This is a genomic window from Bacillota bacterium (genome assembly GCA_040754315.1).
GTDB lineage: Bacteria > Bacillota > Sulfobacillia > DUSP01 > JBFMCS01 > JBFMCS01.
On record JBFMCS010000023.1, the window covers coordinates 1 to 57,111 of the forward strand.

Annotated in this window: 59 protein-coding genes, 1 pseudogene and 1 riboswitch (1 of these 61 only partly in view); of the genes and pseudogenes, 37 read left to right on the forward strand and 23 right to left on the reverse strand. The window is 59.8% G+C overall.

Annotation, left to right across the window (positions count from 1 at the left end; translation table 11 throughout):
- The first annotated feature begins 171 nt into the window (after nt 1-171).
- Nucleotides 172-310, forward strand: a riboswitch (FMN riboswitch).
- 84 nt (nt 311-394) lie between these two features.
- The 9 genes from ribE to AB1576_04540 all read left to right on the forward strand — a co-directional run bounded on the left by ribE (nt 395) and on the right by AB1576_04540 (nt 8,503).
- On the forward strand, nt 395-877 hold the full coding sequence (ribE, locus tag AB1576_04500; protein ID MEW6081031.1) for a 6,7-dimethyl-8-ribityllumazine synthase: 483 nt from the start codon (nt 395-397) through the stop codon (nt 875-877).
- Nucleotides 874-2,028, forward strand: coding sequence for a bifunctional diaminohydroxyphosphoribosylaminopyrimidine deaminase/5-amino-6-(5-phosphoribosylamino)uracil reductase RibD (gene ribD, locus AB1576_04505; GenBank protein MEW6081032.1), 1,155 nt, complete (start codon nt 874-876; stop codon nt 2,026-2,028). The genes ribE and ribD overlap by 4 nt, the downstream gene beginning before the upstream one ends.
- Nucleotides 1,988-2,629 carry a riboflavin synthase gene (locus tag AB1576_04510; GenBank protein ID MEW6081033.1) on the forward strand — a complete coding sequence of 214 codons (642 nt, stop codon included), beginning with the start codon at nt 1,988-1,990 and terminating at the stop codon, nt 2,627-2,629. Before ribD ends, AB1576_04510 begins: the two co-directional genes overlap by 41 nt.
- Nucleotides 2,630-2,647: 18 nt before the next feature.
- Nucleotides 2,648-3,895 carry a bifunctional 3,4-dihydroxy-2-butanone-4-phosphate synthase/GTP cyclohydrolase II gene (locus AB1576_04515; protein MEW6081034.1) on the forward strand — a complete coding sequence of 416 codons (1,248 nt, stop codon included), beginning with the start codon at nt 2,648-2,650 and terminating at the stop codon, nt 3,893-3,895.
- Between the two features lie 114 nt (nt 3,896-4,009).
- Nucleotides 4,010-5,119, forward strand: a complete 1,110-nt coding sequence (locus tag AB1576_04520) for a 2-oxoacid:acceptor oxidoreductase subunit alpha (GenBank protein MEW6081035.1) — start codon at nt 4,010-4,012, stop codon at nt 5,117-5,119.
- Entirely contained in the window at nt 5,119-5,928 is an 810-nt protein-coding gene (locus AB1576_04525) for a thiamine pyrophosphate-dependent enzyme (protein MEW6081036.1), read from the forward strand. Before AB1576_04520 ends, AB1576_04525 begins: the two co-directional genes overlap by 1 nt.
- 5 nt (nt 5,929-5,933) lie before the next feature.
- A complete protein-coding gene (locus AB1576_04530; protein ID MEW6081037.1) occupies nt 5,934-6,473 on the forward strand; it encodes a 2-oxoacid:acceptor oxidoreductase family protein in 540 nt (179 codons plus the stop codon).
- Nucleotides 6,470-7,459, forward strand: a complete 990-nt coding sequence (locus tag AB1576_04535; GenBank protein ID MEW6081038.1) for an ornithine cyclodeaminase family protein — start codon at nt 6,470-6,472, stop codon at nt 7,457-7,459. The genes AB1576_04530 and AB1576_04535 overlap by 4 nt, the downstream gene beginning before the upstream one ends.
- Before the next feature lie 270 nt (nt 7,460-7,729).
- Entirely contained in the window at nt 7,730-8,503 is a 774-nt protein-coding gene (locus AB1576_04540) for a Uma2 family endonuclease (GenBank protein MEW6081039.1), read from the forward strand.
- A gap of 343 nt (nt 8,504-8,846) precedes the next feature.
- On the opposite strand, the gene AB1576_04545 is transcribed toward AB1576_04540, so the two are convergent.
- The 15 genes from AB1576_04545 to AB1576_04615 all read right to left on the reverse strand — a co-directional run bounded on the left by AB1576_04545 (nt 8,847) and on the right by AB1576_04615 (nt 23,238).
- Entirely contained in the window at nt 8,847-9,665 is an 819-nt protein-coding gene (locus tag AB1576_04545) for a carbon-nitrogen hydrolase family protein (GenBank protein ID MEW6081040.1), read from the reverse strand.
- A 45-nt stretch (nt 9,666-9,710) separates the two neighbouring features.
- Nucleotides 9,711-10,670 (reverse strand): branched-chain amino acid ABC transporter permease, encoded by a 960-nt coding sequence (locus tag AB1576_04550; protein MEW6081041.1) that lies wholly within the window; start codon nt 10,668-10,670, stop codon nt 9,711-9,713.
- Nucleotides 10,667-11,545, reverse strand: a complete 879-nt coding sequence (locus AB1576_04555) for a branched-chain amino acid ABC transporter permease (GenBank protein ID MEW6081042.1) — start codon at nt 11,543-11,545, stop codon at nt 10,667-10,669. The genes AB1576_04550 and AB1576_04555 overlap by 4 nt, the downstream gene beginning before the upstream one ends.
- Before the next feature lie 63 nt (nt 11,546-11,608).
- Complete coding sequence (locus AB1576_04560) at nt 11,609-12,931, reverse strand: ABC transporter substrate-binding protein (protein MEW6081043.1); 1,323 nt, start codon at nt 12,929-12,931, stop codon at nt 11,609-11,611.
- Nucleotides 12,924-13,634 carry an ABC transporter ATP-binding protein gene (locus AB1576_04565; GenBank protein ID MEW6081044.1) on the reverse strand — a complete coding sequence of 237 codons (711 nt, stop codon included), beginning with the start codon at nt 13,632-13,634 and terminating at the stop codon, nt 12,924-12,926. The genes AB1576_04560 and AB1576_04565 overlap by 8 nt, the downstream gene beginning before the upstream one ends.
- Nucleotides 13,628-14,338, reverse strand: a complete 711-nt coding sequence (locus AB1576_04570) for an ABC transporter ATP-binding protein (protein MEW6081045.1) — start codon at nt 14,336-14,338, stop codon at nt 13,628-13,630. Before AB1576_04570 ends, AB1576_04565 begins: the two co-directional genes overlap by 7 nt.
- 135 nt (nt 14,339-14,473) lie before the next feature.
- A complete protein-coding gene (locus AB1576_04575) occupies nt 14,474-15,694 on the reverse strand; it encodes a CoA transferase (protein MEW6081046.1) in 1,221 nt (406 codons plus the stop codon).
- A gap of 14 nt (nt 15,695-15,708) precedes the next feature.
- On the reverse strand, nt 15,709-17,052 hold the full coding sequence (locus tag AB1576_04580; GenBank protein MEW6081047.1) for an aspartate aminotransferase family protein: 1,344 nt from the start codon (nt 17,050-17,052) through the stop codon (nt 15,709-15,711).
- Between the two features lie 12 nt (nt 17,053-17,064).
- Nucleotides 17,065-17,940 (reverse strand): MurR/RpiR family transcriptional regulator, encoded by an 876-nt coding sequence (locus tag AB1576_04585; GenBank protein MEW6081048.1) that lies wholly within the window; start codon nt 17,938-17,940, stop codon nt 17,065-17,067.
- A 218-nt stretch (nt 17,941-18,158) separates the two neighbouring features.
- A complete protein-coding gene (locus AB1576_04590; GenBank protein ID MEW6081049.1) occupies nt 18,159-18,863 on the reverse strand; it encodes an ABC transporter ATP-binding protein in 705 nt (234 codons plus the stop codon).
- Nucleotides 18,863-19,642 carry an ABC transporter ATP-binding protein gene (locus tag AB1576_04595; protein ID MEW6081050.1) on the reverse strand — a complete coding sequence of 260 codons (780 nt, stop codon included), beginning with the start codon at nt 19,640-19,642 and terminating at the stop codon, nt 18,863-18,865. Before AB1576_04595 ends, AB1576_04590 begins: the two co-directional genes overlap by 1 nt.
- A gap of 1 nt (nt 19,643) precedes the next feature.
- Entirely contained in the window at nt 19,644-20,648 is a 1,005-nt protein-coding gene (locus AB1576_04600) for a branched-chain amino acid ABC transporter permease (GenBank protein ID MEW6081051.1), read from the reverse strand.
- 12 nt (nt 20,649-20,660) lie between these two features.
- The gene (locus AB1576_04605) at nt 20,661-21,518 is read right to left on the reverse strand and encodes a branched-chain amino acid ABC transporter permease (GenBank protein ID MEW6081052.1); all 858 of its coding nucleotides are present in this window, start codon (nt 21,516-21,518) and stop codon (nt 20,661-20,663) included.
- Between the two features lie 121 nt (nt 21,519-21,639).
- The gene (locus AB1576_04610; GenBank protein MEW6081053.1) at nt 21,640-22,794 is read right to left on the reverse strand and encodes an ABC transporter substrate-binding protein; all 1,155 of its coding nucleotides are present in this window, start codon (nt 22,792-22,794) and stop codon (nt 21,640-21,642) included.
- A gap of 255 nt (nt 22,795-23,049) precedes the next feature.
- Nucleotides 23,050-23,238 (reverse strand): CooT family nickel-binding protein, encoded by a 189-nt coding sequence (locus AB1576_04615; GenBank protein MEW6081054.1) that lies wholly within the window; start codon nt 23,236-23,238, stop codon nt 23,050-23,052.
- A 230-nt stretch (nt 23,239-23,468) separates the two neighbouring features.
- Here AB1576_04615 and AB1576_04620 point away from each other — a divergent pair, with 230 nt between their 5' ends.
- Nucleotides 23,469-23,858 (forward strand): SH3 domain-containing protein, encoded by a 390-nt coding sequence (locus tag AB1576_04620; protein ID MEW6081055.1) that lies wholly within the window; start codon nt 23,469-23,471, stop codon nt 23,856-23,858.
- A gap of 68 nt (nt 23,859-23,926) precedes the next feature.
- On the forward strand, nt 23,927-24,346 hold the full coding sequence (locus AB1576_04625; GenBank protein ID MEW6081056.1) for an EamA family transporter: 420 nt from the start codon (nt 23,927-23,929) through the stop codon (nt 24,344-24,346).
- On the opposite strand, the gene AB1576_04630 is transcribed toward AB1576_04625, so the two are convergent.
- Complete coding sequence (locus AB1576_04630; protein MEW6081057.1) at nt 24,343-25,170, reverse strand: hypothetical protein; 828 nt, start codon at nt 25,168-25,170, stop codon at nt 24,343-24,345. The genes AB1576_04625 and AB1576_04630 overlap by 4 nt on opposite strands.
- A 90-nt stretch (nt 25,171-25,260) precedes the next feature.
- Between AB1576_04630 and AB1576_04635 the strand changes: the two genes are divergently transcribed.
- From AB1576_04635 to nadE, 3 genes are read left to right on the forward strand one after another with little or no spacing between them, the layout of a single operon-like run.
- Nucleotides 25,261-25,806: a MerR family transcriptional regulator gene (locus AB1576_04635; GenBank protein MEW6081058.1), complete on the forward strand. Its 546-nt coding sequence runs from the start codon at nt 25,261-25,263 to the stop codon at nt 25,804-25,806.
- Complete coding sequence (glnA, locus tag AB1576_04640; protein MEW6081059.1) at nt 25,751-27,088, forward strand: type I glutamate--ammonia ligase; 1,338 nt, start codon at nt 25,751-25,753, stop codon at nt 27,086-27,088. Before AB1576_04635 ends, glnA begins: the two co-directional genes overlap by 56 nt.
- Nucleotides 27,089-27,090: 2 nt before the next feature.
- On the forward strand, nt 27,091-27,828 hold the full coding sequence (nadE, locus tag AB1576_04645) for an NAD(+) synthase (GenBank protein ID MEW6081060.1): 738 nt from the start codon (nt 27,091-27,093) through the stop codon (nt 27,826-27,828).
- Here nadE and AB1576_04650 read toward each other — a convergent pair.
- Nucleotides 27,794-29,134: a radical SAM protein gene (locus AB1576_04650; protein MEW6081061.1), complete on the reverse strand. Its 1,341-nt coding sequence runs from the start codon at nt 29,132-29,134 to the stop codon at nt 27,794-27,796. The genes nadE and AB1576_04650 overlap by 35 nt on opposite strands.
- Nucleotides 29,135-29,145: 11 nt before the next feature.
- On the reverse strand, nt 29,146-30,531 hold the full coding sequence (locus tag AB1576_04655; GenBank protein MEW6081062.1) for a CCA tRNA nucleotidyltransferase: 1,386 nt from the start codon (nt 30,529-30,531) through the stop codon (nt 29,146-29,148).
- Nucleotides 30,532-30,994: 463 nt separating this feature from the next.
- On the opposite strand from AB1576_04655, the gene AB1576_04660 reads away from it, so the two are divergent.
- The 11 genes and pseudogenes from AB1576_04660 (at nt 30,995) to AB1576_04710 (ending at nt 42,571) form a co-directional block, all read left to right on the forward strand.
- On the forward strand, nt 30,995-31,564 hold the full coding sequence (locus AB1576_04660) for a hypothetical protein (protein ID MEW6081063.1): 570 nt from the start codon (nt 30,995-30,997) through the stop codon (nt 31,562-31,564).
- Nucleotides 31,565-32,049: 485 nt separating this feature from the next.
- Nucleotides 32,050-32,967, forward strand: a complete 918-nt coding sequence (locus AB1576_04665) for a DMT family transporter (protein ID MEW6081064.1) — start codon at nt 32,050-32,052, stop codon at nt 32,965-32,967.
- Between the two features lie 145 nt (nt 32,968-33,112).
- The gene (locus AB1576_04670) at nt 33,113-33,799 is read left to right on the forward strand and encodes a TetR/AcrR family transcriptional regulator (protein MEW6081065.1); all 687 of its coding nucleotides are present in this window, start codon (nt 33,113-33,115) and stop codon (nt 33,797-33,799) included.
- A complete protein-coding gene (locus AB1576_04675) occupies nt 33,796-34,650 on the forward strand; it encodes an ABC transporter ATP-binding protein (protein ID MEW6081066.1) in 855 nt (284 codons plus the stop codon). Before AB1576_04670 ends, AB1576_04675 begins: the two co-directional genes overlap by 4 nt.
- A complete protein-coding gene (locus AB1576_04680) occupies nt 34,650-35,699 on the forward strand; it encodes a hypothetical protein (GenBank protein MEW6081067.1) in 1,050 nt (349 codons plus the stop codon). Before AB1576_04675 ends, AB1576_04680 begins: the two co-directional genes overlap by 1 nt.
- Complete coding sequence (locus AB1576_04685; protein MEW6081068.1) at nt 35,699-36,691, forward strand: ABC transporter permease; 993 nt, start codon at nt 35,699-35,701, stop codon at nt 36,689-36,691. Before AB1576_04680 ends, AB1576_04685 begins: the two co-directional genes overlap by 1 nt.
- 533 nt (nt 36,692-37,224) lie before the next feature.
- Nucleotides 37,225-38,196, forward strand: a complete 972-nt coding sequence (gene speB / locus AB1576_04690; GenBank protein MEW6081069.1) for an agmatinase — start codon at nt 37,225-37,227, stop codon at nt 38,194-38,196.
- 300 nt (nt 38,197-38,496) lie between these two features.
- Nucleotides 38,497-39,768, forward strand: a complete 1,272-nt coding sequence (locus AB1576_04695) for a threonine synthase (GenBank protein ID MEW6081070.1) — start codon at nt 38,497-38,499, stop codon at nt 39,766-39,768.
- Nucleotides 39,755-41,116, forward strand: coding sequence for a pyridoxal-phosphate dependent enzyme (locus AB1576_04700; protein MEW6081071.1), 1,362 nt, complete (start codon nt 39,755-39,757; stop codon nt 41,114-41,116). Before AB1576_04695 ends, AB1576_04700 begins: the two co-directional genes overlap by 14 nt.
- Before the next feature lie 808 nt (nt 41,117-41,924).
- Nucleotides 41,925-42,115 (forward strand): annotated as a pseudogene (locus AB1576_04705) (type II toxin-antitoxin system HicA family toxin).
- 30 nt (nt 42,116-42,145) lie between these two features.
- Nucleotides 42,146-42,571 carry a type II toxin-antitoxin system HicB family antitoxin gene (locus AB1576_04710; GenBank protein MEW6081072.1) on the forward strand — a complete coding sequence of 142 codons (426 nt, stop codon included), beginning with the start codon at nt 42,146-42,148 and terminating at the stop codon, nt 42,569-42,571.
- A gap of 132 nt (nt 42,572-42,703) precedes the next feature.
- Here AB1576_04710 and AB1576_04715 read toward each other — a convergent pair whose 3' ends face one another.
- The gene (locus AB1576_04715) at nt 42,704-43,822 is read right to left on the reverse strand and encodes a PRK06851 family protein (protein ID MEW6081073.1); all 1,119 of its coding nucleotides are present in this window, start codon (nt 43,820-43,822) and stop codon (nt 42,704-42,706) included.
- Nucleotides 43,823-44,028: 206 nt separating this feature from the next.
- Between AB1576_04715 and AB1576_04720 the strand changes: the two genes are divergently transcribed.
- The 6 genes from AB1576_04720 (at nt 44,029) to AB1576_04745 (ending at nt 49,115) form a co-directional block, all read left to right on the forward strand.
- On the forward strand, nt 44,029-44,667 hold the full coding sequence (locus tag AB1576_04720) for a hypothetical protein (protein MEW6081074.1): 639 nt from the start codon (nt 44,029-44,031) through the stop codon (nt 44,665-44,667).
- A 47-nt stretch (nt 44,668-44,714) separates the two neighbouring features.
- The gene (locus AB1576_04725; protein ID MEW6081075.1) at nt 44,715-45,164 is read left to right on the forward strand and encodes a transcriptional repressor; all 450 of its coding nucleotides are present in this window, start codon (nt 44,715-44,717) and stop codon (nt 45,162-45,164) included.
- A 214-nt stretch (nt 45,165-45,378) separates the two neighbouring features.
- Nucleotides 45,379-45,924 (forward strand): FeoB small GTPase domain-containing protein, encoded by a 546-nt coding sequence (locus AB1576_04730; GenBank protein ID MEW6081076.1) that lies wholly within the window; start codon nt 45,379-45,381, stop codon nt 45,922-45,924.
- Nucleotides 45,885-47,312, forward strand: coding sequence for a ferrous iron transporter B (locus tag AB1576_04735; GenBank protein MEW6081077.1), 1,428 nt, complete (start codon nt 45,885-45,887; stop codon nt 47,310-47,312). Before AB1576_04730 ends, AB1576_04735 begins: the two co-directional genes overlap by 40 nt.
- Nucleotides 47,312-47,716, forward strand: a complete 405-nt coding sequence (locus tag AB1576_04740; protein MEW6081078.1) for a FeoA family protein — start codon at nt 47,312-47,314, stop codon at nt 47,714-47,716. Before AB1576_04735 ends, AB1576_04740 begins: the two co-directional genes overlap by 1 nt.
- A 61-nt stretch (nt 47,717-47,777) precedes the next feature.
- Complete coding sequence (locus AB1576_04745) at nt 47,778-49,115, forward strand: DNA methyltransferase (protein MEW6081079.1); 1,338 nt, start codon at nt 47,778-47,780, stop codon at nt 49,113-49,115.
- Nucleotides 49,116-49,142: 27 nt separating this feature from the next.
- Here the strand turns inward: AB1576_04745 and AB1576_04750 are convergent, their stop codons facing one another.
- Nucleotides 49,143-49,352 (reverse strand): DUF1657 domain-containing protein, encoded by a 210-nt coding sequence (locus tag AB1576_04750; protein MEW6081080.1) that lies wholly within the window; start codon nt 49,350-49,352, stop codon nt 49,143-49,145.
- Between the two features lie 51 nt (nt 49,353-49,403).
- On the opposite strand from AB1576_04750, the gene AB1576_04755 reads away from it, so the two are divergent.
- The gene (locus tag AB1576_04755) at nt 49,404-51,635 is read left to right on the forward strand and encodes an ATP-dependent RecD-like DNA helicase (GenBank protein MEW6081081.1); all 2,232 of its coding nucleotides are present in this window, start codon (nt 49,404-49,406) and stop codon (nt 51,633-51,635) included.
- Between the two features lie 88 nt (nt 51,636-51,723).
- Complete coding sequence (locus AB1576_04760; GenBank protein MEW6081082.1) at nt 51,724-52,758, forward strand: S-layer homology domain-containing protein; 1,035 nt, start codon at nt 51,724-51,726, stop codon at nt 52,756-52,758.
- A 1-nt stretch (nt 52,759) separates the two neighbouring features.
- Here the strand turns inward: AB1576_04760 and ade are convergent, their stop codons facing one another.
- Both ade and AB1576_04770 read right to left on the reverse strand, forming a co-directional pair.
- The gene (gene ade / locus AB1576_04765; protein ID MEW6081083.1) at nt 52,760-54,505 is read right to left on the reverse strand and encodes an adenine deaminase; all 1,746 of its coding nucleotides are present in this window, start codon (nt 54,503-54,505) and stop codon (nt 52,760-52,762) included.
- A 14-nt stretch (nt 54,506-54,519) separates the two neighbouring features.
- Nucleotides 54,520-55,035 (reverse strand): nitroreductase family protein, encoded by a 516-nt coding sequence (locus AB1576_04770; GenBank protein MEW6081084.1) that lies wholly within the window; start codon nt 55,033-55,035, stop codon nt 54,520-54,522.
- 585 nt (nt 55,036-55,620) lie between these two features.
- On the opposite strand from AB1576_04770, the gene AB1576_04775 reads away from it, so the two are divergent.
- The 4 genes from AB1576_04775 to AB1576_04790 all read left to right on the forward strand — a co-directional run bounded on the left by AB1576_04775 (nt 55,621) and on the right by AB1576_04790 (nt 56,577).
- Nucleotides 55,621-55,851, forward strand: a complete 231-nt coding sequence (locus AB1576_04775; GenBank protein MEW6081085.1) for an FAD-dependent oxidoreductase — start codon at nt 55,621-55,623, stop codon at nt 55,849-55,851.
- A gap of 9 nt (nt 55,852-55,860) precedes the next feature.
- The gene (locus AB1576_04780; GenBank protein MEW6081086.1) at nt 55,861-56,073 is read left to right on the forward strand and encodes a hypothetical protein; all 213 of its coding nucleotides are present in this window, start codon (nt 55,861-55,863) and stop codon (nt 56,071-56,073) included.
- 64 nt (nt 56,074-56,137) lie between these two features.
- Nucleotides 56,138-56,383 (forward strand): FAD-dependent oxidoreductase, encoded by a 246-nt coding sequence (locus tag AB1576_04785; protein MEW6081087.1) that lies wholly within the window; start codon nt 56,138-56,140, stop codon nt 56,381-56,383.
- Nucleotides 56,384-56,442: 59 nt separating this feature from the next.
- Nucleotides 56,443-56,577, forward strand: coding sequence for a hypothetical protein (locus tag AB1576_04790; GenBank protein MEW6081088.1), 135 nt, complete (start codon nt 56,443-56,445; stop codon nt 56,575-56,577).
- Between the two features lie 378 nt (nt 56,578-56,955).
- On the opposite strand, the gene AB1576_04795 is transcribed toward AB1576_04790, so the two are convergent.
- On the reverse strand, nt 56,956-57,111 hold the 3' portion of the coding sequence (locus AB1576_04795; GenBank protein ID MEW6081089.1) for a hypothetical protein. The gene runs 135 nt beyond the window's last position; the window shows 156 of its 291 coding nt (coding positions 136-291); the start codon falls outside the window, past its right edge; its stop codon occupies nt 56,956-56,958.

The window sequence follows — 57,111 nt, forward strand, 5'->3', positions numbered from 1 at the left end:
TGCGTCTTATCAGTCTGTCTAATTATACCATCAAAGCAAGCGTAGCGCAAGCAAAAAACCGCGATTTAACGCGGCTTTTCAAAGAGTTTCTTCGCAAAATCAAACTACTGTTCTGTTAAACTCGGGGACTTGATCCTTCATCTTACGTTCAATCCATGCTATAATACAGGTGACTTCCTTCGGGGCAAGGTGAGAAGGCACAAGAAGCGGCCTTCAACTCCTTACCGGCGGTCACAGCCCGCGAGCCCTACGGGGCAGATCCGGTGGAAACCCGGAGCCGACAGTAAAGTCTGGATGGGAGAAGGAGGGTCTGGCCAGGATATCTTGGTCAGGGTTGCCCCGGGGTGTCCCGGGGTTTTTTGATTACCCAGAGGAGAATGAGGGAGGAGATGTGATGTCCCGGAGTTTCGAGGGCCAGCTGGTGGGAACGGGCCTAAAGTTCGGCCTGGTAGTGGCGAGGTTTAACGAATTCATAACCACCCGTCTTCTGGACGGGGCAATGGATGCTCTGGTAAGGCATTCAGTAGATGCCAGCGATGTGGAAGTGGCCTGGGTTCCGGGGGCCCTGGAATTGCCCCTGGTGGCGCAGAAAATGGCCCTGAGCGGCCGGTATGATGCGGTAGTGTGTCTTGGCGCCGTCATCCGGGGGGCCACCCCACACTTCGACTACGTGGCTGCGGAGACTACCAAAGGCATTGCCCAGGTATCCTTGTCCACGGGGGTGCCCGTCATAATGGGTGTCATAACCGCCGACACGCTGGAGCAGGCTGTGGAACGAGCTGGCAGCAAGGCGGGGAACAAGGGATGGCAGGCGGCGATGTCGGCAATAGAGATGGCCAACCTGACTAGGGCGCTCTCGGAGGGACGGAAGGGTTGAGACCTGACGCTTTCTTCATGGACATGGCTTTGGACCTTGCCCAGATGGGAGTGGGATATACCAGCCCTAACCCAGTGGTAGGTGCGGTGGTGGTGAATGACGGCGAGGTCGTGGGCCGCGGCTTCCACAGGAGGGCCGGGGAACCCCACGCCGAGGTCATCGCCCTGGAGGAGGCAGGGGAGAGGGCGAAGGGGGCCACTCTTTATGTAACCCTGGAGCCCTGCTGTCACTGGGGCCGCACGGGGCCCTGCGCTGAACGGGTAGTATCCTCGGGGATCTCCCGGGTGGTGGTGGCCATGGTCGACCCCAACCCCAGGGTTGCAGGGGGGGGCATTGCCCTTCTCAGGCAAAGCGGTGTGGAGGTCTCGGTAGGCCTGGGAAAGGAAAGGGCGGCCTGGTTGAATGAGCCCTTCATCAAGTTCATACTCACTGGCCGCCCCCTGGTGGTCCTCAAGTGGGCCATGACACTGGACGGGCGGATAGCCTCGCGCCTGGGGGCATCGAAGTGGATTACCTCCATGCCTGCCCGGGAGGAAGTGCACCGGATGAGGACGCGTTACGATGCGGTTCTGGTTGGGCGGACCACCGTGGAGAGGGATGATCCGGAACTCACCGTCAGGCACTGTGAGGGACGCGACCCGCTCAGGGTCATCCTGGATAGTCACGGCAGGGTGCCCCCTGGGGCCCGGTGCCTGCCCGGCGCGGTGGTGGCTACTGCAGGAGCCCCGCCTGAGCGCGCCAGGGAACTGGAGCGCCGGGGGGCTGAGGTCCTGCGCCTCCCGCCGGAGGATGGGAGGGTGGCCTGGAACCCGCTCCTGGAGATCCTGGCTGGAAGGGGCATCACCAGTGTCCTGGTGGAGGGCGGTTCAGAGGTGGCAGCCTCAGCCCTGAAAGCCCAAGTAGTGGACAAGGTTGCGGCGTTCGTAGCCCCGAGGATCCTGGGAGGGGCGTCGGCCCTGGGCCCCGTGGGCGGGGAGGGTGCGACAGACCCCGGTGAGGCGACTCAGCTGGTTATAGCGGGGGTGGACGCCCTGGGGGGAGACCTGCTAATAGAGGCTTACGTGAAGAACTCTACGATCTATGGTTTCTACGAGGGAGAGGGGATCTCCGTTGTTCACAGGCATTGTGGAAGAGACGGGAAGGGTATCTGAGGCCCGGCAGTCACCGGGTGGCCGCCGGCTCTCCATCGAGTGCCGGAGGGTGCTCGAGGGAACTAAGGTTGGTGACAGCATCGCAGTGGACGGGACCTGCCTCACCGTGGTGTCCCTTTCTCCGGGCGCCTTCAGCGCGGACGTGATGCCGGAGACCCTGGGCAAGACCACCCTCAAGGTACTACGGCCAGGGGCCCTGGTGAACCTGGAGAGAGCGGTGGTGGTGGGAGGGAGACTGGGAGGCCACATGGTGACCGGGCACGTTGACGAGGCTGGGCACATCATGGAAAAGCGCCCTTCGGGGAACGCGGTGCTAGTGAGGGTAGGGATATCCCCTTCTGCCCTGCGTTACATCGTGCCTAGGGGTTCCGTTGCGGTTGACGGTATCAGCCTCACCGTTGTCGAGAGGCTGGACTCGGGTTTCACCGTCTCCATCATCCCTCACACGGCCGCCGGGACCACCCTGGGTTCCAAGAGGTCTGGGGATCCGGTGAACGTAGAGACTGACATCATCGGCAGGTACGTGGAATCCCTCATGGACAGGGGAGAAGGAAAGGGGCTTAGCCGGGAACTCCTGGCGAAGGCCGGTTTTCTCACATAGAGGATGGAGGTTGGGGTCATGGACTTCTGCAGCATAGAGGCGGCGCTGGAAGAGATCCGGCTTGGCAGGATGCTGGTGGTGGTGGATGACGAGGAAAGGGAGAACGAGGGCGACCTGGTCATGGCCGCGGAGAAGGTGACACCGGAGGCGGTGAACTTCATGGTGCGCTATGGCAGGGGCCTCGTGTGTGTACCCATGAAGGGGGAACGGCTTGACCAGCTGGGCCTTCCCCCCATGGTGGCCAACCCCGAGGATCCCATGCACACGGCGTTCACGGTGAGCGTGGATGCGGCCAGCGGCACCACCACAGGCATATCCGCTCATGACAGGGCCCGGACCATACAGGCGCTCATTGACGCGTCTGCCGGTCCCAGGGACTTCGTGAAGCCTGGCCACATATTCCCTCTCAGGGCCAAGGAAGGCGGGGTGCTCAGGCGCCCAGGCCACACCGAAGCCGCGGTGGACCTGTCCAGGATGGCAGGCCTCTACCCGGCTGGCGTCATCTGCGAGATCATGAATGAGGACGGCAGCATGGCAAGGCTGCCGGCGCTCCAGTCCTTCGCCCGGGACCACGGGCTCAAGATGATCACCATCGCTGAGCTCATACACTACCGCCGGCAGCGGGAGAAACTGGTGGAGCGAGTCGCCGAGACCTCCCTCACCACGGAGCACGGCGTGTTCACGGCAGCGGGCTACCGTGACCTCATAACCGGGGAGTGCCACCTGGCACTGGTGAGCGGGGAGATAAACGCCAAGGACCCGGTCCTGGTGAGGGTTCACTCAGAGTGCCTGACCGGGGACGTCTTCGGCTCCTGCCGATGCGACTGCGGTTCCCAGCTGAAGGCCGCCATGGAGATGATAGGGCGCGAGGGCGGGGTGATCCTCTACATGCGCCAGGAGGGACGGGGCATCGGGCTTGAGAACAAGCTCAAGGCCTACGCCCTGCAAGACGGCGGGAAGGACACTGTCGAGGCCAATGAGGCCCTAGGGTTCCCTGCTGACCTGAGGGACTATGGCACTGGGGCTCAGATCCTGGCGGACCTGGGAGTGCGGCGGTTGAGGCTCATCACCAACAACCCCAGGAAGTTCCAGGGCTTGGGAGGCTACGGCCTGGAGATCGTGGAGAGGGTTCCCATCGTAGTGCAGCCCAACGGTGTGAATGACCGGTACCTCAGGACGAAGCAAGAGAAGATGGGTCACCTGCTGGGCCTACAGGTGGGATGCGCAACGAGGCCCGATCCGGAGGGCACAGGGGATGCGCACTAGGGGGTATCCCCCGAAGGTGCAGGAATCCGGCCTGTTACCGTAGAAACCTAGTGCGGCTGAGGTATTCTCTCAAGAAGGGGGGGATGCCCGGCTGGGGAGGCCGGGCACCTGGGATTGGGGAAAATACGATTCATTCAGGGCAATGAAGCCATAGCGGAAGGGGCCCTGGCGGCTGGGGCCCGATTCTATGCGGGTTATCCCATAACACCTTCCTCTGAAATCGCCGAGATAGCCGCCCGGCGCATGCTGGAGGTAGGGGGGATCTACCTGCAGATGGAAGACGAGATCGCGAGCATGGCGGCGATTATCGGCGCTTCCTGCGCCGGCTCCAAGTCTTTCACGGCCACCAGTGGTCCGGGTTTCTCGCTCATGCAGGAGAACCTGGGGCTGGCAGTGATGGCAGAGGTGCCGTGTGTCGTGGTGGACGTGCAGCGTTCTGGGCCTAGCACTGGGCTGGCCACGAAGCCGGCTCAAGCCGACGTCATGCAGGCCAAGTGGGGAAGGCACGGTGACCAGGAGATTATAGCGCTGTCGCCCACTTCAGTACAGGAGTGTTTCGACCTTACGGTCAAGGCTTTCAACCTTTCTGAGCGCTTTCGAGTCCCTGTGATACTCCTGGCCGACGAGATCGTTGGCCACATGAGAGAGAATGTGGAAATCCCGGACGAAGTCGAGGTCTGGCCCAGGCGGCTCCCCACGGTGCCCCCTGAGGAGTACAGGCCCTTTAGGCCCGACGCAGATGGTGTGCCCCCGCTAGCCTTCTACGGAAGCGAGTATGTTTTCCACATCACCGGTTCCATGCATGATGAGACGGGCTACGCCAGCAATGACCCGAAGAACGCCCAGAGGAAGGTCCAGCGCCTGCATGACAAGATCCACAAGAACAGGGCCCATCTCACCTTCGTGCGGACCCGCATACCCCCAGAGGCCAAGGTTGTGCTGGTAGCCTATGGGGTTACCGCCAGGTCTGCCCGCGCCGCCATGGAAATGGCCGGGCCCGGAGTGGGCCTCCTGGAGCTGGTGACGCTGTGGCCCTTCCCGGACGAAGAGGTGCGGGAGGCCCTTGCCGGCGGCAAGGTGGCGGTTGTGCCGGAGATGAACCTGGGGCAGGTTGGAAGGGAGGTCTCCCGTGCCACCTCGGCCGAGGTGGTAGGGGTCAACAAGGCCAACGGTGAACCCATAACCCCGTACGAGATCCTGGACACGCTCAAGGGGGTGATGTGATGGCCACGGCGAGAGAGTACCTGGCAGACTGGATGATGCCCCACATGTGGTGTTCCGGGTGTGGCAACGGTATTGTCCTCGGAGCCTTATGCCGGGTCCTGGCGGAGCTCGGGCTTGGGCGAAACGAGGTTGTCATCACCACTGGCATAGGCTGCTGGGGGAAGGCGGACGACTACATGTCCACCAGTGCCTTCCACGGTACCCACGGCAGGGCGCTGCCTGCGGCCACTGGCATCAAGTGTGGGAACCCCAATCTCACGGTACTTGCCCTCATGGGTGACGGGGACGGGGCCACAATAGGTGGAAACCACCTGATCCACTCTGCCCGGAGGAACATAGACCTCACGGCAATTGTGGTGAACAACTACAACTATGGGATGACTGGCGGGCAGTACTCGGGGACAACGCCTGCGGGGAAGAGGACAACCACATCACCGGCGGGGAACCCTGAGAGGGAGTTCGACCTGTGCAGGGTGGTGGCTGCCGCTGGCGCTCCCTACGTAGCCAGGGCCACAGTCTACCACGTGACACTCATGGAGAGGCTCATCAAAGAAGCCATACAGAAGAAGGGTTTTGCCTTCGTTGAGGTTGCAAGTGGCTGCCCCACCCACTACGGCCGGCTCAACAAGATAGTGGGCCCGGTGAAGATGATGGAGTGGTTCAGGGATAGCGCGGTCAGGCTGGGCCAGGGGGAAGGCCCGCTCGTGATAGGCAAGTTAGTGGACGAGGACGTTCCCGATTTCCTAGAGAGATACGAGGCGCTGCGCGCCAACACTGCGGTCGATACCGAGCGGGATACGGGGAGGTGAGACCTGTGGGCAAGGCTTGGCAGGTTGTTCTGGCTGGGGCTGGCGGCCAGGGACTGGTGCTCGGTGGGGTACTCCTGGGGGAGGCGGCTTCGCTCCACGCTGGGAAGAACGCACTGCAGACCCAGTCTTACGGCATAGCCTCCAGGGGTGGTTTTTCCTGCTCGGAGGTGGTCATATCTGACCAGGAGATAGTGTACCCGGGGGTGCTGGAACCAGATGTGGCCCTGGTGTTGACCGGGGAGGCGCTGGAGATGTACAAGGACGCTGGAGGAGAGGACACTATCCTCATAGTGGACGAAGCTGTGGAGAATCCCGGTCTTGTGGGGATGAGGTTCCCCCTGGAGAAGACGGCGAGGCAACTGGGCAGCCAGGCGGTTCAGAACCTGGTGGGGCTGGGGGTAATCCTGGGCCTGACTGGGATGATCCCGCCTGAGGCCATGTCCGGCGCCATCAAGGAACGGTTCCAGGGAAGGCCAGGCCTGGAGCTCAACATTAAGGCCTTTGAGACCGGACTTGCACTGGCAAGGGAGGGGAAGAAGTCTTGACAGAGTTGCTTTTTCTCTCTCGCGGCGAGGTTATGGAGAGTGTGACCATGGCGGAGGCCGTGGATTCCTGCGAGGAGGCCTACAAGGCCCTGAGCGCGGGTAGGGCCGTAGCCCCGGTGCGGGTCCCCGTAGAGGTGAAGAAGCATAACGGGGTTACCCTGTTCATGCCCTGTCACCTGCCGGGTGTTGATTCCACAGGGGTAAAGGTTGTCTCCGTGTATCCTGGCAATGTAAAGAGGGGATTGCCTACCATAGCAGGCCTAATGGTGATGGTGGATGCGACTACGGGGACCCCTGTCGCGGTCATGGAGGCGGGATACCTCACGGCATTGAGGACCGGGGCTGCCTCTGGGGCTGCCAGCAGGCAGCTGTCAAGACCCGATGCCCGGGTGGCAGCTATTCTGGGAGCGGGTGCGCAGGGCAGGACCCAGCTGGAGGCTACGGCCGCTGTGAGGCCCATAGAAGAGGCGAGGATCTACGATGTTTTCGAGGAGAGCGCCAGGGCCTTTGCTGCGGAAATGGCTCCCAGGCTCGGTATCGATATTAGTGTGACCCAGGACCCGGGGGAGTGCGTCGACGGGGCTGACATCGTGTGTTGTGCCACCACCTCCTGGACTCCGGTCTTCCCTGGGGATCGCCTGAAGCCTGGGGCCCACGTGAACGGGATTGGCTCCTTCACCCCCCAGATGCAAGAGGTGGGTGAGGATACCCTCTTAAGGTGCAGCCTCGTTGTGGTGGATTCCATGGAGGCCGCAATGGAAGAGGCGGGGGACCTCCTCATACCCATAGGCAGGGGGAGCTTCCGCAAGGAAGACATCCACGGTGAGATAGGCCAGATCATGCTGGGCAAGAAGCATGGGCGGCAGGACCCGGAAGAGATCACCTTCTTCAAGGCTGTGGGCGTATCAGTCCTGGATGTGGCGGTGGGACATCTCATCTACGAGAAGGCTATTGACAGGGGACTGGGTACGCGGGTCCGCCTGTAGTGACTCAGGGGACAACGAAGGCCCGCCGGTGCGGTTGCTGGCGGGCCGCTGGATTCCACGGGCTACCTGCAGTCTACTCTTTTCGTCCCACATGGGTGTCCCCTTAAACCAGGAGCGGGACGGCATCTACGAGATCCCCAGGCGAAGGCCCAGGCTCAACTCCACCAGGCAACCTAGACATGGGCAATCCCACCCGTTGCCCCTTCTCTGACTTGCGAATACTTGACACTACCTGCGTTGAGCTGTACAGTGTGAGTCAGGGGTGGTTCCATGGAGAGGTTACTTACAGCTCAGGAGTTGGCCAAGATGCTGAGCCTGTCGGTGGATACTATCTGGAGGTATACGAGGCAAAGGAAGATACCCGCTGTGGAACTAGGGGAGAGACAGTACCGGTACAAGAAGGATGCAGTGCTGGCCGCCCTGGCGGCGCGTGGCCTGACTGCCAGGGAAGGGCGCCCTCAATACTCCGGGGAGGGCTGTTTAACCTACGAGGACTACTTGCAGATCCCGGAGGAACCCGGCTACCGGTTTGAGGTTCTGGAGGGGTTTCTGGTCAAAGAGCCTTCTCCTTCGGTGCATCACCAGCGGGTATTGCGCGAGCTGGGATACCAGCTGAGGGACTTCTTCCGGGGTCATGATCCCGAGGGTGAGGTCTTTTTGGCCCCTCTGGATAACACCCTGACGTCCAGCAATGTACTCCAACCGGACATCCTGTATGTGTCTGGCCCAAGGAGGGGAATTCTCCGTGAGGAACGGATTGACGGTCCCTGTGACCTGGTGGTAGAGATCATGTCGCCCTCCAATCGAAGGAAGGATCGGGTGCTAAAGATGGAAATCTACCGGAAGGCGGGGGTTCCTCACTACTGGCTGGTCGACCCTGAAGATGATACGCTGGAGGCCTTTGAGTTAAGAGATGGGTGCTACGCGCGGTTGTTTGCAGGTGGCCCGGGTGATAGGTTTGCTCACCCAGGTTTTCCAGGGCTGGATCTGGACCTGGATAGGGTGTTTCACCGGCCCGAACTTGCTTTACCGGAAGATGAATAGAGTCGGGCCTAGTTTGGCTTTTGGGCTCGGCCAGGCCCCAATACCATCCAAGTTGATTGTCCTGTTAGCCGCCTTGATGTTACTGGACAGTAGGCTCAGCGACGAGGTTGCCTTGAGCGAAAACCTCGTAGACCTACCAATGCCTCAGATATGCCTGCGCGGGGCAGTTGATTTATCCCGAGCCTTTGAAGACTCTATGAACCTAATTCTCCAGGCACGCGAATTCCGAGAACCCACGTTAGCGTGCGAATGCGCACTTGATGCCGCCGTCACCTGAACGCCTGATGCGGGGCTCCGGGTCGGGTTCCCCAGCGCATACTAGCCCCTTGCACTGGCGCCTTGGCTAACTTTGGTCCATTACCAGGGCCTCATACAGTTCCGGTCTTCTGTCCCTGAAGAGGTAGAGTTCGTACTCTCCTGGGCGGTTAATGAGGTTCTTCTGTCTTGCTTTGCTGGGGTCGATCTCCACCATGAGGACTTCGGGGTCCGTTCCGGCCTTTGCCAGTACTTCACCAGTTGGGGATATCATCTGGCTGAGTCCGAGAAACCTGACTCCCTTTTCCTCACCCGCCCTATCGCTGGAAGCCACGTATACCCTGCTCTCCAGAGCCCGGGTTCTCCCTATGAAGTCTGCGTTTGCGTCTGCTCCTTGCGGCCAGTTGGTTATGTTGCAGACCAAGTCTGCACCCCTTAAAGCCAGTGACCTGGATACTTCTGGAAATCTCAGCTCGTAACAGATGAGGACTCCAAACCTGCCCACCCCTATGTCAACAACGGGTCCCGGGGCATTCCCCTTGGCGCAGAACCGATCCACGCCAAGAACCGGAAGGTGAGCCTTATGGTACTTCGTCAGATATCCGGTTGGGCCCAGTACTACAGCGGTGTTCAGGAGGGTTTGGTTGTGCCTTTCCAAGATACCTACTACGACATGAGCCTCCCCACATGCCCTGCACATTTCGTCTGTGGCGGGGCCCGGGACCTCTACGGCGATTTCCATGGCTTCTGCACGGCTATCAAAGCAGTATCCTTGGAGGGCACACTCAGGGAACACGATGAGGTCAGCTCCCTCACCTGATGCCTGGCTAATGATCTCAAGGATCTCGGCAAGGTTCTGTTCTGTTCGACCTATCTTGGGATCTGTCTGGGCAAGAGCTACCAGCATGTGAATCCCTCCATCATATATGGGCGTATGCGTCCGGCATTCTAATCAGCTGACCCTGGAGCCGGTGGCTCGCAGCTTCACAAAGACACCCAAGTCTCTTGCTTTACGGCTGAGCATGGGGGCAATTCCCTCTGGCACGAACCGGACCACGAGAAGCATTATGAGCCCCAGAAGAACCAAGTGCATTTGCCCAAACTCCCTTAGGTACTCGGCGAGGAACTGAAGCCCCACCGCACCGGCTACTGGTCCGAAAAAGGTTCCCATTCCTCCGCTGACCGCCATGGCAATTATCAGCGCCATCTGGGCTATTGTAGCGGATTCTGGACTCACTATCATTGTATAGTGGGCGAGAAAGGCTCCGGCTACACCTGCGAAGAGACTGGTTATTACAAACGCTACCTGCCTGTATTTGACCACGTTGATACCTATCGAAGTGGATGCCACCTGGTCGTCTTTGATGGCCCGGAAGACTAGCCCAATCGGGGATGCCAGGACCCTGTCAAGCACAAGTAGCGTGAGTAAGGCCAAGGCCAGTGCTGCATAGAAGTAAGGCACCTTGGAAAGGGTGCTACCAAAGAGGGGGATACTGCTTAGGCCCAAGGAACCGCGAGTTATTTTATATTCTATGTTGATGGTGATTCTGAAGATCTGTGCGAATGCTATTGTCGTTAGTGCATGGTAGATACCTTTCGTCTTAATGCAGACAATGCCGAGTAAGAACCCCAGTGCACATGTGGCTACTGCCGCAATGCTAATGCCCAGGGCTGGGGGCACAGCCATCTTCAAGGCCAGCAAGGTTGACACATACCCGGCGAAAGTGCTGAATGCGGCCTGTGCGAAGGACATCTGACCCGCATACCCAGTGAGTACATTCCAGCTGCTAGCCATGATAACGTAGTAGAAGGCCATGATGGCCACATGCAGGGTGTACTCCCTCGCCACCAGAGGGAGCAATGAGACGATGGCCACTGTAGGGATTAGATACTTCCAGTGAAGGTGCCTCATAGGGTCTCGCCCCCAAACAGCCCGGTGGGTTTCACAAGGAGCACTAGCACGAGAACTAGGAACCCATATGCGTCACGATAGCTGGGAGACAACAACAGTACGCCCAAGTTCTCAAATACTCCCAGCATCAGAGCACCAAGCAGAGCTCCTTTGATGGACCCCATACCCCCGAGGACCAGGATGACGAAGGACTTGCCGGAGGGCAGTTCTCCCATCATTGGGGCCACAACGAAGATGGGGCCGAGCAAGGCGCCCGAGGCGCCAGCCAGGAGCCCCCCAATTCCAAACCCCAGGGTGCTTATGCGGGAAACGTTGACTCCCATGGCGGCGGCCACCTCCCGATCCTGAGATGTGGCCCTGAGGGTGATTCCTACCACAGTACGCCTGATTACTTGCAGGAGCGCTATCAGCATGGTGAGGGCCAGGACAGCGGCCAGCAGGCGGCCAGCGCTGACGCTTAAGGGACCGATCTTGACGAAGCCTTGCGCCAAGGCAGGCGCGGCCACCTGGTAAGGACCGAACACCCTAACCGCCAGGTTAATTAGGAAAAAGGACAATGCGAAAGTAATCAGCAGGTCGTAGTCTCCCACGGCCTTTCCAGAATAGAAGGGGGTGATGAGGAGTCTCTCAGTCGCCACTCCCAGGATGAAGGCGAAGGTCATGGCGAAGACCGCCGACAGGTAAGGGCTTAGTCCTAGCACGGTGCCGCAGAAATAGGAAATGTAGGCTGCCCACATGTAGAACTCACCGTGAGCGAAGTTAACAATCCTGAGCACCCCCAGGATGAGTGCGAGCCCTATGGCCATCAAGGCATAGATGCTGCCCATCATTAGGCCGTTTACCAGGTAGGAGAGTACCATTTGCGATTGGCCCATTTCACGTCCTCCTCCTGCTTGTGCCGACGGGGGGATGTAGCAACATCCCCCCTCAAACACATCCTACTCGGGCGACTGCATATTCGCAGTGGCTACATCAGCAGGGTAGACAATTACGGCATCTTCTACTGCCTGATTGACCTCTGTGTACTGCAGGAAGAGCATAGGAGAGTCCGCATTATGGTACCACACACCCAATCCCTTATCGGTGGGAAACTCCATGATGCCTCGCACGCCGGTTACAGATATGACTTCCAGAGCTTCGATGATCTTCTGGGGATCAGTGCTCTCAGCAGCCTTGATAGCTTCGGCTATTACCAGGATGGAATCATAACCTGCTAGTGCCACATATGTGGGAGTTCGGTTGAACCTCGCTTCGTACTTTCTCACGAAAGGTTCAGTGAGATCTGTGAACTTGGCCTTAGCATGGTAGGGTGACTGGAATACCACATACCTCCCGGCCTCTCCTACGTTTGGCCAGAATTCCGGGAATGTCGCGTCCATCCCAGCCATGAACATGGCGGTTTTGCTTGTAGGCGACAGACCAATTTCGTAGGCTTGTTTTACAAGGAGGAAAGAGCCAGCCCCTGTTACGAAATGAACAAATAGGTCCGGGCCGAATTCCTGCAACTGTATCAGTTGGGGCACGAAGTCAAGACTAGTCCTATCCACGATCATCACCTTGTGCTCTAAGCCAAGGGCCCTCAGTTCGCTTTCTATCAGATCCATGCTGCCGATGCCGAAGTCCGTGTCTTCTACAATAGCGGCAACCCGCTGGAACCCATTTGCCTCCACGAACTCGCGAACCTTCTCGCTAAATGCTTTGTTGTTTGGCGCTATCCTAAACACCTCACGGTAGCCCCTGAGGGTCAGCTCATCGGACCACGCCTCGGATATCACAAAAGGTATACCATATCTATGGGCGACCTCCATCTCTGCCTTTGCCGCAGAACTGTGGGCCTCACCGGTCACGATGATTACCTGGTCTTTCGTAATTAGTTTCTCCATGACGGACACGCCCTTCTCGGGTGTGCCCTGTGAGTCCTCGAACACCAGCTGCAGCTTCTTGCCCAGGATTCCACCCTGTTCATTAATCTCGTCAATGGCGATTTCCATGGCATTTTTTAGTTCTGCACCTGCAGCTACGCTGCCGGGGGGAGAAAGGGGACCTACTGCCCCAATCTTGATGACCTCATCCTGAGAGGGTGGGGGGGTGGCGGACCCGGAGCCACAACCGCTGATGGCCAACACCAGTGATACTACCGCTAACAGGGCCAGCGTTCTCCTACCTTTCATGAACTTAACCTCCCTCTCGTTGTTCAGTGTTCTAACACCCGTGTTCTGACATCTTCCATTACCAGGGACGTGTGTGTTGAGTTCAGACACCCCCTCCAAGGTAAGCCATCTCTATCTCCCCATGTCCAATCAGTTGGGAGGCAGTATCCGACAGTACCACTTCTCCGGACTCCAAAACGTACGCTCTACTTGCGATTTCCAATGCTCGGTTGGCATTCTGCTCAACAAGAAGAATGGTGGTCCCGCGGGCGTTAATCTCGGATATGATTGAAAACACTTCGTCGACGATGGAGGGCGCCAATCCCATTGATGGTTCGTCCATTATTAGCAGGGTTGGATCAGACATGAGAGCACGGCCGATAGCGAGCATTTGTTGCTCACCACCTGAAAGAGACCCGGCCATCTGGTTATGCCTCTGTGCTATTCGAGGAAACCGCAGGAATACTGACTCCATCTTCCGCTTTCGCTCCATGGATCTCCCAAGGGTGTACCCTCCCATGATCAGGTTCTCCGTGACGCTGAGTTCGGGGAACACACGCCGCCCCTCGAACACCATGGATATGCCACTCCGAACGATTTCCGCCGTGGGTCTGTTGTCAATACGCCTACCCATAAATTCGATAGCCCCGGAACGGATGCATACGAGACCTAGTATTGTCTTTAGTGTGGTAGACTTGCCAGCCCCATTAGGCCCCAGTAGGGCTACTATCTCACCCTCCTTAACTTCCAGCGTGATGCCCTTTAGCACTAAAGACTCATCGTAACCCGCGACAACTTCTTTCAGCGCTAGCATTTGCGGCCCCCCAGGTAAGCTTGAATTACGGTCTCGGAGTTCTTGACTTCCTCCGGTGTACCCTCAGCAATTACGGCCCCAAAATCCACCACGGTTATATGCTGGGAGACACTCATGACAACCCTCATATTATGCTCCACCAGTACTATGGTGGAGCCCCTGGCACGGATCCTGTCGATGGTAGCAATCATGTCCTTGGCCTCCTGCGGGTTCATACCGCAGGTGGGTTCATCCAGGAGTAGCACAGAAGGTTTGACGGCTAGGGCGCGAGCGATCTCTAGCCTTCTCTGGTCACCATAGGAAAGGTTCTTGGCCATAATTCTCCGCCTATCGTTCAACTGCAGGAGTCCGAGTATATCCGAAATGGTAGCATCTGCTTCCGTGTCCCGCCCGTCGTCGCGACCGCTCGCAAGAGCCATTCGCCACAGGGAGAGACCTTGCTTGGTCTTGTACGCGACAAACACGTTTTCCCAGACTGTTAGGTTCTTGAAGAGTCTCAATGTCTGGAACGTTCTCCCTATTCCACTAGAAGCAATGACGTTGGGTGGCTTACCCACAAGTTCTTGACCTCTCAACCGGATAGAGCCGCTATGGGGCCGCAATTGGCCAGAGATAAGGTTGAATATGGTGGTCTTCCCAGCGCCGTTAGGGCCAATTATCGAATGAATAATTCCCTCTCTAATTTGACAACTAAAGGATTTCACGGCATGAACCCCGCCAAAGCTCTTGCTAAGGTTTGTGACCTCAAGAATTGTGTCCAAGACTCCTCACCTCCGGCACAGAGCTGGCTAATCCCAACTGACGGTATGCACAAGGTCTTAAGTCGCCTTGAAGACGGGCTACCCGATAATCCCATCCTGCCTCAAGTGATCTAGCCGGGTACCCTGGTATCCCAGGATTTGGGTTAGGACTTCATCTGTATGCTCTCCCAGCGCAGGGATACCTTTTGCGGCAATTTCTGTGCTATCGGACAACCTGATGGGGGTTCGTACTAGCTTCTTGCCAGCCAGGGGGCCTGAGTGAATCGGACTAAGCATGTTTCTGGCAGCAACCTGTGGGCACTTGAATACCTCTTCGGCCGTGTGGACGGGTCCGCCTGGAACTCCGGCACTGTTAAGGATGTTTGCTGCTTCAAGAGAATCTTTGTCCTCGAGCCAATTCTCGATGGCGGGGCGTATGAGGTCTTCCGAGTGAGCAGCCCTGGAGCGGCCATCAGCGCACCTAGGGTCCCCTATAAGATCTTCTCTACCCATGCATGCGGCGAGTCTCTCCCACATGTAGTCTGAGGGAATGTTGATGGCTACATAGCCATCCCGGCTACGATATGCCCCTCTGGGCCCAAACAGCCTTTCATTTCCCCTGATTGGGACCTGCCCGGTGAAGGAGTAGATGGTCATTACTCGCTCGTTCAGGGCCACCATGGCGTCGAGCATGGAGATGTCTACCATCTGACCCTCACCGGTCCTGTCCCTGTCCAGCAGTGCTATGAGGATCCCCTGGACCGCCGCCTGGCCTGCTATTAGGTCTGCCAGGCCGTAGAGGGCGGAGACGGGCGGGCGGTCCTCGAACCCGATCATGTGCATGACACCGCTCATGGCCTCGGACACGATGTCGAAGGCGGGCCAGTCCGAGTAGGGGCCTCGATACCCGTCCAACTGGCCGAACCCACTAATAGCGCAGAACACCAGCCGGGGATTCTCCATCTTGAGGGGGCTGTAGCCAAGGCCCAGTTTGTCCATGACACCGGGACGGAAGTTCTCCACCACCACATCGCTGGCCCGTGCCAGGGCCTTGAAGATGTCCTTACCCTCTTCCTTGCTGAGGTCCAGGGCAACGCTCTTCTTGTTGCGGTTGTACTCGGCGAACCCCCAGGAGTGCTTCTCCCCATCCACCTCGAGAAAGGGTCCCATGGTACGCCGGGGGTCACCGCTGCCCGGCCTCTCCACTTTGATAACCCGTGCGCCAGCATCCGCCAGGAGCATGGTGCAGTAGGGCCCAGCGATGTACTGCTCGTTTGCCAGCACTGTGATATGCTCCAGGGGCCCTCTCAAACCACTCACCAAGTCTCACCCTCTCAGAAGGACTTCAAGTGGACGCTCTCCTTGAGGGTTTCCTCCAGGATCCCCACCATGATGTCCATTTCGCCCTTCTCGATGACCAGTGGCGGGCCTATGAGGAAGTGATCCCCATCGCAGCCGTTGGCGGTCCCCCCTCCGGGGTAGATCACCAGGCCCTTGGACAGCGCCAGCCGGGTAATCCTCTCGGCCACACCCAGGCGGGCCTCAAAGGGTTCCTTCGTGGCCCTGTCCTTAACTAGCTCAATGCCCATCAGAAGCCCTTTGCCCCGAATGTCACCCACTATGGGTATGTCCCTAAGAGGCTCTATGGCCTGCCACAGGTAGTCCCCGGCCTCCCGGGCACGCTCTACAATGTTCCTCTCTTCCATGTAGCGAAGTATCCGGTCACCTACGGCACAGCTCAGCGGGTTACCCCCGTAGGTGTAACCGTGGGCGAATTTGCCGGTTCCCTCCTCAAAGGCTTGGTAGAGACGGCTCGAGGCGATGACGGCACCCAGAGGTGCGTACCCTGCGCTGATCCCTTTTGCAGTTACGATGATGTCGGGGAGTGCCTGCCAGTGCTCGATAGCGAAGTTGGTCCCGGTACGGCCCATGCCGCACATGACCTCATCGGCGATGAACACTACATCATAACGCCTGCATGTCTCCTGGATTATCTCGTAGTACCCCGGGGGAGGCGTGATGCCGCCTCCAGCGGCCCCGCCCACGGGCTCCGCGATGAAGGCAGCCACGTTGTCAGGGCCCTCCGCCCTGATGGCATCCCCCAGCTCGTGGGCACAACGCAGGGAGCACTCAGAATACTCATCCCCATAGGGGCACCGGTAGCAGTAGGGGGCTGATATGTGGGTTGCCGCAGGGCTAAGCAGCGGGGTGAACTTGGATTTCCTGCCAGGGTGGCCGGTCATGGAGAGGGCGCCTATGGTAGATCCGTGGTAGCTGAGTCTCCTGGAGATCACCTTGTACTTACAGGTATGCCCGTCCCTCTCGAGAAAGTACTGCCTAGCCATCTTCAGCGCTGACTCAGTGGCTTCCGAACCTCCTGAGACGATCCAAACCTTGTCCAGATCCCCCGGCGCCATGCTGGCAAGGCGCCTGGAGAGGTCGATAGCAGGGCGTGTGGTGAACCTGGACTGATGGGCGAAGCACACCCTCTCGCATTGCTCGTGGATGGCTTCGATAATCTCCCGCACGCCGTGTCCAAGGTTCGTCACCAGCGCGCCTGAGCACCCGTCGAGGTAACGATGGCCGTCCTCATCGTACAAGTAGACGCCCTCCGCTCTGGCGATTACGGGGTACGGTCTCTTCAGGTCCCTCTGGAACACATGGGCCTTTGACTCCACCGTGGTCACCTCCTATATATCGCGCTGGGCAGGTCGCTCGTAGATCCCATGTTCCTCCCACACCCGTTCAAGGTCGCGAAGGGCCTTGGTGACTTCGTCCCTCTTTCGCACCCCTACAGATGCCACCAGTGCGTTTATTAGGCTCAGCGGGGCAACGAAGGAATCAACAAAGGAAGCCATACTTGTCTTGGCCGTGAGCAGGATGTCGGCCTTCGTGGCCAAGGGGGAGAGCACGCCATCGGTTATGGCTATGATCTTAGACCCGTTCTTGCGCGCAAGGTCCACGAAACTCACGGTTTGCCGGGTGTACCTGGGGAAGCTGATCCCGATGACAACATCCTCGGGCCCCGAATCCGCTATGGGCTCCAGCGATGAGAAGCCGCAGTTCCCCATTATGGTCACGTTCTTTAACACCCAGCTCAGGCAGAAGCCCAGGAAGTAGGCGAGGGAGGAGGCACTCCGGAAACCCACAACATATATACGCCGGGCTGAACATAGGGCAGCCACGGCATCATCGAAGGTATCTGCGGAGATGTTCTTGATGGTGAGGGCGATGTTCTCCATGTCCGTATGCATCACCCTCTGGAAGAGAGGGCCTTCCTGGGGGGATGAGTTGGCGTCATCAACGGAGCCTGCCAGGCGTTGGACTGTGCTAATCTTGTTCACCAGCATTTCCTGGAGGTTCCGTTGGAGTTCGGGGTAGCCCGAGTAGCCAAGAGCTGTGGCAAACCGGACCACCGTGGACTCGGATACGCCCACCTTTCGCCCTAGAGCAGCGGCGGTGAGAAAGGCAGCTGTTTCCCTGTCCTGGAGGATCCAGGAGGCGATGAGTTTCTGGCCGTCGCTGAGTTCCGGCATCTGCCTGATAATCCTATCCTCAAGCTCCATCTAGATGCCCCCTTGATGCAAGAGTTCCGGCATATAGTGCAGTCTTATGCAAGAATTGCTTTAGCATTCTACATTCTAATTCAGAATCCTCTTTCCAATTAGGATTCTGCTCCCTGTTGAAGGCAGGGGAAAAGACTGGGTACGGGAGGTGGCAGGACTTCGGGGAAGATAGAAAAGGCAGCGGACCATTGCCCGCTGCCTCTGCGCCGGGGGAGGTACTACGCCCCGAGATAAGCCTTCTTCACCAGTTCGTTCCTAGCCAGGGATTGGGCCTCTCCCTCCAGGACAAGCCTCCCTGTCTCCAGGACGTATGCCCTGTTGGCTACTCCCAGGGCCATGTGGGCGTTCTGCTCCACGAGGAGAATGGTCACGCCCTCCCTGTTGATGCTCTCGATGATGGAGAATATCTCCCTTACCAGAAGGGGTGCCAGTCCCATGGAGGGCTCATCCATCACCAGGAGCCTGGGTTTGGCCATGAGGCCCCTGGCGATGGCCAGCATCTGCTGCTCACCGCCAGAGAGGGTTCCCCCGATCTGGCCCAACCGCTCCTTCAGGCGGGGGAAGTGGTGGAACACCACTTCCAGGTCTTGCTGGATGCCGCCCTTGTCCTTTCGGGCATAGGCGCCCATCTCCAGGTTCTCCATGACCGTGAGGTTCGCGAAGATCCTGCGTCCCTCGGGTACATGGGACAGCCCGCGTTCCACGATCTTGTGGGCGGGCACAGGCAGCAGTGACTCCCCCCGGAATCGCACATCCCCCGAGGCTGGGCGCAGGATGCCTGATACCGCCCTTAGGGTGGTGCTCTTGCCAGCCCCGTTCGCACCGATGATGGCTACCACCTCGCCCTGCTCTACCTTGATCGAAATACCGTCGAGGGCGTGGATGCCGCCGTAATAGACGTGCAGATCCTTGATCTCCAGCATCAGTGCGCCTCCTCTCCGAGGTAGGCCTCGATAACCTTGGGGTTGCTCTTGATCTCGTCAGGTGACCCCTCGGCGATGGTGACCCCGTAGTCCAGGACAAGGATACGTTTGCACACTCCCATGATGACTTCCATGTGGTGCTCAATGAGGATGATGGTTAGATCGAACCTCTCCTTGAGCCACACGATGAGCTTCATCAGGTCCTTGATCTCCTGGGGGTTCATGCCAGCCGCCGGCTCATCCAGGAGAAGCACCTTGGGCTGGGTTGCCAGGGCCCTGGCGATTTCCAGGCGCCGCTGCTCTCCATAGGGCAGGTTCTTGGAGATACTGGCCTGCCTGCCTTTCAGGTCGAAGATCTCCAGGAAGTCCAGGGACTTCTGGTGGATCTCCTCTTCCTCCCTGTGGTACGCGGGGAGTCTCATGATGGCGTGGGCTACACTGTACTTGACATTGAAGTGATAGGCGATCTTGACGTTCTCCACCACGCTGAGTTCCTTGAAGAGCCTGATGTTCTGGAACGTCCTGGCGATGCCCATCTGCGTTATCTCGTCAGGTCGCCTGCCCACCAGGGAGAGTGCCCGGCCGTCCGGCCTGAACTCCATGGAGCCCTCGGTAGGCCTGTACTCGCCGGTGATCATGTTGAACACCGTAGTCTTGCCGGCGCCGTTGGGGCCGATGATCCCCACCAGCTCGCCACGCTCCAGCTGGAGGTTGAAGTCGGACACGGCCCTGAGTCCTCCGAAGTTGATGGAAAGTCCCTGTATGTCCAGAAGAGCCATGCTACTTCACCCCCTCCTGTTTCCCGGCATCGGCGGAGGGCTTCCCCAAGAGCCCAGCCAGGCGGTCGAAGCTGACCTCGAAGCCGCCCATAAGGCCCTGAGGCCTCGTCAGCATCACGACGATCAGGAGGAGACCGTACACCAGCATCCTCCACTCCTGGATGAACCGGAGCGCTTCCGTGAGCCCCGTGATCAGGGTTGCGGCCACTATGGCCCCGGTTATGCTCCCATAGCCGCCCACCACGATCATGATAAGGTAGTCCACGGACTTCATGATGCCGAACATCTTCGGGTGAGCCAGCTGGAGGGTGTGTACTAGGAGACCGCCGGCGACCCCGGCGAAGAAGGAGCCTATCACGAACACGGTCACCTTGTAGCGAGTTACGTTTATACCCATGGCCCGGGCGGCGATTTCATCCTCCCTTATGGACTTGCAGGCCCGGCCGTGGCTGGATGTGACGAAGTTGATGATGATGAGCACGGTGGCCACGGCAAAGAGGTAGGTCCAGAAGAAGCTGGAGTAGGGGGGAATGCCCGTGAAGCCGCGGGGCCCGCCCACCTTGTCGATGTTGTTCATTACAACCCGGATTATCTCCCCAAATCCCAGGGTCGCAATGGCGAGGTAGTCACCGCCAAGGCGAAGGGTAGGCGTTCCGACCACGAAGCCCATCGCCATGGCGCAGATCCCGCCCATGATGATCGAGGGGATGAAGGGGAAGCCCAGGAACACCGTGAGGGAGCCCGAGGTGTAGGCGCCTATTGCCAGGAAGCCTGCGTGCCCGATGGAAAACAGGCCGGTAAACCCATTTATAAGGTTCAGGCTCACGGCGCCGATGACGTTGATGGCTGCTATGGATAGGATCTGCATGTAGTAGGGGTTGTGTCCCGCCACAGCAATTACCAGGAAGTAGAGGGCTGAAAGGGCAGCCGCAGTACCTATGACACGAACGGGGCCGGGGATGACATGGGGGCGGGTTGCCGTTTCCGTCTTGACTGATCTGGCCATTTCTCTCCCCCCCTACACCTTCTCGCTGAGCTGGCGTCCCAGGAGGCCTTGAGGCCTCAGGAGCAGCACAACGATGAGTATGGCGAAGGCTACCGCATCCCTCCACTTGGAGCTGTAGAGGTAGACAACCATGATCTCCGCCATTCCCATGACAAGCCCACCCAGCATTGCGCCGGGGATGTTGCCTATGCCTCCGAGCACAGCTGCAATGAACGCCTTCATACCTGGCAGGAGTCCCATGACCGGATCGATGCGGGGGTAAGCTATTCCCACCAGCACACCCGCGGCTGCCGCCAGGGTGGAGCCCAGCACGAAGGTGACGGATATCACGTAGTCCAAGTCTATCCCCATGAGCCTCGCGGCGTCCTTGTCATAAGACACCGCCCTCATGGCCTTGCCTACCTTGGTCCGCCTCACGATGAACTGGAGCACCATCATGAGGGTGAACGCCACGCCAACCACCAGGATGGTTATGTTGTTAATGATGACGCCGCCGACATTGTAGGTATGAGGGGTCATGATCTGGGGAAAGGGTCGGTAGTCGGCTCCGATGAACTGCCTTACGAAGTTCTGCAGAAAAATCGAAACCCCCAGGGCTGTGCTGAGGGCTGCTAGCCGGGGAGCGAAACGTAGGGGCCGGTAGGCAAATCGCTCGATTATGAGGGCAAGGACCGGGGTGAGCAGCATAGGTATCACCAGTGTGGGTAAGAAGAAGGGGCCCAGGTAGCCCGCGACAAAATACCCGATATACGCGCCTGCCATGTAGATCTCGCCGTGAGCGAAATTGATCAGACGGACGATGCCGTACACCATGGTATACCCGAGGGCGATAAGGGCGTATATTGATCCCAGCTGAATGCCGTTCACCATCTGCTGGAAGAACAAGTTGTCATCCTCCCTTACCAGGCGGGGACATGGACAGCGGGGGGAAGAGCCCCCCACTGTCCACGCTTGTCAGCCAAGGATGCCCGCCATGTCTTGGCCTTCCCCCTTAGGGGTTAACCACGGTGTAGAACTTGAACTTGCCGTTCTCGATCTTGTTGACAACGGCAGCCTTGATGGGGTTGCGGTTGGCGTCATACGTAGTCTTGCCGGACACCACCTCAAGATCGGTGGCGGCCATGGCGTCGCGAATGGCGGAGCCCTCAGTGGAACCGGCCTTCTCGATGGCCTCAAAGAGGATCAGCGCTGCATCGTAGGCCAGGGCGGCCAGGGCGTCCGGGGTCTTGCCGTACTTGTCATTGTAGGCCTTCAAGAATGCCTGGGCGACGGGGGTGTCGGAGTCCGGCGAATAGTGGTTGGCGTGGTAGCCGCCCTCGATGGCATCCCCGGCGATGGAGATGAGGTCCGGGGAGTCCCAGCCGTCAGCACCTAACATCTGGACGTCCCAGCCCATCTCCCTCACCTGCTTGGCTTGGAGAGCGGCGGTCTGGTAGTACTGGGGCAGGAACAGCACCTCGGGCTCAGCGGCCTTGATCTTGGTCAGCTGTGCCCTGAAGTCCTGGTCGCCGCTGGCGTGGGTCTCAAAGGCCACCACGGTGCCGCCCATGTTCTCAAGGTGCTTCTTGAACTCCTCAGCCAGTCCCTTGGTGTAGTCGTTCTCTATGTCATACAACACGGCCGCGGTCTTGGCCTGCAGGTTTTCGGTGCTGAACTTGGCCATGACGAAGCCCTGGAACGGGTCGATGAAGCAAGCCCGGAAGATGTAGTCGCCGGTCAGCGTCACCCGCTCGTTGGTGGAGGTCGGGCTGATCATGGGGATCTTGGCCTCCTGGGCTATGGGGGCGATGGCCAGGCTGCACACGGAGTACACGGAGCCAATAATCGCCACTACCTTATCCTGGTTTACCAGCTTCCGCCCGGCGTTGGCCGCCTCGACAGCGTCACCCTTGTCGTCCTCCAGGACCCATTCTATCTGCCTGCCCAGGACGCCGCCCTTGGCGTTGTACTCCTCAACGGCTAGGAGCACACCGTCCCTGGTGGATGCGCCGAAGGTGGGCGTCTCTCCGGTCATCGGGGCGATGATACCGATCTTGATGCTCTCGGTGGCAACCGGTTCTTCCTCGCCTTCCTCCTCCTCAGGGGCAGGCTGCGGCTGGCCGCATCCTGCCAAGCTGGCTAGGAGCGTAACGACCAGAACGGCCACAATGCCCCATCTGACAAAACCTTTTGCGAACATCTTTTTGTCTCTTCCCCCTTCAGGTTTGTTTCCAGACCATGCTGGCCCGTGAAACGGGCCTCTCGGGAACTCAACCCTCCAATGCCCGGGCATCCCTCCCCTCAAGATTGGAGGTTCCTGAGAAAAGATAACCTGCTCGGACCATCGCTCACAATTATAGGTTAGTCCTAGCGGGCTTGTCAATATCTGGGGGGTTGTCCATGACCCTTTCTGGACAGGGGCTTACTGGGGTTCCACGATTATCTTGTGCTCCATCAGGCGAAGCTCCTTAATGCGTCCCTTGACCCTTATGGTGTCGCCAAGAACGCCCTGGAGAAAAAGCTCAGCGCCTTCTGTCTTGATGATGTCCACGGCCTCCATGATGAGGTCTTCCCGGCCGTCACTTGCCATGAATACATTCGATTCACACATAGATTTTCCTCCTTCTTACAAGCCATCCTCGCGGCATTCGTTGTTGCCTCTAACATATCCCATGTAACAGAAAGGGTCAAGAAATCGCCATAGCCTGTTCTGGCAGGGATTTTCAGTGGGTAGCCCGCCGCTTTGCAAGTTGGGACACAACCGTGAATAGGCTTAAACGGCAGGGATTACCTGCGGCATGGTGCTTTGTGCCTGAGAAGTAGTTGGGAGGGGGTGTATGGATGGGCCGCCTGCGGGAACTGGTCAATCAGATTCAGGAAAAAGAGGAGCCCCTCCTGGAACTCTATGAGAGGGTCCAGGAAGCTGCGTCCAAGGTGACCGAGAGGAACCTGGCTTCGCAGATGTACCGGTACCAGAAGTTCCAGGTAGCAAGCCTGGGTCTCCTGAAGGGAGAGGCGCCCGAGAAGTTTGAGGCCTTCGGCCAAGTGTCCGATGATGACGTCAACCTCAGGACGGGACCAGGGCCCCGTTACGAGCTGGTGCGCACTGTTCAGAAGGGGACTCCCGCCATCATCATGGAGTCCGAGGGAAACTGGGTGAACCTGCGGCTTCCCGATGGTGCCGAGGGCTGGGTGTTCAAGGCCTACGTGAAGAAGGAAGACAACACTTAAGGCAGGTATGGGCCCTTTCCAAGGCGAAAGAGGGGGGCAATTCACCTGAAACGAAGGCGGTGGTGGCAATGGCCTTCTTCTTCGCCCTGGCTACCATGTTCCTGTGGGGCACCTCCCCTCTCCTGGGGAAGATAGCCCTGGCACGGCTGGATCCTGTTGTCGCCCTGACACTCAGGAGCGGCGTGATAACCCTTTGTCTCCTTGCCTTGTCTCTCTTTTCGGGGAAGCTCGGGGCCCTGGGCCAGGTTGATGCCAGGTCTGCCCTGTGGATTACGATGGAGGGCATCTCAGGGTCTTTGCTGGGGCACCTGGCCTACTTCTATGCGCTGAAGATGGGGAACCTGGCCCAGGTCATCCCGGTTACAGCGGCCTATCCCCTGGTGGCGGCCTTGTGGGGCGTGGTGCTCCTGGGTGACCGCCTCACTGTAGGCCGCGGGCTGGGGGCACTCCTTGTGGTGATAGGAGTATGGCTGGTGAGCCGCAGCTAGTTCCAGCGAAGCCTGTCATCGTCACGGTAGGGCACGGGGGCGTAGAGCACGGAGGGTTTTCCCCTCCTGGGTTGAGGGTATAGTTCCATCAGCAGGTACACCTCCCGGGGGAGTCCTGCCTCAACCGGGAGGCCAAGGCCCCTTAGCTGCCGGAGGGTCAAGGGGTAGTCGTGGGTCCAGTTGCCTTCTGTGAGGCCCCGGGCGACCTGGGCGGCATCGCCCGGGTCCATCTTCTTCGAGAGGATGGTGGTTACCGTATCCCGGACCTGGTTCACCGCCTTCTCCGCTATGTCAGCCAGGATCAGGGTCCGGTCCTCGACGTGGTCCAACCCCTTTTCCCTAAGCACCCTCAGCACTGATGTGGCAGGATACTGGCCTACCTGCGGGTCAACCGGCCCTAGTACCGCGTTCTCGTCCATCAGCACCCTGTCTGCGGCCAGGGCCAGCAGGGTTCCTCCGGACATGGCGTAGTGGGGCACCAGCACTGTGACCTCCCCGGGATGCCGCTGGAGCGCCAGGGCAATCTGCTCGGTGGCCAGGACAAGCCCCCCGGGGGTATGGAGGATCAGGTCTATGGGGGTGCCAGGGGGGGTCAGCCGGATGACCCTGAGGATCTGCTCGGAGTCCTCGATGTCTATGAACCTGGCAATGGGTATCCCCAGGATGTTCACGGCCTCCTGGCGGTGGATGAGCGTGATCACCCGGGACTTCCGCGCCCTCTCCATCTGCCTCAGCAAGTCTATCCTGGCCATGTGCAAGCGCCTTTGCTGGAACACAGGCCAGGCGAAGGAGGCAACGAGGAGGAGTATCCACAGAAGGCTCAAGACCGAAGACAAACCTCACACCCCCGCCTATTCAGCCTTCCCGATTCAGCGGACAGTATCCCTTGACGTTTTCCATGGGAGGAGAGTATTATGGGTGTGAGTAAAGGCCATGTCAGAAAATCTCACATGAAGGGGGTGGGCAGGGTGCAGAGACGGGAGCCCGGCTACGCCATGGCCGTTGTCAAGGGGATGACAGGCCTCAGCGAGCGGCAAATTCGCTACTACGATGCCATGGGGCTGGTATCCCCTATGAGGACTCCCGGTGGCCACCGCCTGTACTCTCAAAGGGACGTTGAGAGGCTTCTGGAGATAAAGTCCCTAATAGCCAGGGGCCTCAAGGTGTCGGAGGTACGGGAACGCCTCAGGGAAAGGGAGGAGCCCCCCACGGAACTGGTGAGTGACCGGGAGTCCTTCTTCCTCCGGAAGATACGGGGGCCCGCCTTCCAGGGTGGGGTAGGGATCCGGGAACGAGATCCCCTGGGAACCACGTCCGTGAAGTCCCTTTACCCCATGGAAAAAAGACCAGAGATCATGAAGAGTGTAGACGGCCTGAGGGCCAGAAAAGGGGAGGAGAAGACCAGTGCCAGGAACCGAGACAGGCAGGGAGGAAGTCCTAAAGAAACTGGCCGATCTTAAGGTGCAATTCATCCGCCTCCAGTTCACCGATATCCTGGGCATCATCAAGAACGTGGCCATCCCTGTGGAGCAGGCGGAGAAGGCGCTCACCGGAGGCATAGCCTTCGATGGTTCCTCCGTGGAGGGATTTGTCCGCATAGAGGAGTCCGACATGAGGCTCATGCCGGATCCTGATACCCTGGCGGTGTTCCCATGGACCGTAAGCAGCACGCCTACGGCACGGCTGATCTGCGATGTCATCACGTCCAAGGGCGAACCCTTCGAGGGATGTCCCAGGCGCATACTGAAGAGGGCCATTGCGAGGGCGGAAGCCATGGGGTACCAGATGATGGCTGGGCCAGAACCCGAGTTCTTCCTGTTCCTCAGGGATTCCGGGGGCATGCCCACGGTCCATACCCAGGATCAAGCAGGGTACTTCGACCTGTGTCCCATTGACTACGGGGAGGAGGCCCGCAGGGACATGGTGGTGGCCCTGCAGAAGATGGGGTTCGAGATAGAGGCATCCCACCATGAGGTGGCCCCTGGCCAGCACGAAATCGACTTCAAGTACGCCGATGCCCTGAAGACGGCGGACAGCATCTCTACCTTCCGGCTGGTCGTGCGGATCGTCGCCCAGCAGCATAACTTCCATGCCACCTTTATGCCCAAGCCTATCTTCGGCATCAACGGCTCCGGCATGCATACACACATGTCTCTCATGGTGGACGGGAAGAATGCCTTTGACAAGCCGGGGAACCCCTACGGTCTTAGCGACGAGTGCATCTACTACATAGGGGGGCTCCTGAGGCACGCCCCCGGGTTCACCGCCATTTGCAACCCCCTGGTGAATTCCTACAAGCGGCTGGTGCCCGGGTACGAAGCCCCTGTTTACATAGCGTGGTCGGAACGCAACAGGAGCCCCTTGGTGCGGGTGCCCGAGGGCCGTGGCATGTCCGCCCGGGTGGAGCTGAGGAGCCCGGATCCATCGTGCAACCCCTACCTGGCGCTGGCAGTCATGCTCACGGCCGGACTCGACGGGATCGAGAACAGGATCTCGCCCCCGGAACCGGTGAACCGGAACATCTACACCCTCACGGCCTCCGAGAGGGAGGACATGGGCATCCCGAGCCTTCCTGGGAACCTCTACGCGGCCATTGAGGAACTAAAGAAGGATGTGTTGATCCGGGAGGCCCTGGGAGAGCACATCTTCCATCGCTTCATCGAGGCCAAGATCATAGAGTGGGACACGTACAGGACACAGGTCCATGACTGGGAGATAAACCAGTACCTGGGGGTGTTCTAGAGTTGACGGTTCCAGGCATGGCCGAGTACGTCGACAGGCTGGTACACTGGCTCAAGGCCCAGGGTGCCGGGGCCGGTGCTGCCGGGGCGGTGGTAGGGATCAGCGGTGGTGTGGATTCCGCTGTGGTTGCGGCCCTTCTGAAGCGGGCGTTCCCCGCCACTACCCTAGGGATCATCATGCCCTGTGACAGCCTGCCCCGGGATATCGAGGACGCCCGCCTGGTGGCCCAGGCACTGGAGGTGCCCTTCAAGGAAGTCGGCCTTGGCCACGCCTTCAGGGCAGTCCTGGGGGCCATGGGGAAGGAGGAGGGCCCGGGCCGTAGACTGGCTGAGGCCAACCTGAAGCCTCGCCTTCGCATGCTGGTCCTCTACTATCACGCGAACCTCCGCAACTACCTGGTGGCAGGCACCGGCAACCGCAGCGAGCTGAAGGTGGGCTACTTCACCAAGCACGGTGATGGCGGCGTTGACCTGTTGCCCCTGGCCCGCATGGTGAAGTCCCAGGTGAAAGAGGCCGCCCGTTTGCTGGGCGTTCCATGCAAGGTCATTGAGAAGCCACCCACGGCGGGGCTATGGCCCGGCCAGACCGACGAAGCCGAGATGGGAGTAACCTACGAGGTGCTGGACAACTACATCCTGGCGGGTGAGGCTCCGGAGGATGCCCGGGGGATCATCGAGTCGATGGCTAGGAGGAGCGCCCACAAGCTCAGCCCTCCAGTGATGCCGGACTTCGAGCCTTGAGGAGCCTCCTGGCCCTGTTCAAGGAACGGCGGACCGGGATCAGGAGTCTCTGGGCCAGCCGGAGAGCGGAGTAGATCAAGGCGACCCCCCTGTCCTTGAAGGGGTAGCGGTAGTCAAGGTAGTTGCCCGTGAGCCTGCCCTGGGACCGGAGGAGTCCTGACACGGGTGTGCCCTCATACACCTCAAGGCGGTTCAGGAGGTCGAGCCTGGAGTTGACTATGCCGTCCTTGCCCCGGATCTCCTGGAGAAAGGCAAGGTTCTGGACGAGTTCGTTGAGGGTTGTGTCAGGGTCAAAGAGTATGAAACCTATGTAGGGTTCAAGGCCAAGTCTCCGGAGGGTGAAAACCGCCCTCCGGTTCTCCTCTACCGTGAGGTTCTTGCCCAGGCGTTCAAGGCATGCGTCCACTCCGGCCTCAACCCCCAGGAACACCCTGTAGAGCCCGGCCTCTTTCAGCTGCCGGAAGAGGTCCTCCTCCACATCATTGGCCCTGACGGAGACCTCGAAGCGCACCGGGAGCCTTCTCTTCAGGAACTCACCTGCGATGGCCTCGGCCCGCTGCCGGCCCTTCTCGCCGGGTCCCATGAAGTTGTCGTCGGCGAAACGGAACTGTCTCACACTGTGGTCTTTCACAAGGCGCTCCACCTCGTCCGCGATATTGCCAGGACTCCTTGCCCTCCACTTGGGTCCCGGTGACAGGCCATAGAAAGCGCCGACGCTGCAGAAGACGCAGTTGTTGTAGCACCCCCGGGAGGAGGCCACCATTGCGTCCTGGCCCCTGGCCAGTGCCGGGCGAAGGTACCTGCGGTCGGGGAAGGGCAGGGCATCGAGGTCTTGGATAAGGGGCCGGGGCTCGCTTCTGTTAGGCCCGCTCCTGGCGATGCCCGGGATGCCATCCAGGGAGGCGCCTGAGAGGTATGCCCGGACCAGCTCCACGGAGGTGACCTCTCCTTCACCCACCACAACTACCAGGTCATCCCTGGGGGAGCCTGCCAGGAGGCGTTCGGCCGCCAGGGAGGGGGTATGGCCGCCCATCATAACCAGGCCAGGGCTGCCCAGGTTCTCCAGTATGGAGAGGGCAGGGGGGACCATGGTCGGCAGGACTACTGAAAGCCCCAGGACCTTCCAGGTACGGCCACGGATCTCCCGGACGGACCGGGCCGTGTTCCATCCCTCCAGGCCGGCATCCAGGAGTTCAACATCGATGCCAGCCTGGGCCAGGGCTGCCCCGACATAGCCCATGCCCAGGTTCTCCCCAGCCTCCTCGTCCACGTGGCGCAGGCGGCGGGGTGGAGTGAACAGCAGCACATCCGGCAAGGTCAGGTCTCCTTTCTGCGGGCCATCTCTCCCAGGAGTCCCAGGAGGTACTCGCGCTCGTTGGCGGAAGGGTCCTCCAGGACAGTTTCGAGGAGGACCCTGAGAACCCTGCCGACCCTGGGCCCCTCCGGGATCCCCAGTACCTCCATGACATCATGGCCGTCCACGGCAAGGTCCCGGGTATCCACCGCGTGGTGCCCTTGGAGGATGGCCTTCACCTGGGCAAGACTCCCCCGGAAGGCAGGGCCGGGGATGCCGCCTGAGGCCAGTATGTCAGCCTGCCTGAGTTCAAACAGGTCCAGCACGTTGTCCCGGCCTACCCGGCCCACCAGGCGCCTGAGGCCGGCGTCACTGATGGAGGGTCCCACCTGGAACATGTGTTCACGCACTAGAAGCACCACCCGTTCCTGGGTGGCGTTATCGAACCTGAGGCGCCTGAGGATCTCCCGGGCCATGGAGGCCCCCTCGCTGTCATGCCCGTGGAAGTGGCTCGTGCCGTCCTCCCGCCTCCAGGTGCGGGGCTTGGCTACGTCGTGGAGGAGGCCGGCCAACCTGAGGCCGAGGTCCGGCCGCAGGTAGTGGAGGATGGCGATGGAGTGCTCCGTTACATTATCAAAGGGGCCGCGGATACCCCTCACTGACCTCCCCTCCAGGAGTTCCGGGATGACGTGGGCCATCAGCCCCAGGTCGCACATCAGCCAGGCAGCCCGGGCTACATGGCTGCCCAGGAGGATGTGGGAGAACTCGTCCCTCACCCGTTCCCTGGAGACCTTGGAAAGGAGGCCGGAATGACACTGCATGGCCTTCTGGGTGGCCCGCTCCAGCCTCCAGCCCCGGGCGATAAACCTTAGGGCGCGGAGCATTCGCAAGGGGTCCTCGGCGATGCGCTCCTGGGGGTCCCCCACGGCCCTGACCGCCTGGCGGCTCAGGTCTCTCTTTCCACGGAAGGGATCCAGCATGGGCCCGCCGGGCCAGCGCCAGGCCATGGCGTTTACGGTGAAGTCCCGGCGCGCCAAGTCCATGTGGATGTCCCCGTGGAAACTGACACTGTCAGGGTGCCGGGAATCGGTGTATGAGGCCTCACTGCGGAAGGTAGTCACCTCCACCGGTCCCCCCTGAGTCATTAGAACGATGGTGCCGAAGAGCGCCCCCACCTCCAGGGTGGGGTGGTGGGGAAAGGCCTTTAGGATATCCACGGGGCTTGCCGATGTGGCCACGTCCCAATCCTTGGGTTCGGTGCCCATGAGCAGGTCACGGCAGGCCCCTCCCACCAGGTAAGCCTGGTGGCCGTGAAGGACCAGGGTATCCAGGACACCGGCAACGTGGCCGGGTACAGCCTCCCGGGTAAGCACGCTCATCACCGCCAGGGGAAAGATGTTCGTCCACAATGGATTCTACCACAAGATGCCTGGAGGCACAGGCCGGGCAGGCACAGTGGTGGTACCAGTCATGCTCCTCATGGCGGCGCTTCCCGCCGGGCCGAGGCCGGAACCTTTCCAGATGACCCACGCCAGAATCAGTACGCATCCGGTCTTAAAGAAACGGAGGGAATCCCTGTCACACTTCAAACTCGGGCTCCTAGGCCCGGGGATAGCAGCGGTTCTCCTGGCGGTGGCAGTGTTCTCCGGGACGGGATGCCAGCACGCTGCGCCCCAGGAGCCAGGACAAGAGCCCCAAGAGGCGGTAATTCCCGGAGAATCCCTGCCCTTTCCTGGTGATGAGATAGCGGCCACGTGGGAAGTGGATGGCAACCGTATCCTCTCCGCTTATTTGCACGAACGACAGCAGGGTGGGCGGTGCGCATGTAGAAACCAAGCCACGCCTTTCATTGCAGGCTCTGGAGGTGCACTCATGAGTAAGAGACTTAGGGTATGTCCCCAGTGCGGTGAGGCCGCAGTGAAACCAATCATCTATGGGTTGCCTGGCCCCGATCTAATCGAGGCCGAGAATGCCGGGAAGGTGCGGCTGGGGGGATGCTTGGACTGTTCAGATCTCCCGGATTATGTCTGCGACCATTGTGGGCTTAAGTGGAAAGGCAAAGTTAGCACCAAGGATTACCATGACATTGAACAGTTGCGGGCCAGTACGACCATTTGGCCGGGGCCCAGGTATTGCGTGGAAGTGGACTTCGTCCATGCCAGGGTCTCGTGGAACAAGTCTAACATGTACTTCTTGGAGGACGAAAAAGAAAAAAACCTTAATAAGGAGGAAATGAACGCATTTCTTGATGGGCTCCGGAGGTGTGATCTATTGGATTGGAGAGGGCACTACTACTGGCCAGCCCTTGACGGGGTTGGGTGGGAAGTGGAAATCAGGTTTGCGGATGCGGTGATGACAAAGACGGGAAGCAATGACTATCCAGCGGAATGGGAAGGATTTTGCTGCCTTGTTCGTGGCCTCGCAGGCGGTACATTTCAATAAGCCGTGAGGCGAAGCATTTTGAGAAGCAGGCGACAAGTTGACGATTATTAGAGATACGGGTTTGGCAAAGCGTCTAGGTGTGGTGCATTTGGGGCCCAAGGGCAACCCGCTACTGATGGTTCAAGGCCAAGTCCTATCTGGATTCACCTGGTGTAAGTTATGCCCAGGTTTACAGGTCACTTGACAACTTAGCTGGAAGGTACAATCTGTTTAACCCATGGACCCTACCGGGAATCATGCGCGCCTTGATTCAGGTAGGCAGCGTGGCGCCCACAGGTGACCAGGTAGCGCATAAGTGGTGAAGTCTCCCTTTGCCACAGCCCTGACCTGCCGGTTCGAGGTTAGTGACAGTCCCAGGCTAGTGATCTTCATGCTGAAGAACAGCCTGGCACCCTGAGGTCACATTCCCCAGGATCTCCTTAGTGGGCAATCAAGGGCTTGAAGCTGGCGGGCGCCGGGTGTACTGTGGTCTGGGGAGTGAGGGAATGAGCAGGATAAACCTGGGACTGAAGCTTTCCCTTCATGACGTGCTTCTTATCTTCGTGGTTACCATATGGGGAGCCAACTTCGGGTTTGTGAAGACCGCGCTGAACGAGGTTCAGCCGCTGGCCTTCAACGTATTGAGGCTTCTCATCGGTGTCCCTGCCATGCTCATCACCCTCTTTGTCTTCGAAAAGCGCCTCTGGCTACCAGGGCGGAGGGTCTTCCTGCAGCGGGGGGACATACTGCCCTTCGCTGCGCTCTCCATCTTCCTCATGGGCGACTTCACTCTCTACGTCAAGGGTCTTGCTCTAACCAGTTCAGCCAACGCCTCCATTCTCTACTCCATGGCTCCGGTGACCGTAGCGATCCTCTCTATGTTCCGGGGCGCCAGGTTTAGCCGCGGCTGCGTGCTGGGCCTGGGTTTGGCTCTCGGGGGCGTGCTCCTGGTCATCACTGGGCAAGACGCACCCCTTACCGCCCTGGCAGGGCAACAGACAAGGCTGGGAGACTTGATTGTGCTGGGGGCCGTCCTCTCCTGGGCCTTCTTCAGTCACTTCAGCGTGCACGTGCTGGACCGCTACAGCGCGGTGAGAGTCACCACCTATGCCATGATGGGTGCAGCGGTCACATCTATCGCCTTCTTCCTCCCATCCTTCCTGGGCCAGTCATGGGCGGGTTTGTCCCCCATGGGCTGGGCAGGTGTGTTCTACTCATCCCTGCTCTCCAACACCATGTGCCTGGCCATATGGTACTACGCAATATCCAAGCTGGGGCCAGTCAAGGTGATGACCTTCGAGTACCTGGTGCCGGTAATCGCCCTATTCCTCGCGAGCCTCCTGTGGAAGGAGGCGGTTCTTCCCGCCCAGGTGCTGGGGGCTTCCCTGGTGCTCCTGGGGGTTCGCCTGGTACACAGTTCTTAAGGCCGTACCTGCCGGCAACACTTGCATGGTCCCTCTCTTGACCGTCCTCACAAAGGCCCCCTTGATCTCAAGTCCCTCTTACGCTATGATGTGAGTGACCGGGTAGTCATATGACCGCCAAGTCATAACGTTGGGAGGATCTCCCGTGCCGGCGCAGACCTTCTTCAATCTCCCAGAGAAGAAGAGGAAGAGGATCGAGGACATAGCCCTGAGGGAATTTGCCCATCACCCCTACAGCAGGGCGTCTGTCTCCAGGGTGGCGAGGGAGGCCAGGATAGCAAAGGGCAGCATCTACCAGTACTTCGCCGACAAGAAGGACCTCTACTTCTACCTGGCCAAGCAGGCAGCCCAGGCGAAGATGGATTTCCTGGCTAGCAGGGCCAACCTGGACTGGTCCGACTTCTACGGGAGCTACGCCCGGATGATGCTGGCCGGTGTGGAGTTCCAGATAGCCTGCCCCCTCCAGGTGAGACTGCTGACCCAGACGTTGAGCGGCCCGTTCAGGGACGAGCTCTATGGTGATCTCAGGAATATGGCCGGAGACTACACAGGCCAGCTCATCCAGGAGGCTCAGAAGGCTGGCCAAGTAAGAACCGACTTGCCGGTGGACATGATCGCATTCTTCTTCCACGTCCTCACAATGGAGTTCGGGAACTTCCTGCTGAAGAAGGCCGGGCTCGAGCTGGAGGACCTTCGTCTCAAAAGGAACAGGGATAGGATAATGAAGATGAACCTGCCGCAGATGGTGGAGGGCTTCATGAGTCTTCTGAAGGAGGGCCTGTTACCGCCGGGCAGGCAGTATCCCGGCACCCGGAGGGAGGGTTTGAAGTGATAAGGGTCCAGAGGCTGACCTTTACCTATCCTGGCTCCAAGGTCCCGGCGGTGGATTCCGTGGATTTCGAGATAGAAAGGGGACGGATCTTCGGCTTTCTGGGGCCAAACGGGGCAGGGAAGAGTACCGTGCAGAATATAATGACGAGACTCCTGCCGGTTCAGGGGGGTGCGGTTCTTTACGAGGGCAAGCGGGTGGAGGACCTGGGCAAGGCCTTCTTCAATAGGGTGGGGGTCTCCTTCGAGCACCCCAATCTCTACGAGAGGCTCACAGGCCTGGAGAACCTCCGGTACTACCGGGGCCTGTTCTCCGGCCCCTCCCTGGAGCCGGAACGAGCCCTGGAGATGGTGGGCCTGGAGGGCGCCGGTAACAAGCGGGCCGGGCAGTACTCCAAGGGGATGAAGCAGCGCCTTGTGTTCGCCAGGGCCATCATGAACCGGCCTGACTTCCTCTTCCTTGACGAGCCCACCAGTGGGATGGACCCGGGCACCGCCAGGAACATCAAGGAGATAATCATGGGTCAGAAGGACAGGGGGGCCACGGTGTTCCTCACCACCCACAACATGTTCGTGGCAGAGGAGCTGGCGGACACCGTTGCCTTCTTGAACGAGGGGAGGATCGTTGCCCAGGACTCCCCAAGGAACCTGAAACTGGCCCACGGCCAGAAGGCTGTCAAGGTGGAGTACCAGGTGGATGACAAGGTCAAGGCCGAGACCCTCTTCCTGGACAAGGACGAAGACAGGGCCAGGTTGGGAAAACTGGTTGACTCCGGGGGCGTTGAGACCATGCACTCCCAGGAGGCTAGCCTGGAGCAGATCTTCATCCGCCTCACCGGAAGGGGGCTCTCCTGATGGGGGGCTTCAAGGGGCTGGGTTCCCTTATCCGCCAGGATATGTCGGTGGCGTACCGCAACGGCTTCCTGTGGGTGGCGGTGGGAATGGCCGCCATCTTCATCGCCATCGTGAACTGGGTGATTCCTGAGAAGGTCCAGACCACCGCCGGGGAATACGTGGTGGACAAGACGGAGGGCCGGGTAATAGCGGCATACCTTGAGGGGTTGGGAAGGGGGGACGCGATCCTTCCCTCAGAAGAGCGACTCCTGGAGGTTCTCGAGGGGGACAGCAGGGCACTGGGCCTGGTGTTCACCGGGACCCGGGATGCCCCTGGGGCTGTGGTGTACCTGCAGGGCTACGAGCCTGAGAAGTCAGTGAGGGCGCTGGATGCCGCCGTGGAGAGCCTGTGGAACGAGGCGGCCGGCCTGGGCCGCCCCAGCGTCCACCAGGCGGTCCTCCTAAGGGCGGAGGTTTTAAAGCCCCCCTTCAACAAGAGCCTTGTCCCGGTGCTTCTCGTGACTGAGGTGGTATTCCTGGGCTTCATATTCGCCTCAGTCATGGTGCTCCAGGAGAAGGCCGAGGGCAGCGTCAAGGCCTACCGGGTCAGTCCCTCGGGCACTTGGGCCTACATCCTCTCGAAGACCATAGTCAACGTGGCCCTGTCCAGCTTCTACGGTTTGCTGATCTACTCAGGCACTCTGGGCATTGGCTTAGCCATCATCCCTGTGCTTGCCCTGGTTGTCCTGACCAGCGCCCTGGTGACCATGGCAGGACTGGCCACAAGCGTCTTCTTCAACAGCATCTCCGACTTCATCTACCCGCTGGTGGTCAGCAGCCTGGTCCTGGCGCTCCCGGTGGGGGCCTACCTGTTCCCCTCCTTCAGGCTGCCGGGTTTTGAGGTGATCCCCTCGTACCCGCTTATGTTTGGGATCAGGGAGATCGCCTTCCCCACGGCCAAGAGCGGGTTCTACCTGTCCCTGGTGGCCACCCTGCTCCTGGAGGTCCTGGTGGTCCTGCTCCTGTGCGGCTGGGCCGTGGAGAAAAGGCTCATGAAGGAGGGTCACTGATGCTAAGGAGGATACTCTACCTGCTTAGGAAAGACCTGGCCTACACCAGGGCGGAGAACATTATAATCTATGCTGTCATAGCCCCGATCCTCCTGGCCGCGGCCTTCCGGATCCTCCTTCCCTCCTTCGAGGAAATGGAGGTGACCTTCGCCGTTGACGCATCGGTGCCTGCTGGGGTTGTAGAGGGGTTGGAGGAGTACGGGAGGGTCCAGCGGTATCCCGGCCTGGACCGCCTGAGGCAGCGGGTACTGGAATTCGATGATGTGGCAGGGATACACTACGACGGGGAGGGCTACCGGGTCCTCCTGGAGGGCAATGAGGTATCCTACGTGAAGGGACTGCCCGGGATCATCCTGGACCGCCTCGCCCAGGGCCAACCCCTGGTGAGCGTGGAAAGGGTCAACCTCAACACTGCGACGTCACTCCTCAGGGAGTACGGGACAGCCGGGTTCATCTTCTTCGCCATCGTGGTGGGGGGAATGGCCACCGGCCTGAGCGTGGTGGATGACCGGGAGGCCCGGACCATGCGGGCGCTGGCGGTGAGTCCCCTGGCCACCTGGGAATACCTCATAGCCAAGGCGCTCCTGGGAGGGCTCTTGGCCTTGGTGCTCTCGCTAGTCACAGCGGCCATAATCGCTGGGCCTGGGGTTCTCACCCCTTCTCTCCTGGGTGCGGTCCTTTCCTCGCTGGGGCTTGCGCTCCTCTTCGGCATGGTGATCGGCCTTATCAGCTCTAACCAGCTTACGGCCGTTGCCACCCTTAAGGTGCTGGGCTTCGTGGCTTCCCTAGGGCCGGCGGGGGCCATATTCCTTCCCGCAAGGCTCCAGTGGCTGATGTTCCCGTTTCCCAGCTACTGGTGCTTCGTTTCCTTCCAGAGACTCCTGGTTCACCAGCAGTCTGCTGTCGTATCCAATCTCCTCACCATCCTGGGGAGCTTGGTGCTCCTGGGTCTCCTGGTGCCTGGAATGCGCCGGGTCTTCCGGCTGGGATAGGGGGTGAGCGACGTGCCCTGGTGGGGATGGGTCCTCATCGTAGTGCTGGCCATCATTGTTGCGCCCATCAAGATCCGGATCCTCAAGAAGATGTTTGGCAAGAAAGAACGGGAAGAAGAGTAGTGGTGGGTGGAGGGGTGAGGGAAGCGGCGCACCCTGCGAGACGCACGCCTCCCCATTCGCTTTGCTCCGTCACCCGGTGCCCTCGGGCCCGTGAAGCAGCCAGGCTTAGAAGATTCAAATGGGGGAGACGGTAACAGTGTGCTGGTGGCGAGGCAATACGGATGTTTGCCCTGGCAGGTCGCGAGACGCTTAGAGGAACGCTGTGCCGTGCATCCAGCCTGGTGTTCATGTCGCGTTCCACGGCTCACCCTGGGTTTCCTCGGTTTCCGGGAATTTACGCTGGTAGCGTTCCCGACGCCTTCGCGCGTGGCCTCGACCCGCCACCACGCGAGTGTTCCTGAAGTGTGCAGGGGATTACGGACGTAGTCATAGAAAAAGAGGGTTAACAATAGGAGGGAGGGTGTTTGGCAATGACTGATTATAAGAAACATCATCCCATTGATTCTTCTGTTGTTTCTCGATTTTGCGGTGTACGGTCATTCATGCGTCTTCCCCAGCTTCAGACCACTGAAGATGCAGACTTTGCGATTATTGGCGCACCTGCGGACACCGGTTCTACCTTCCGCACAGGCTCACGATTTGCGCCTGCAGCAATTCGTGAAATGTCAATGATGCTTCGAGCTGCCAGCGTTAACCTGGATATTAATATTTTCCAGTACGTATCTGGCGTGGATTTCGGAGACATCAATGTCAGCCCCTGTAACCTGGCAAGAGCCCATGAGGCTATTGAAGAAGGAATTAAACCTATCTTAGACGGTGGCGCCATTTCCATCTGCCTGGGCGGCGATCATTCCATCACGTTACCGGAGTTACGGGCTGTTGCAAAGGAACATGGCCCAGTTGCGCTGGTTCAGTTTGATGCCCATCTTGATACATACGATATTGAAAACGGTGATACCCTTACTCACGGCACACCATTCAAAATCGCAGTTGACGAAGGATTGATCGACACTACTCACTCTATCCAGATCGGAACCCGCGGGTTATTCGACATGTCTGCAATCAAGACTTCTGAGGACCTAGGATTTCAAGTTATCACAGCGGAACAGGTTCATAAGCTTGGTCTGGATAGGGTGGGTCAGATTATTAATGGGCGTGTTGGCAACAAGAAGGCGTTTTTGACCTTTGACATTGACTTTGTGGATCCTGCCTATGCCCCCGGCACTGGTACCATTGAAGTTGGTGGTTTCACTAGCTATGAATCTCTGTATCTCCTGCGCCAGACCAAAGGCATCAATTATGTGGCGTGCGATGTAGTGGAAGTTATCCCAGCGTTTGACCCCACACAGATTACTGCATATATGGCTGGATGCGTTGTCCATGAGTTTATTGCAATGCTAGCGTGCAGAAAGAAGCGGGAGTTTGAAGCACAGAATTCTTAACACACGATAGTCGAGCAACGGTAAAATAAAGTTGTGTGCTAGCGTGATTGAGTCTATCGCTGTCCAGCCGGCTTACAAGACAGCATAACCGCCGTTGGGCTGAAGAGATGGTACTTGAAGCAGCCCCAGGTAAACCACAGGATCGTATCCTTGACTCAAGACCCAATCCGCATGGGTCCTGATGTCTGCGGTCTTGCCCGCAATGGCAGGTTATGCTCTTGGGCCCGTTGGCAATCGTGGTGATAGTGGCTCTTCAAGGGAGTAGTAGACCCGACCCTGCGCAACGAGGAGATGCATCCATTGAAACACGTCAAACACCTAGAGTGTACGCTATGCGGAAGCACTTGCGAGCCTGTGAGTGGAGGTATCACTTGTCCCCAGTGCGGGGAAAGGGGCATCCTGGAGGTTGTCTACGACTACGACCTCCTGGTCAGGACGGTAAGCAAGGGAGATTTCGCCTCCAAAAGGGACTTCAGCATGTGGAGGTACTCGGCGTTTCTGCCTGTTGAGGAGAAGGAGAAACCGGAAACCCTGGCAGTTGGCTGGACGCCGCTATACCGCTCAGAGGCCCTCGAGGCAAAGACCGGGGTGGGCCGGTTATTCGTCAAGGATGACGGGCAAAACCCGACAGGTTCCTTGAAGGACCGCGCCTCCGCTCTGGCTGTGGTGATGGCAAGTCAATCGGGCGCACAAACCGTTGCCTGCGCTTCAACGGGGAACGCCGCGTCTTCACTGGCAGGCAATGCTGCCCGCGGAGGGATGCGAAGCGTGATCTTCGTGCCTGAACGGACCCCCCGGGGCAAGCTCGCACAGATGCTGATGTACGGCGCCACGGTGGTCAAGGTCAAGGGGTCCTATGAAGAAACATACAGGCTCTCGGCCCAGGCCCTGTCCAGATGGGGATGGTACAACAGGAATGCGGCCGTCAATCCCTACCTGGTGGAAGGTAAGAAGACAGTCAGCATGGAGTGCTGTGAACAGATGGATTGGGAGGTTCCGGATTGGGTGGCTGTCTCTGTTGGTGACGGCTGCACCGTGTACGGGGTATACAAGGGCTTCTTCGACTTGTATAGGGTGGGCCTCATCAACAGGGTTCCTCGAATTCTGGGTATCCAGGCAGAGGGTTGCTGTCCCATCACGAAGGCCTTTGAGAAGGGACTGGAGGTATCTCCCGAGGAGGAGAATACCATGGCAGACAGCATTGCAGTAGGGGTCCCCAGAAACCCCGTCAAGGCCTTGAGGGCCGTAAGGGGTTCAGGTGGAATCATGGTAAGCGTATCTGACGAGGATATCTACAGGGCGGCTTGCATCCTGGCCTGTTCCACAGGGGTGTTTGCAGAGCCGGCTGGAGCCGCCGGGTTGGCAGGGGTCTTTAAGATGACCTCGCTTGGCCATCTTGACATGCGCAGCTCGGTACTGGTCATGATTACGGGTAACGGGCTCAAAGACCCCGATAATGCCATGAGTGCCGCACCTTCTCCAATATCGATTGAGCCCACGATGTCGGAACTTGACCGAACGCTGCCAGAGGATCTTAAGGGAGATTGGAGGAGTTGTGTTGAGAGAGGGTAGAGTGCCGTTTGGTCCGACCTACGACGAAATGCTCAACGCGGAAACCATTGATCAAGCGGTGAGGAGAAAAGCCCTTGTGGCGTTGCAGGAAGATGAAATGGATCCCATCAACCTGTTCAACATCACCTGGAAAGATGCGCACAATGCGGTGAGAAAGGTCGTACTGCCCCAGGAATTTACCGGTGTTGACGCTAACATTGTGGTCTTGCTGGGCAATGGCTTTCCCTCCGGCTCGCATAAGGTGGGACCGGCCTACGCCACCTTGATGGAAGGGTGTGTGGATGGCGATATCGTGCCCGGGGTCCATACCATTCTTGGGCCCTCCACGGGCAATTTTGGCATTGGTGTAGCTTACATATGTTCCCTGATGGGATTTGAGGCGGTCGTCATTATGCCTGACAACATGAGCAAGGAAAGATACGACCGGATCCAGAGGTACGGCGCCAGGCTAGATCTGACGCCTGGAACAGAATCTGACGTCATTCTCACCCTGCAGAGAACCTTCGAGTTAAAAAAGGACCCAAAAAACCGCTCGCTGGCGCAGTTCGAGTTGATGGCAAACTACCGCTTTCACCGTCACGTCACTGGAAACTCCGCGGTTGAGGCTGTGAAGGGTATCGGAAACGGGCGGGTCGCCTGCTTCATATCGGCCCCGGGTTCTGCGGGGACCCTTGCAGCGGGGGATTGCCTGAAGGATGCGTTCCCTGAATGCAGGGTGGTCGCCCTCGAGCCCTACGAGTGTGCAACCCTGTCCACAGGCGGTAGGGGGCAGCATCGTATCGAAGGCATTGGTGACAAGATGTGCACTCTGATCCACAACGTGCTCACCACCGACTTCGTGGCGCTCATCCATGATGACGATTGCGTGAAGGCCTTGAAGATTATTGAGGAGGGCCACCGGATCCTGGTTGGCATGGGTGTGAAAGAAGCCGTCGCGAGAGGGATGAAGGGACTATTTGGTGTGTCTGGTATGTGTAACATCATTGGCGCTATCAAGATGGCCAAGTATTTGCGTCTGGGTGCAGGAGAAAACTTGGTGACGGTAGCCACGGACGGTATGGACAGGTACCACTCCGTTGTAGAGGACCTGGAGAACAGGTACCTTGAGGTCGAGGAGTTCGTGCTGGAGCGATGGGCGCGGGATATCTTCCTGAAGGCCACCGAGGACCATATCTTCGATTTCCGGAGCTCACAGGCCAAGGAGGCGCTCTATGCCCAGAAAGAGAAGGATTGGCTCCCGTTCGGTTATGCCAAGGGATACCTGGATTCCATGCGAAGCCCCGATTTCTGGGAGTCGGAATATGAGAAGGTCAGGCACTATGATGAAAGAATAGAGCGGATGAGGTAGGGGCGCCTGCATTCCCTTCTCGGGTAGTGCTACACGGAGACGAGGCTGCGGGCAATCGGGCCATCCCCGGTTATCCGGGACCTGCTCTCTTTGCTGATCAGGGAATGGCTCGCCAGACCACTGCGGCATCAAAGTCGAGGAGAGCCCGGAAGGCGCCCCTCGCTGCTGTCCGCCCGGCATGGGCATTAGCTTGGGAGTGAAAGTCTCCTGTGGGAGTGGGTGGCGGCAACCCCTAGCCGAGAGCAAGGGTGTCCTTGGCAATGCGGGATCTAAAGGAATCCGGAGGCAAAGTCACGACCGAAGGACACGAACCTCATAGGAGGCGGGGCCGCTTGGATAGGCTGGGAAGCGTGGGCACCGCCCTGTCCGGCACACAGATGATGGTAACGTCTGCGTCCGCACCCAAGAAGCCGGGGACCGGGTCATTGAGAGCGTGACCGCTTTCCTGGAGCAGAAGCTTAAGTTGAGGTTTAGCCGGGAAAAGGGCGCGGTAGACCTGCCTGTACGACGCAGGTTCCTGGCCTTCCGGTTGTTCAAGTATCGTGGTAAGGTGCGGATTGGTCTAGCATCTAAGGCCCTGAGGCAAGTCAGGGTGTGCCTCCCCTTGCTTTCCAGTCTTTACGCATCAACCCATTTCCTACCCGTCCTATCATCTGATCTGATAAGGCAGTGTCGTGCCCTTGATCCAGTACTAGACGCACTGGCAATGCTCAGGGTTACCCCTCTCACAGGCACGACACGTGTAATTACCCGTTGCCATGTGGGATAGCACGTGTTATCCTGTAGGCGACGGGAGGGAGAACTGTCGATGAAGACCTCGTCGTCAAGAGAGAGCATCCGGATTCTGCGGGACGATGGGTGGGTGGAAATCGTCAGGACGGGTCACATAAGCAGTTCAAACACCCAACGAAGGCTCGCAAAGTGACAGTTCCCCATCCGAAGAGAAACCTGAAAACTAAGACCGTAAGAAGCATTTTGAAACAAGCGGGGCTCCTTTAGCGAGGGCCTACTGGAAGGAGGTCTTGCACAATGGTTGATAAGTATATTTATCCTGCCGTTTTCAATCCAGACGAGCGAGGGCCTGAATACGGTTATACGGTCACGTTTCCAGACCTTCCCGGGTGTATCACGGAAGGCGACAGCCTTGAAAATGCCCTGAGCATGGCCCAGGAAGCGCTACAGTTGCATCTGTATGGAATGGAAGAGGATGGTGACGCGATCCCTGCGCCCACCCCACCCGAAAAGGTCACGGCGCCCGAGGGAGGTTTCGTTACACTTGTCCAGGCAATAATGCCACTTATCAGGGAGCGAATGGCTAACAAATCCGTGAACAAGACTCTTACCCTGCCCAAATGGCTCAATGACCTGGCGGAAGAGAAACGCATCAACTTTTCCCACGTGCTCCAGTCGGGTTTGAAAGAGCGCTTGGGAGTACTCGAACCACGGCGACGCTAAGTGACTCTGTGGACTGCGGAACAGTACGTTTCGTGACGAGTTGAACGTCGAAACAGCGCTGAACCGCCCGCTGCGGACCCACATGCCGGGTGGTGGGGGGACGGGGGTTAGCCGCCCCCTCCTACCCGATTGTCACCCGATCTTCACGGAGTGTTCCCCGGCGTATCTTAGAACCCTCTTCAGGATGTTCTCCCCCAGGTTGTGGATGCCGTTGAAGTCCATGTGGGGTACGTAGTATGTCTCCATCAGGTCGTGCATGGCCTTGGCCGCCCCTATGAAGCGGATGGCCCGCTGGAAGAGGTCTTCGAAGACCTCGGCGTTCTCCTGGACTATGCCCTGGTACTTCTCAAGGATCCGCAGGTTGAGACACTCATTCATGTCATGCCGCTCATCTCCGGGTTTCCCCTCATATACGTGGGGCTCTATCGACTTGGTAAGCGCCACCCCTAGCCTGGGTATGACAACGTGCTCAACTCGCTCAGGGTTAAGGGGGCAGTGATACATCTCCACGTCAAGGCCTCTCTCCATGGCGGCCCCAGCCACCTTCCTGAGGAGGGTGGACTTGCCAGTGCCAGGGCGCCCATCGATAACGTATCTCTTGGGGCAGGGGCCGACTATCGTCTCCAGGTAGTTCACAAGCCCGCCTGGGGTTATGGCGCTGGCAAAGAGGTGCCGGTCCCTGCCCACCTGGAGCGCCACGGGCCGGGAGCCCAGCAGTTCATCGATGATCAGGGCAGTCTTGCGGTTGGCCCGCCCGAAGAGCATGGCCTCCAGGTTGCATGCCTCCCAATCATCGTATACCGACTTGGCTGCCTTCAGGAAACGATAGGCCCGCTGGAAGAGGCTAGAGACCTCAAAGCTCAGGTCCAGGATCTCCTTCTTGTGGGCCCTGATGCCGTCCTCGTCCCAGAAGTCCCCCAGGTGGAGTATCTCCCCCACACAGCCGGGGTTCTTGGGGTCTACTATGTGAGGGGCTGTGCCGTCGATGAGCGCCACACCTATGTCCGGTATCACGACCCCGTCCAGTGACTTGTTGTCCGAGGAGCAGTGATGGAACTCGATGTCATAGCCCCTCTGCACCATGGCTTCGCCTATTCGCCGGATCAGGGTAGACTTTCCCACACCCGGCCCGCCCTTGAGGATGAAGATCCGGGTGGCGTCGGGTGTGATGATGTAGTCATAGAAAGAGTAGAAACCCTGGGACGTGTTGCCTCCCGGGAAGACTCGCTTTACGGAACCTGTTCCCCTCATGTAAGCACCCCCTGGCCTCTTGTTTTCTCACACCATATTACTTATCCCCGGGCTTTTCGTGCTTGTCCGGTACCCGGGGAGAGTAGCCTGGCGGCGAAAGTCTTGGCAGGGGTTGTGGCAGGATAACTAGGGGTGGCACACGAAAACATCGGGGAGCCCTGGCAAGCCCTGAGGCCGCGGCACTGTTCATGGCAGGTGGTGATCAGGTGGCACTAAAGAAGGACCAGCAGATCAGCGAGTTCTCACCCTGCGGCATCATCCACTCCCTGAGCCGGACTCCCAGGGGGGAGATCGTCTTGTACGAACCCACGGAGGTCGAGGTGGTTCTGGGAAGGTGCAGTTCCCTCCAGGATGAGGTGGTCCCCGGGACCCTGGAGCGCGGTGTACCGGTGAGCCGGAGGCGTGGGGGTGGCTGCAGCGTGGTGGTGGGCCCAGGGGTGCTGGTGCTGGGCTACACCAGGAAGGGAGCCCCGCCCGCCTGGCCTCTGGACTGGGCAAGGCACATGACGCGCCTTCTATTGTCGGGGCTGGAGGGCCTGGGCGTAACTGGCCTGGCCCTAAGGGACGGGGACATCGCCCTGGGGGATAGGAAGATCCTAGGTTCCTGCCTCTACCTTAGCCAGCGAGAGGCCTTGTACGGTGCTTCGCTGCTGGTCTCACCGGACCTTGGCCTTGTCTCAGAGTTGCTCCTACACCCGCCGCGAGAACCCAAGTACCGGCGGGGGAGGACTCACGGGGAGTTCATCACCAGCCTGCACCAGGAGGGCTTTGGACTGGCCACGGCCAGGATTGCCCGGGGTCTTGAGCCCCTCCTGCGAAGGGAACTTGAGCAGGACTCCTTCTAGGCCCGGGAGGTTTTCCTGAGTTTTTTGCGAAAGAGGGCGGATCAATCATGGAACAGCCAGTCAAAGAGTTCGAGGCCATGGTCTTGAGACTTACGCCCCAGCGGCGGGCCATCCTGGGGGTGCTCCAGGTGAACGCTGGAAAGCACCTCAGCGCCGAGGAGATCCACGATCTGGTGAAGAAGGGTAGCCCCGGGCTTGGGCTGGCCACGGTGTACAGGACTCTGGAACTGCTGGTGGACGCTGCCATTGCCCACCGCCTCGACTTTGGTGACGGCAGGGCACGCTACGAATTGGCCCGGCAGGAGGAGCATCAACACCATCACCTGGTGTGTATCGAGTGCGGGACCATAAGCGAGGTCAATGCGGATTTGCTGCAGCGGCTTGAGGAGATGGTGGAGGCCAAGAACGGTTTTACCGTAACAGACCACCACCTGAAGCTCTACGGCTACTGCCGCAGGTGCCGGGAACAGCGGGAGAAGGCCCGGGGGAAGCCCTGACCCCGCCAAGTCTTGTTCTCTTGCCCCCCGTTTGAAAGAACGAGTCCTGGTGAATACCGTGGCCGTGAACGGTTAAGGGTTCCCGCATCCCCGGTGGACGATATCTTACAGGCGATTCCTATATGCGTGATTCCTAACTACTATTGACTTGAGGAGTCACAGGGGTTATCATATTACTGAGAACCGTTCTCAATAACTCCGGGGAGGGGTTTTCATGAAGCCCTTTAATGAGAATACTTCTCAAACTCTCAAGATAGCGCTGGTAGGAACCCCAAACGTAGGCAAGAGCGTTGTGTTCAACGTCCTCACCGGGAGTCACGCCGCGGTATCGAACTACCCCGGCACAACTGTGGAGGTATCCCGGGGGAGACTGAGGCTGGGGGGGAAGGACCTGCATGTTGTGGATACCCCTGGCATGTACTCCCTGCTGCCTGTGACTGAAGAGGAGAGGGTGGCCCGGAGGCTCCTGCTGTCAGACCCGCCCGACCTCGTGCTTCACGTGGCCGACGCAAAGGACTTGGCCAGGGGGCTTCCCCTGACGCTCCAGCTAATGGAGGCCGGCTTCAAGGTTCTCCTGGTGGCCAACATGGAGGATGAGGCCAGGGAGATGGGGCTAGCCATCGACGGGGCCAGGCTGGAGGACCTCCTTGGTGTTCCGGTGGTCTTGACCTCCGCGGTCAGGGACGGAGGCCTGGATGTGTTAAGAAGGAGGCTTCGCGAATGGGTGGGCGGTATGACCCAGACCTGGAAGCAGCGATAGGGGAACTGGAGGGGCTCCTGAAAAGGGACTATGGCCTTGGCCGCAGGGGCGTAGCCCTGCTTCTCCTGCAGGGGGACGAGGAGGCCCTGGAATGGGTGTCCCAGGAGGAAGAGCCTGAGAAGATCGCGGCCGTGGTGGACCGGGTGAGGGACGCATCTCCAGAGCCCGTTGAGTACCGTGTGGCCATGGCGCGAAAGGCCCTGGCCGACCGCATCGTGCTCCAGGCGGTATCCACCCATGCCTCCAGGGAGGCCAGGGACCTGGTAGGAAGGGCTTGTGAGAACCCCCTCACGGGTATCCCCATCCTCGGCCTCATACTCTACTTTGGCCTGTACAGGTTCGTGGGGGGCTTCGGCGCCGGCACGGTGGTGAACTACATCGAGGAGGAGGTGTTTGAGGGTTTCCTAAACCCCTTCTTCACTGATCTCTTCCAGCGCGTCATTCCCTGGCCAGCCCTGGCAGACCTCCTGGTTGGCGAGTTTGGTATCTTCACCATGGGCCTAAGGTACAGCGTGGCCATCATCCTTCCAGTTGTGGCCGCCTTCTTCCTGGTCCTGGCTGTAATCGAGGACAGCGGTTACATGCCCAGGATGGCCCTGCTGGTGGACAGGGTCTTCAGGGTTGTGGGGCTAAACGGAAGGGCAGTAATCCCTATGACGCTAGGCTTCGGTTGTGACACCATGGCTACCGTGGTGAGCAGGACCCTGGAGACCCGGAGGGAGAGGATAATAGCCACGCTTCTCCTGGCCCTTGCCATACCATGCTCCGCCCAGCTCGGGGTCATACTGGGGGTCCTGTCTGGCTACCCCACAGCAGTGACCACGTGGGCCCTGGCGGTGCTGGGGGTGTTCATTCTCGTGGGCTACCTGGCGGCCCAGGTGCTGCCGGGTGAGCGCCCGGTGTTCTACATGGAGCTCCCGCCGATGCGGGTGCCGCTCATCAGGAACCTCTTCTGGAAGACCTGGGCCCGGGTGTACTGGTACTTCCTTGAGGTCATCCCGTTCTTCATCCTGGCTAGCGTGCTGCTGTGGCTGGGGGACATCACCGGGGTCTTTGGCGGGGTCATCAGCGGGCTGGAACCGGTAGTGGCGCTCCTCGGGCTCCCTGCCGAGGCCAGCGAGGTGTTCATCATGGGGTTCTTCCGCCGGGACTACGGGGCCGCGGGGCTTTACGATATGGGAAAGGCAGGGTTCCTCTCAGGCAGGCAGCTCACTGTGTCCGCCATAACCCTGACGCTGTTCGTGCCCTGCGTGGCCCAGATGGCCATCATGTTCAAGGAACGCGGTGCCAGGGTTGCCCTGGCTCTGACTACCTTCATATTCGTCTTCGCCTTCGTGGCAGGGTGGGCATTCAACACCATCTTCGAGTTCCTGGGGGTGACGTTCTGATGAGGTGCGGCATGTGCGGTCTAACATTCCCTGGCGGGGAGAGGACGGGCTGCCGCGGGTGCCCCGTAGCGGTGGTGTGTGGGAAGGTAAAGTGCCCGAGCTGCGGCTATGAGAACCCAGCCTCCCCCCGGGGCCGGGGCGAGGTAAGACTCTCTGACCTCGGCCCCGGGTCAAGCGGGGTGGTGTCCCGGCTGGACTTCGGCAACAAGGGCCTCAGGAAGATGCTGGCCCTTGGGCTCCTGCCTGGCACGCGCCTTTCAGTAAGGAGGCGCTCCCCCTGCTGTGTGCTACGGGCTGGCAACACAGAGCTGGCACTGGACAGGGAGGTGGCTCAGGGGATTCACGTCTACCTCGACGAGGACTTGCCAGAGGGCCAGGAGGTCACCGTGGCCCACACTGACTGAGGTTACCCCGCTGGAGGAATCCACGGCCTTCCAGAGAAATTAGCGCCGTGGAGGGATGAGAATGGACCTTACCAACGAGTGGAAGGGAAGGGAAATTGGCGATCATCCCTTCCACTCCATGTGTAGTTACATGGCGATGTTTCCCCCGGGCATCCCCCGGTACTTCGTGGAACATCTCACGGACCCGGGGGATGTCGTGCTAGATCCCTTCTCCGGGCGGGGTACGACACCCCTGGAGGCCTGCCTCCAGGGCAGGGTTGGCGTGGGAAACGACCTTAACCCCATGGCCCATGTGCTCACCAAGGCCAAGGTAGATCCTCCTGGGCTTGAGGATACGCTGCGCCGGGTTTCCCAACTGGAGGACCTGTACCCGCAGCCGCCCCAGGAGCCGCTGGAGGAATACAGGCGCCTGGAAAAGGAGTGGGAGAAAGACCCCCGCCAGGAGACCAGGCAGCGCATGCTGGATGCCTCTAGGTTCCTCCGGGGGGCCTACTCTGGTGACACCACACTCAAGTTGCCCTACTACCAGGATGAGGGATACTACCACGCCTCCGGGCCTTCCGGTTATACCAGGGAGCACCACCATCCCATCTGGATCTTCTTCCACCCCGAGACCCTGAGGCAGCTGGCATACCTTAAGGGCGCCCTTGGGCACTCCCGGGAGGACTGCTTCATAAGGGCGGTGACCCTGGGAATAATGCATGGGCACAGGAGGCCCTACCTGAGCCTTCCCATGCCCAACACCTTCAGCATGAGCCCGCGCTATGTGCTGAAGTACTGCGAGGAACGGCATCTTGTGCTTCCCCTTAGGGATGTGTTCCAGTGTCTCAGGCAGCGGCTCGAGCGGCTCTTTGAGGGACCTCCCCTGGCTGCTCGGGGCTATTCCGTCCAGGGTGACGCCAGGAGGCTAGGGGAAAACCTCGATGCCACCCTCAACTCCCTGGGCCGGAGTGTGAGACTTGTCGTGACTTCACCCCCCTACCTGAAGGTGATAAAGTATGGGCTGTATAACTGGATAAGGTTATGGTTTCTGGATGACACTACCAGTGAGAGTAACCGCCGGCTGGACCAGATGGTGGACAGTCTCCTGGATGACGGGCACAGGCTGGAGGACTACCTGATATTCATGAGGGAGACCATGGAGTCGGTCCGGAGGGTGCTGGCCAAGGGAGGCATGGCTGCCTTTGTCATAGGTGACGTGGAGAAGGCGGGGAGCAGGATAGTGCTGGCAGAGCACGTGTGGGAGGAGTGCGCCAGGCCTGCGGGCTTTGAGAAGGCTTGTACCATAGTGGATTCGGTGAGCGACGGCAGGAAGGTGACGAAGATCTGGGGGAGCACAAGGGGGCGGGCAACCAGGGTGGACAGGGTGCTGGTATTGAGAAACCCGGTCACAGGCTGAGGGGCTGCGGCCCCCCAGCCTGAGGTTTTACTGCTCACTTCTGAACTGTGGCTCCTCTTCCTCGATGAACCTGAGCCTGTTCCGGATTTGCTCGGAGGCGTCAAACATCTTGCTGGCACACTGCGTGAACATCTGCTTGGCCTGGGGGTCCTGTGTATCCTGGGCGAAACCCTCCAGGCTGGTCCTAGCACTTTCTATGCTGTTGAGGCATTGCTTTAGCTTAGAGTGGACCGTCAAGGGCGCACCTCCTTTCGGCCGCTACTAGTTTAACCTGAGGATTCCGGGGCCATGCCCGGCATTTTCCGTCACGGCCGCCTCGAGGAAGGGTGGTTTTCCATGGCTATTGTCGAGGGGACTCTGGAAAGAATTACCTTTAAGAACGAGGATTCCTGCTACTTGGTGGCCCGCTTCAAGGTACGGGAACGCCAGGACGTCATCACCGTTGTAGGCACCCTGCCCGGGGTGTCCGTGGGGGAAGAACTCCGCCTCGAGGGGGAGTGGGTGAGGCACAAGTCCTATGGCTGGCAGCTCAAGGTGGAGCGTCTGGAGCGGCTGGCCCCGCCCTCCAAGAAGGGGATCGAGCGCTACCTGGGCTCCGGCTTCATAAAGGGCCTCGGGCCGCGCACTGCCCAGAGACTGGTGGAGGAGTTCGGCCAGGATGCCCTCAGGGTGGTGCAAGAGGAACCCGGCAGGGTGGCGGCCTTGAAGGGCATCGGACCCAAGAGGGCCCAGTGCTTCCAGCAGGATACCCTGGAACGCAAGGCCATAGAGGGCACCATGGTGTTGCTGCAGGAGCACGACATTAGCCCGGCCCTAGCCATGAGGATATTCCGGAAGTACCGGGAAAAGGCTGCTGACATGGTGAGGGAGGACCCTTACCGCCTCGCCGATGAGGTTACCGGGATTGGCTTCAGGACTGCCGACCGGATAGCGCAGAGCCTGGGAATAGGCCCGGAGGCGCCCTCCCGCCTGTCTGCGGCGCTCCTTTACGTGTTAAGCGAGGCCTCCCAGGAGGGCCACGTATACCTTCCCAGGGAGTCCCTCCTGGAGACAGCGGCAGGGGTCACCCAGGCGCTGCCGGAGGGCCTCCAGGCGGCCCTGGCGGCACTCGAGGCCAGGGGCCGGGTGGTCCTGGAGCCGGGGGATCCCAACCCTGTATACCTTTCCGCCTCCTACAGGGCGGAGACAGGGGTGGCATCGGCACTGAAAAGGCTCAGGGAGGCCAGGGCCACAAGCCTGGAGGGATGGGCGGAAGACATAGTTCATGTGCAGTCCCAGCTGGACCTGGATCTCCACGAGAGCCAGGTGAGAGCACTGGGGGCTGTGGCCGGGGCAAATGTGACTGTGCTGACCGGCGGCCCTGGCACCGGCAAGACAACGGTGCTCAGGGCGCTGGTGGCACTGCTTGCCCGCCGGCGCATGCCCGTGGCTCTGGCCGCGCCCACAGGCAGGGCGGCGAAACGCCTCTCCGAGGTCACGGGCGAGGGGGCCAAGACCATCCACAGGCTCCTGGAGTACCGTGTGTCCCCGGTGGAGGGGGGGCGCTTCTTAAGGAACGAGGAAAGCCGCCTGGAGGCGGAGGCTGTGATAGTGGACGAGGCCTCCATGGTGGACGTGCTCCTGGCCCACAGCCTGGTGAAGGCCATAAGGCCTGGAGCCAGGCTGGTGCTGGTGGGGGACGCAGACCAGCTCCCCTCCGTGGGTGCCGGCAACTTCCTCAGGGATGTCATGGCATCGGGCGCGTTCCCTGTGATTGCCTTGTCCCATATCTTCCGGCAGGCATCGGAGAGCATGATCGTGATGAACGCCCACAGGGTGAACGCGGGGGAGTTTCCCCGCCTTAATGCCCCGGGGAAGGACTTCTTCTTCGTTGAGGAGGACGACCCCGACGCCCTGGGGGATGTCATCGTGGACCTGTGCGCGCGGAGGGTCCCAGCGTTCGGGAAGTGGCACCCTGTCAGGGACGTGCAGGTTCTCGCGCCCATGAGGCGGGGCGCTGCCGGTGTTGAGGAGCTCAACAGGCGACTTCAGGAGCGATTGAACCCAGCTGCCCGTGGAAAGCCCGAGATGCGCCTGGGTGCCTCAATACTGAGGCTGGGGGACAAGGTCATGCAGGTATGTAACAACTACGAGAAGGATGTGTTCAACGGCGACAGCGGGGTGGTGGCGGCCATTGACACCGGCCAAGGCCGGGTAACCGTGGCCTACCCGGACCGCAGGGTCACCTATGACCGGGCCGAGATCGATGAGCTGGTGGTATCCTACGCCATATCCGTCCACAAGAGCCAGGGGAGCGAATACCCCGTAGTGATAGTGCCCGTGACCACCCAGCACTACATGATGCTCCAGCGAAACCTCCTTTACACGGCGCTCACCCGGGCGAGGAGCCTGGTGGTCCTGGCGGGTACCAAGAAGGCCCTGGCCATAGCAGTGAGGAACAACCGTGTAGAGGAGCGTAACACCCTCCTCCGGGAGAGGCTACAGGGCCCGGAGACGCCTACCCGAACCAAGCCTGTGTGACCTTTCTGTAGCTTTCTTCAGAAAAGGAGATATCTAGCAGGCAAAGAATACTACCCTGAAACACCTTCGTTGCGGGGGCCCGGGTCAGGTGAAGAGAATCGCTCCTCTGTTTATGGTGTTTATTCTGCTCCTGTCAAGCCCAGTGGCAGCTTCCCCCCAGAGAGGCCACTGGGCCGACCCCTCCGTGGAGTTCGTTGCCGCCTTGGGAGCGCTGCCGCCTGGGGGATTCCGGGACCTCAACAGCGCCTTGAACCCTGTTGAGTGGAACGCAATAGTCTCAAGGGTGCTGGGCCTGGTTCCCGAGAGCGACGGTATGAAGGGGAGCCTGAGGCACTCCGTTGCCCAGTGGACAATGGGCCTAGAGACCACTACCAGTAGTGTGGTTTCCCGGGGGCAGGCCTTCGGAGGCTTGATGAGGGTATTCGGCCTCTACGGAGTCGTGGATACGGAGTCTGTGACCGAGGGTGATGAGAGGGTCTTCACTGACTGGCAAGACATCTCCCCGGAGTATCGCGGGCTCCTAGCCCAGGCCACCAGGGACGGTCTGATAACAGGCTATCCTGACGGGCGGTTCCTGCCCGGGAGGATGGTGACGGTGGCAGAGGGGCTGGTCTTCCTTCACAGGGCCCTGGAACGGTACGGGTTCATGGAGGCGGTCAGGGTGCCCAGGATCGCCGGGGCCTCCGCCCGGGAGTCCGCAGATGACGGCATCACCCTGGTCATCTACACCGACAGGACCTGGTACCGCCAGGACGAGAAGGTGGCGGTGGTTGCCGGGGCCGAGAACAAGGGGGACACCAGCGTTGCCTACACCAAGTGGAGGGTGGGGGACCCTGCCATCTACGTTTGGGCTGAGGTGGGCACGTCCCGGGTCTTCCTGGAGGAGGAGGGGCTTTCCCCGCTCCGCCTGCCCGCGGTCACATTTGAGAGGCTCCCCGCTAGTTCTGCCCTGATCCAGCGCCTGGTGTGGGACCTATCATCAACGCCCGGCATCAAACCGGGCGTCTACGCACTGCAGGCCTCATTCTACCCTCTCAGGTCTTCCGAGAACCCAGCCAACCCTGACATCATCAGGGTCAGGCTGGAAGTGGAGGTAAGGGCTCCTGAGAGGCCCAAGCCCTGAATCACGCCTCTAGCCCCACCAGCTGGAAACTCCCCACGTCCACCAGGCCCTTGTCGGTGAGTTTCAGCTCGGGTATCACAGGCAGGGCAAGGAATGACAGGGTGCCGAAGGGCCCGGGAAGGGTGCATCCCAGGTCCCTGGCGACGGCGTGCAGTGCCCTGAGCGCCCCGGTGACCTCGGCTATGCCCTTGTCGGAGAGCATTCCCGCGATGGGCAGGGGGAGGCGCGCCTTCACCTCGGCACCCTCAACCGCGGCAAGGCCGCCGCCCATTTCCTCCAGGGCCCTGACGGCAGTGGCCATGCCGGTGTCATCGCAGCCCACTACTATAATGTTGTGGGAGTCATGGGCGTAGGAGGAGGCCAGCGCGCCCCTCTTCAGCCCGAATCCCCTAACCAGGGCGGTGCCCACGTTGCCGGTGCCCCTGTGGCGCTCAACCACGGCGAGCTTCAGGATATCCCGGGCCGGATCCGCAAGGATCAGGCCATTCCTGGCCAGGGGCGTAACCCGGGACTGTCCTGTGATGATCTGGCCCGGAAGGGCCTGGATCACCCTGACCTCACCCCCTCGATGGGGGATGGCCAGCCTCTCCGGGCTGAAGTCCTTGAGCCTCAGCGTGCTGGAAACGGGGGGCGGCAGGGCCCGCGGGGCTTCCAGGAGTTCCCCTCCCTCCGCCACCGCCACACCGTTCTTGAGCACCTTCTTGACCTCGAAGGCAGCAAGGTCACTGACTATGGCTATGTCCGCCGCGTACCCAGGGGCTATGGCGCCCCGCCGCCCAAGCCCGTAGTGCCGGGCTGTATTGAATGTGGACAACTGTATGGCCCTGAGAGGGTCCAGACCCAGGGAGACAGCCCTCCTGAGCACGTGGTCCATGTGCCCGTCCTGGAGGAGATCCTCGGGGTGACGGTCGTCAGTCCCCAGCATGACCCGGTGGTAGTTGCCATGGGTGATTAGGGGGAGGAGGCCCTCCAGGTTTCTTGCAGCGGATCCCTCACGGATGATGATGCTAGCCCCCGCCCGGAGCTTCTCCTGGGCCTCGTCCAGCTGGGTGCACTCGTGGTCGGTGGCTACGCCCACACCCAGGTAGGCGTTGAGCTCCATCCCCGACAGGAGGGGCGCGTGCCCGTCTACAGTCTTGCCCGCTCCACGAGCCAGGAGCACCTTCTGGAGCACCGCAGGGTCCTTCATGAGGACCCCGGGGAAGTTCATCAGCTCGGCTAGGCCCAGCACCCGGGGGAGCGACAGGAGGTTCTGCACCTCGGAGGGGCCTATGGAGGCCCCCGCTGTCTCCAAGTGGGTGGCGGGGACAGCCGAGGGTACCAAGACGAAGACATCAAGGGGAAGGTTCTCGCTGGAGTCCAGGATGTAGCGAATGCCGGCACTTCCCAGGACGTTGGCTATCTCGTGGGGGTCGGCTACTATGGCTGTGGTTCCTCTTGGGATGACAGCCCTGGCATACTGGTCCACAGACACCATGGAGCTCTCGATGTGGACGTGGGCGTCAATTAAGCCCGGGATGGAGTAGAGGCCGCAGAGGTCCCACACCTCCCTGGCCTCCCGGTACTGCGGTCCAGTGCCGGCCACCATTCCATCGACAATGGCGATGTTGGTCCTCTCGGTCTCCCCGGAGAACACATTCACCATCACGGTGTTCACGAGCAGAAGGTCAGCCGGGGCACTACCCCTGGAAACATCGATAAACCGCTCCAGGCGAAGGAGAGCCTCAGGAGAAACAGGACTAGCCAAAGCCCTCATTCCCTTCAGATGGTCTTGGCCACCTCGGAGATGCCCCTCCTCTTGGGGGTCTTGGGTTCCTCGGCGGCGTATCCCACCAGGACCATGGCTACAGGCCTAAGGTCCTCAGGGCAGGCAATCACCTCAGCCACCTTATGCTCGTCAAAGGCTCCGATCCAGCAGGTGCCGTAACCCATGGAGGTGGCGGCCAGCAGCATGTTCTGGACAGCTGCAGCCGTATCCTGTATGGAGTAGAGGGACGAGCCCCTCACTCCGTAGCGAGCCCCTGAGCGGGCGGGGTCCGCGCACACCACTATTACCAGCGGGGCCTGGGCCACGAAGGACTGGCCGTAAGCGGCGTCCACCAGTCTTTGCTTGGCTGGAGCATCATACACCACGTAGAAGAACCAGGGCTGCCTGTTACCCCCTGACGGGGCCAGGATGGCGCACTCTAGGAGTTTGTCCGCTACATTCCCAGGTATGTCCCGGGGCTGGAAACTCCGGACACTCCTCCTTTTAGTGATGGCCTCTATTACATCCACTCTGTCATCCTCCTTCTAGCCTCAGTGTGCCTGGGCTTTCTCCTCAGGCTGGCAATGGGCACGGGCAATACAGGGGTGTACCCGTGACTGCCCCTTCCCTAATCCTACCTTGTCGATGCCCTCAACGCAACAGGCTCCAAGGGTTCTTGGCCCAGGTAGGAGAACCGGCTCTCAGGATAATGGGGTGGGACAGGGAATCAAGTGGGCCTGCTGGGTGTGCCACAGCAAGTGGCCAGCGGGATGGAGGTGTCTTCCCTGAGGGAGGGGACAGTAAGGGGCTTTCTACGGGAGGCTCTAGAACCTTTGGGTGTAACAAGATCACGCTTCCCGGCAAGTAGGCGAGACTGTCTTAGCATCCTGCCCTCTGGCGAGAGAAAGTGCCAGGCAGCGCGGGAAACGCCAGGCACACAGCTGCCTTCACACACGGTTTCTCTCCCCAAGGTTGATCTGGCTTTGGTAGCCGCTAGGGTGTACGCTAGGAGAGAAACTTTGCCCACCGCTAGGGGTGTGGGTTGTAGGCCTGCTGCCGCCCGCGGTGCCCGGGGTTGCGAAGGCTTGTGAGGTGGTGTCGGGGACGGGTTTGAGGTGGCCATCGCGGGTGCTGGTGTCGTGGGTTCTACCACGGCATACTACCTTTCCCAGAGAGGGCTCAGGGTTGCGGTTATCGAACGAAGGGCAGCTGCTGCCGGGGCCACGGGTTGCGCCCATGGGGGCATTAGCCTCCAGGGAAAGCCTCGCACGGTGGTGGATTGGGCGGCAGAGGGGCTCAGGCTCAGAGGGACTGGCCGAGTAACTTGGCTGCGATGTAGAGTGTAACTCCGGGGATTGCTGTCCCTCTCCCTGAGTCCCGAAGAGGACCGGGTCCTGGAAGAGATGTTCATGGACTGCCGCCAGGCCGGGGTGGAGGGCAGGCTCCTAGGGGCGCCAGAGGTCCTCCACCTGGAGCCCAGGGTGTCCCCTGGGGTAAGAATGGGGCTGGTCCTGCCGGAAGGCGTAGAGGGGACGGTGAACCTTTTCGCCTGGTGCAGGGCTTTCTGAAGGCCTCGGGCGCCCGGGTATTCATGGGCATCTCCCTCACGGGCTATGAGACCCGGGGGGAAGGGTGTCCGGGGCTGTCTGCGGGGATATGGTCCTTCCCTGTGATGCGCTGGTGGTATGCGTGGGATGCTGGTGTAGAGATCTAGGCGGGGTCTTCGGGGGAGTGCCGGTTTCCCCTAGGAAGGGCCAGGTACTAGTCCTGGAGAACAGCCATCCCGTACTGGAGAGGAACGTGATGGGCGGTGGCTCCTCCGGTTGCGACGGGCTCTCCCTGGAGTTCATAGCCACCCAGGCTAAAGTGTCCCCTTGATCGGGAGTTCCAGCGAGTGCCGGGGGGGCCTTGGGCTAGTCCCAGGGGTATCGAGGGCGATGGCGCGCCTTGCCCTGGGATACATGCCCTTCCAAAAGGGGCAGCGTATCACCAGGGAGTACGTGGGACACAGGCCTGGGTGTCCTGACGGTGTGGCCATCATGGGCCCCTTGAGGGTTCCGGGGCTCTGCTAGACAAGGGGTTTTCCGGGTATCGCCTCCCGGATCGAGTTCAGGGATGTGGCCACCCCGCTTAGCGTTGAGTGTTTCACCGGGAACTTCCAGGGTTCCTAGCCATGGAGTCCTTCCAGGAACGCCCTGGGTGTGATGATTAATGGGTTGAGCCGAACCCTTCCTGGACTGGAGGATTTCTACATGGCGGGGCACTGGGCCGAGGCATGATAGGAATTAGACCAGTACAGATCGGGCAAGTCGTCCAACCTCTCTGGAGAAGAGACGCGAGGCTTTCCTTATTTGACCCCGGGGTGCCTCTAGAGGATCGGCTATGCAGAGCATCCGTTAAATCACCGGATTCTAGGACTAGGTAGACCAGGCATGACATGTGATCTAGGTTCACCCACCTGCAATGGCTACAGGGACTATGAAGGTGTAGATGTCTCGGTCCTCCAATGCGCAGGCAAGGTCTACTTGCATGAGGCTCCTCCCATTCCTGATCACGTGCAGATTGAGCGCATTTCCCAGCTCGATGCCGTAGGTTGCGCGAATGGT

What these genes read in the sequence shown, in the direction of transcription:
- ribE (MEW6081031.1), top strand. Translation starts at nt 395, where the DNA reads ATGTCCCGGAGTTTCGAGGGCCAGCTGGTGGGAACGGGCCTAAAGTTC.
- AB1576_04515 (MEW6081034.1), top strand. Translation starts at nt 2,648, where the DNA reads ATGGACTTCTGCAGCATAGAGGCGGCGCTGGAAGAGATCCGGCTTGGC.
- AB1576_04525 (MEW6081036.1), top strand. Translation starts at nt 5,119, where the DNA reads ATGGCCACGGCGAGAGAGTACCTGGCAGACTGGATGATGCCCCACATG.
- AB1576_04540 (MEW6081039.1), top strand. Translation starts at nt 7,730, where the DNA reads ATGGAGAGGTTACTTACAGCTCAGGAGTTGGCCAAGATGCTGAGCCTG.
- AB1576_04545 (MEW6081040.1), bottom strand. Translation starts at nt 9,665, where the DNA reads ATGCTGGTAGCTCTTGCCCAGACAGATCCCAAGATAGGTCGAACAGAA.
- AB1576_04550 (MEW6081041.1), bottom strand. Translation starts at nt 10,670, where the DNA reads ATGAGGCACCTTCACTGGAAGTATCTAATCCCTACAGTGGCCATCGTC.
- AB1576_04555 (MEW6081042.1), bottom strand. Translation starts at nt 11,545, where the DNA reads ATGGGCCAATCGCAAATGGTACTCTCCTACCTGGTAAACGGCCTAATG.
- AB1576_04565 (MEW6081044.1), bottom strand. Translation starts at nt 13,634, where the DNA reads ATGCTAGCGCTGAAAGAAGTTGTCGCGGGTTACGATGAGTCTTTAGTG.
- AB1576_04585 (MEW6081048.1), bottom strand. Translation starts at nt 17,940, where the DNA reads ATGGAGCTTGAGGATAGGATTATCAGGCAGATGCCGGAACTCAGCGAC.
- AB1576_04590 (MEW6081049.1), bottom strand. Translation starts at nt 18,863, where the DNA reads ATGCTGGAGATCAAGGATCTGCACGTCTATTACGGCGGCATCCACGCC.
- AB1576_04595 (MEW6081050.1), bottom strand. Translation starts at nt 19,642, where the DNA reads ATGGCTCTTCTGGACATACAGGGACTTTCCATCAACTTCGGAGGACTC.
- AB1576_04600 (MEW6081051.1), bottom strand. Translation starts at nt 20,648, where the DNA reads ATGGCCAGATCAGTCAAGACGGAAACGGCAACCCGCCCCCATGTCATC.
- AB1576_04605 (MEW6081052.1), bottom strand. Translation starts at nt 21,518, where the DNA reads ATGGTGAACGGCATTCAGCTGGGATCAATATACGCCCTTATCGCCCTC.
- AB1576_04615 (MEW6081054.1), bottom strand. Translation starts at nt 23,238, where the DNA reads ATGTGTGAATCGAATGTATTCATGGCAAGTGACGGCCGGGAAGACCTC.
- AB1576_04620 (MEW6081055.1), top strand. Translation starts at nt 23,469, where the DNA reads ATGGGCCGCCTGCGGGAACTGGTCAATCAGATTCAGGAAAAAGAGGAG.
- AB1576_04625 (MEW6081056.1), top strand. Translation starts at nt 23,927, where the DNA reads ATGGCCTTCTTCTTCGCCCTGGCTACCATGTTCCTGTGGGGCACCTCC.
- AB1576_04635 (MEW6081058.1), top strand. Translation starts at nt 25,261, where the DNA reads ATGGGTGTGAGTAAAGGCCATGTCAGAAAATCTCACATGAAGGGGGTG.
- AB1576_04660 (MEW6081063.1), top strand. Translation starts at nt 30,995, where the DNA reads ATGAGTAAGAGACTTAGGGTATGTCCCCAGTGCGGTGAGGCCGCAGTG.
- AB1576_04665 (MEW6081064.1), top strand. Translation starts at nt 32,050, where the DNA reads ATGAGCAGGATAAACCTGGGACTGAAGCTTTCCCTTCATGACGTGCTT.
- AB1576_04680 (MEW6081067.1), top strand. Translation starts at nt 34,650, where the DNA reads ATGGGGGGCTTCAAGGGGCTGGGTTCCCTTATCCGCCAGGATATGTCG.
- AB1576_04685 (MEW6081068.1), top strand. Translation starts at nt 35,699, where the DNA reads ATGCTAAGGAGGATACTCTACCTGCTTAGGAAAGACCTGGCCTACACC.
- speB (MEW6081069.1), top strand. Translation starts at nt 37,225, where the DNA reads ATGACTGATTATAAGAAACATCATCCCATTGATTCTTCTGTTGTTTCT.
- AB1576_04710 (MEW6081072.1), top strand. Translation starts at nt 42,146, where the DNA reads ATGGTTGATAAGTATATTTATCCTGCCGTTTTCAATCCAGACGAGCGA.
- AB1576_04715 (MEW6081073.1), bottom strand. Translation starts at nt 43,822, where the DNA reads ATGAGGGGAACAGGTTCCGTAAAGCGAGTCTTCCCGGGAGGCAACACG.
- AB1576_04725 (MEW6081075.1), top strand. Translation starts at nt 44,715, where the DNA reads ATGGAACAGCCAGTCAAAGAGTTCGAGGCCATGGTCTTGAGACTTACG.
- AB1576_04730 (MEW6081076.1), top strand. Translation starts at nt 45,379, where the DNA reads ATGAAGCCCTTTAATGAGAATACTTCTCAAACTCTCAAGATAGCGCTG.
- AB1576_04735 (MEW6081077.1), top strand. Translation starts at nt 45,885, where the DNA reads ATGGGTGGGCGGTATGACCCAGACCTGGAAGCAGCGATAGGGGAACTG.
- AB1576_04740 (MEW6081078.1), top strand. Translation starts at nt 47,312, where the DNA reads ATGAGGTGCGGCATGTGCGGTCTAACATTCCCTGGCGGGGAGAGGACG.
- AB1576_04745 (MEW6081079.1), top strand. Translation starts at nt 47,778, where the DNA reads ATGGACCTTACCAACGAGTGGAAGGGAAGGGAAATTGGCGATCATCCC.
- AB1576_04755 (MEW6081081.1), top strand. Translation starts at nt 49,404, where the DNA reads ATGCCCGGCATTTTCCGTCACGGCCGCCTCGAGGAAGGGTGGTTTTCC.
- AB1576_04790 (MEW6081088.1), top strand. Translation starts at nt 56,443, where the DNA reads ATGGCGCGCCTTGCCCTGGGATACATGCCCTTCCAAAAGGGGCAGCGT.